Annotated in this window: 55 protein-coding genes and 3 tRNA genes (2 of these 58 cut by a window edge); 24 read left to right on the top strand and 34 right to left on the bottom strand. The window is 61.9% G+C overall.

The window, feature by feature from the left end; translation table 11 throughout:
* From E4Z66_RS04610 to tyrS, 3 genes are all read right to left on the bottom strand, one after another.
* Window positions 1–971, bottom strand: partial view of a peptidyl-prolyl cis-trans isomerase gene (locus E4Z66_RS04610; RefSeq protein ID WP_136461765.1) — the 5' portion only. Its footprint begins 871 nt before the window's first position; only the first 971 of its 1842 coding nucleotides appear in the window; its start codon is at window positions 969–971; the stop codon falls past the left edge of the window.
* A gap of 74 nt (window positions 972–1045) precedes the next feature.
* Complete coding sequence (locus E4Z66_RS04605; protein WP_136461764.1) at window positions 1046–2209, bottom strand: aminotransferase; 1164 nt, start codon at window positions 2207–2209, stop codon at window positions 1046–1048.
* Entirely contained in the window at window positions 2206–3450 is a 1245-nt protein-coding gene (gene tyrS, locus E4Z66_RS04600; protein ID WP_136461763.1) for a tyrosine--tRNA ligase, read from the bottom strand. Before tyrS ends, E4Z66_RS04605 begins: the two co-directional genes overlap by 4 nt.
* A 62-nt stretch (window positions 3451–3512) precedes the next feature.
* On the opposite strand from tyrS, the gene E4Z66_RS04595 reads away from it, so the two are divergent.
* Window positions 3513–4616 (top strand): anhydro-N-acetylmuramic acid kinase, encoded by a 1104-nt coding sequence (locus E4Z66_RS04595; protein WP_136461762.1) that lies wholly within the window; start codon window positions 3513–3515, stop codon window positions 4614–4616.
* Here E4Z66_RS04595 and E4Z66_RS04590 read toward each other — a convergent pair.
* From E4Z66_RS04590 to E4Z66_RS19585, 9 genes are all read right to left on the bottom strand, one after another.
* Window positions 4613–5527 carry a fatty acid desaturase gene (locus E4Z66_RS04590; protein WP_136461761.1) on the bottom strand — a complete coding sequence of 305 codons (915 nt, stop codon included), beginning with the start codon at window positions 5525–5527 and terminating at the stop codon, window positions 4613–4615. The two genes, E4Z66_RS04595 and E4Z66_RS04590, sit on opposite strands and share 4 nt — an antisense overlap.
* Complete coding sequence (locus tag E4Z66_RS04585) at window positions 5524–5952, bottom strand: cupin domain-containing protein (RefSeq protein WP_136461760.1); 429 nt, start codon at window positions 5950–5952, stop codon at window positions 5524–5526. The genes E4Z66_RS04590 and E4Z66_RS04585 overlap by 4 nt, the downstream gene beginning before the upstream one ends.
* Window positions 5946–7349: a sensor histidine kinase gene (locus E4Z66_RS04580; protein WP_136461759.1), complete on the bottom strand. Its 1404-nt coding sequence runs from the start codon at window positions 7347–7349 to the stop codon at window positions 5946–5948. The genes E4Z66_RS04585 and E4Z66_RS04580 overlap by 7 nt, the downstream gene beginning before the upstream one ends.
* Before the next feature lie 118 nt (window positions 7350–7467).
* Window positions 7468–8742, bottom strand: coding sequence for a phosphopyruvate hydratase (gene eno, locus E4Z66_RS04575; RefSeq protein WP_136461758.1), 1275 nt, complete (start codon window positions 8740–8742; stop codon window positions 7468–7470).
* A gap of 69 nt (window positions 8743–8811) precedes the next feature.
* On the bottom strand, window positions 8812–9687 hold the full coding sequence (locus E4Z66_RS04570) for a DMT family transporter (RefSeq protein ID WP_136461757.1): 876 nt from the start codon (window positions 9685–9687) through the stop codon (window positions 8812–8814).
* Window positions 9684–10994: an HlyC/CorC family transporter gene (locus tag E4Z66_RS04565; RefSeq protein WP_136461756.1), complete on the bottom strand. Its 1311-nt coding sequence runs from the start codon at window positions 10992–10994 to the stop codon at window positions 9684–9686. The genes E4Z66_RS04570 and E4Z66_RS04565 overlap by 4 nt, the downstream gene beginning before the upstream one ends.
* Before the next feature lie 139 nt (window positions 10995–11133).
* Complete coding sequence (locus tag E4Z66_RS04560; RefSeq protein ID WP_136461755.1) at window positions 11134–12120, bottom strand: tyrosine recombinase; 987 nt, start codon at window positions 12118–12120, stop codon at window positions 11134–11136.
* A 3-nt stretch (window positions 12121–12123) separates the two neighbouring features.
* Window positions 12124–13470, bottom strand: coding sequence for a hypothetical protein (locus E4Z66_RS04555; RefSeq protein WP_136461754.1), 1347 nt, complete (start codon window positions 13468–13470; stop codon window positions 12124–12126).
* Window positions 13471–13675: 205 nt separating this feature from the next.
* Window positions 13676–13828 carry a hypothetical protein gene (locus E4Z66_RS19585; protein ID WP_168797720.1) on the bottom strand — a complete coding sequence of 51 codons (153 nt, stop codon included), beginning with the start codon at window positions 13826–13828 and terminating at the stop codon, window positions 13676–13678.
* Window positions 13829–13906: 78 nt separating this feature from the next.
* Here E4Z66_RS19585 and E4Z66_RS04550 point away from each other — a divergent pair, with 78 nt between their 5' ends.
* Window positions 13907–14503: a shikimate kinase gene (locus E4Z66_RS04550; RefSeq protein ID WP_136461753.1), complete on the top strand. Its 597-nt coding sequence runs from the start codon at window positions 13907–13909 to the stop codon at window positions 14501–14503.
* Complete coding sequence (gene aroB, locus E4Z66_RS04545) at window positions 14493–15596, top strand: 3-dehydroquinate synthase (RefSeq protein WP_136461752.1); 1104 nt, start codon at window positions 14493–14495, stop codon at window positions 15594–15596. The genes E4Z66_RS04550 and aroB overlap by 11 nt, the downstream gene beginning before the upstream one ends.
* A 96-nt stretch (window positions 15597–15692) precedes the next feature.
* Here aroB and E4Z66_RS04540 read toward each other — a convergent pair whose 3' ends face one another.
* The 6 genes from E4Z66_RS04540 to cysG all read right to left on the bottom strand — a co-directional run bounded on the left by E4Z66_RS04540 (window position 15693) and on the right by cysG (window position 21176).
* On the bottom strand, window positions 15693–16544 hold the full coding sequence (locus E4Z66_RS04540) for a ferredoxin--NADP reductase (protein ID WP_136461751.1): 852 nt from the start codon (window positions 16542–16544) through the stop codon (window positions 15693–15695).
* Window positions 16545–16655: 111 nt separating this feature from the next.
* Window positions 16656–17054 (bottom strand): DUF934 domain-containing protein, encoded by a 399-nt coding sequence (locus E4Z66_RS04535; protein WP_136461750.1) that lies wholly within the window; start codon window positions 17052–17054, stop codon window positions 16656–16658.
* The gene (locus E4Z66_RS04530; protein ID WP_136461749.1) at window positions 17051–17809 is read right to left on the bottom strand and encodes a phosphoadenylyl-sulfate reductase; all 759 of its coding nucleotides are present in this window, start codon (window positions 17807–17809) and stop codon (window positions 17051–17053) included. The genes E4Z66_RS04535 and E4Z66_RS04530 overlap by 4 nt, the downstream gene beginning before the upstream one ends.
* 10 nt (window positions 17810–17819) lie before the next feature.
* Window positions 17820–19484 (bottom strand): nitrite/sulfite reductase, encoded by a 1665-nt coding sequence (locus E4Z66_RS04525; RefSeq protein WP_136461748.1) that lies wholly within the window; start codon window positions 19482–19484, stop codon window positions 17820–17822.
* The gene (locus E4Z66_RS04520) at window positions 19477–19782 is read right to left on the bottom strand and encodes a DUF2849 domain-containing protein (RefSeq protein WP_136461747.1); all 306 of its coding nucleotides are present in this window, start codon (window positions 19780–19782) and stop codon (window positions 19477–19479) included. Before E4Z66_RS04520 ends, E4Z66_RS04525 begins: the two co-directional genes overlap by 8 nt.
* The gene (gene cysG, locus E4Z66_RS04515; protein ID WP_136461746.1) at window positions 19782–21176 is read right to left on the bottom strand and encodes a siroheme synthase CysG; all 1395 of its coding nucleotides are present in this window, start codon (window positions 21174–21176) and stop codon (window positions 19782–19784) included. The genes E4Z66_RS04520 and cysG overlap by 1 nt, the downstream gene beginning before the upstream one ends.
* Window positions 21177–21317: 141 nt before the next feature.
* Between cysG and E4Z66_RS04510 the strand changes: the two genes are divergently transcribed.
* From E4Z66_RS04510 to E4Z66_RS04485, 6 genes are all read left to right on the top strand, one after another.
* Window positions 21318–21782, top strand: coding sequence for an Lrp/AsnC family transcriptional regulator (locus E4Z66_RS04510; protein WP_136461745.1), 465 nt, complete (start codon window positions 21318–21320; stop codon window positions 21780–21782).
* 70 nt (window positions 21783–21852) lie between these two features.
* On the top strand, window positions 21853–23592 hold the full coding sequence (locus E4Z66_RS04505) for a sensor histidine kinase (RefSeq protein WP_136461744.1): 1740 nt from the start codon (window positions 21853–21855) through the stop codon (window positions 23590–23592).
* Window positions 23589–24821, top strand: coding sequence for a sigma-54-dependent transcriptional regulator (locus tag E4Z66_RS04500; RefSeq protein ID WP_136461743.1), 1233 nt, complete (start codon window positions 23589–23591; stop codon window positions 24819–24821). The genes E4Z66_RS04505 and E4Z66_RS04500 overlap by 4 nt, the downstream gene beginning before the upstream one ends.
* 247 nt (window positions 24822–25068) lie before the next feature.
* A complete protein-coding gene (locus E4Z66_RS04495) occupies window positions 25069–26073 on the top strand; it encodes a DctP family TRAP transporter solute-binding subunit (RefSeq protein ID WP_136461742.1) in 1005 nt (334 codons plus the stop codon).
* A 129-nt stretch (window positions 26074–26202) separates the two neighbouring features.
* Window positions 26203–26895 carry a TRAP transporter small permease gene (locus tag E4Z66_RS04490; protein WP_136461741.1) on the top strand — a complete coding sequence of 231 codons (693 nt, stop codon included), beginning with the start codon at window positions 26203–26205 and terminating at the stop codon, window positions 26893–26895.
* Window positions 26896–26899: 4 nt separating this feature from the next.
* A complete protein-coding gene (locus tag E4Z66_RS04485; RefSeq protein ID WP_136461740.1) occupies window positions 26900–28279 on the top strand; it encodes a TRAP transporter large permease in 1380 nt (459 codons plus the stop codon).
* 120 nt (window positions 28280–28399) lie between these two features.
* Here E4Z66_RS04485 and tpiA read toward each other — a convergent pair whose 3' ends face one another.
* The 10 genes from tpiA to E4Z66_RS04435 form a co-directional block, all read right to left on the bottom strand.
* A complete protein-coding gene (gene tpiA, locus E4Z66_RS04480; RefSeq protein WP_136461739.1) occupies window positions 28400–29149 on the bottom strand; it encodes a triose-phosphate isomerase in 750 nt (249 codons plus the stop codon).
* A 76-nt stretch (window positions 29150–29225) separates the two neighbouring features.
* The gene (locus E4Z66_RS04475) at window positions 29226–29549 is read right to left on the bottom strand and encodes a TfoX/Sxy family protein (protein ID WP_136461738.1); all 324 of its coding nucleotides are present in this window, start codon (window positions 29547–29549) and stop codon (window positions 29226–29228) included.
* Window positions 29549–29938 carry a HesB/IscA family protein gene (locus E4Z66_RS04470; RefSeq protein WP_136461737.1) on the bottom strand — a complete coding sequence of 130 codons (390 nt, stop codon included), beginning with the start codon at window positions 29936–29938 and terminating at the stop codon, window positions 29549–29551. The genes E4Z66_RS04475 and E4Z66_RS04470 overlap by 1 nt, the downstream gene beginning before the upstream one ends.
* Before the next feature lie 29 nt (window positions 29939–29967).
* Window positions 29968–30711: a DUF3307 domain-containing protein gene (locus tag E4Z66_RS04465; RefSeq protein ID WP_168797719.1), complete on the bottom strand. Its 744-nt coding sequence runs from the start codon at window positions 30709–30711 to the stop codon at window positions 29968–29970.
* A gap of 40 nt (window positions 30712–30751) precedes the next feature.
* Window positions 30752–31360 carry a MarR family transcriptional regulator gene (locus E4Z66_RS04460; RefSeq protein WP_136461734.1) on the bottom strand — a complete coding sequence of 203 codons (609 nt, stop codon included), beginning with the start codon at window positions 31358–31360 and terminating at the stop codon, window positions 30752–30754.
* Between the two features lie 61 nt (window positions 31361–31421).
* Entirely contained in the window at window positions 31422–31784 is a 363-nt protein-coding gene (locus E4Z66_RS04455) for an SUF system Fe-S cluster assembly protein (RefSeq protein WP_136461732.1), read from the bottom strand.
* A 93-nt stretch (window positions 31785–31877) separates the two neighbouring features.
* A complete protein-coding gene (locus E4Z66_RS04450; RefSeq protein WP_136461730.1) occupies window positions 31878–33659 on the bottom strand; it encodes a DUF1217 domain-containing protein in 1782 nt (593 codons plus the stop codon).
* A 144-nt stretch (window positions 33660–33803) separates the two neighbouring features.
* Window positions 33804–35207, bottom strand: coding sequence for a 30S ribosomal protein S6--L-glutamate ligase (gene rimK / locus E4Z66_RS04445; protein WP_136461728.1), 1404 nt, complete (start codon window positions 35205–35207; stop codon window positions 33804–33806).
* Between the two features lie 180 nt (window positions 35208–35387).
* The gene (locus tag E4Z66_RS04440; protein WP_136461726.1) at window positions 35388–35672 is read right to left on the bottom strand and encodes an NfeD family protein; all 285 of its coding nucleotides are present in this window, start codon (window positions 35670–35672) and stop codon (window positions 35388–35390) included.
* Window positions 35669–36565 carry an SPFH domain-containing protein gene (locus tag E4Z66_RS04435; protein WP_211097107.1) on the bottom strand — a complete coding sequence of 299 codons (897 nt, stop codon included), beginning with the start codon at window positions 36563–36565 and terminating at the stop codon, window positions 35669–35671. The genes E4Z66_RS04440 and E4Z66_RS04435 overlap by 4 nt, the downstream gene beginning before the upstream one ends.
* A gap of 172 nt (window positions 36566–36737) precedes the next feature.
* Here E4Z66_RS04435 and tgt point away from each other — a divergent pair, with 172 nt between their 5' ends.
* The 3 genes from tgt (at window position 36738) to lon (ending at window position 41613) form a co-directional block, all read left to right on the top strand.
* Entirely contained in the window at window positions 36738–37865 is a 1128-nt protein-coding gene (tgt, locus tag E4Z66_RS04430) for a tRNA guanosine(34) transglycosylase Tgt (RefSeq protein WP_136461724.1), read from the top strand.
* Between the two features lie 130 nt (window positions 37866–37995).
* Window positions 37996–38871 carry a DUF695 domain-containing protein gene (locus E4Z66_RS04425; RefSeq protein WP_136461722.1) on the top strand — a complete coding sequence of 292 codons (876 nt, stop codon included), beginning with the start codon at window positions 37996–37998 and terminating at the stop codon, window positions 38869–38871.
* A 330-nt stretch (window positions 38872–39201) separates the two neighbouring features.
* Entirely contained in the window at window positions 39202–41613 is a 2412-nt protein-coding gene (gene lon, locus E4Z66_RS04420; RefSeq protein ID WP_136461720.1) for an endopeptidase La, read from the top strand.
* A gap of 102 nt (window positions 41614–41715) precedes the next feature.
* Here the strand turns inward: lon and E4Z66_RS04415 are convergent, their stop codons facing one another.
* On the bottom strand, window positions 41716–41901 hold the full coding sequence (locus E4Z66_RS04415; RefSeq protein ID WP_136461718.1) for a hypothetical protein: 186 nt from the start codon (window positions 41899–41901) through the stop codon (window positions 41716–41718).
* A gap of 209 nt (window positions 41902–42110) precedes the next feature.
* Here E4Z66_RS04415 and E4Z66_RS19810 point away from each other — a divergent pair, with 209 nt between their 5' ends.
* Window positions 42111–42656 carry an HU family DNA-binding protein gene (locus E4Z66_RS19810; RefSeq protein ID WP_246035877.1) on the top strand — a complete coding sequence of 182 codons (546 nt, stop codon included), beginning with the start codon at window positions 42111–42113 and terminating at the stop codon, window positions 42654–42656.
* Between the two features lie 3 nt (window positions 42657–42659).
* Here E4Z66_RS19810 and E4Z66_RS04405 read toward each other — a convergent pair whose 3' ends face one another.
* The gene (locus tag E4Z66_RS04405) at window positions 42660–43124 is read right to left on the bottom strand and encodes a MaoC family dehydratase (protein ID WP_136461716.1); all 465 of its coding nucleotides are present in this window, start codon (window positions 43122–43124) and stop codon (window positions 42660–42662) included.
* A gap of 105 nt (window positions 43125–43229) precedes the next feature.
* Between E4Z66_RS04405 and E4Z66_RS04400 the strand changes: the two genes are divergently transcribed.
* The 5 genes from E4Z66_RS04400 (at window position 43230) to E4Z66_RS04380 (ending at window position 48564) form a co-directional block, all read left to right on the top strand.
* A tRNA-Val gene (locus E4Z66_RS04400) sits at window positions 43230–43304 on the top strand.
* 119 nt (window positions 43305–43423) lie between these two features.
* Window positions 43424–43499 (top strand) — tRNA-Val (locus E4Z66_RS04395).
* A gap of 211 nt (window positions 43500–43710) precedes the next feature.
* The gene (locus tag E4Z66_RS04390; RefSeq protein ID WP_136461714.1) at window positions 43711–46857 is read left to right on the top strand and encodes a VWA domain-containing protein; all 3147 of its coding nucleotides are present in this window, start codon (window positions 43711–43713) and stop codon (window positions 46855–46857) included.
* A 173-nt stretch (window positions 46858–47030) separates the two neighbouring features.
* Window positions 47031–47849, top strand: coding sequence for a sensor histidine kinase (locus tag E4Z66_RS04385; protein ID WP_136461712.1), 819 nt, complete (start codon window positions 47031–47033; stop codon window positions 47847–47849).
* Complete coding sequence (locus tag E4Z66_RS04380) at window positions 47821–48564, top strand: response regulator transcription factor (RefSeq protein ID WP_168797718.1); 744 nt, start codon at window positions 47821–47823, stop codon at window positions 48562–48564. Before E4Z66_RS04385 ends, E4Z66_RS04380 begins: the two co-directional genes overlap by 29 nt.
* Before the next feature lie 29 nt (window positions 48565–48593).
* Here the strand turns inward: E4Z66_RS04380 and E4Z66_RS04375 are convergent, their stop codons facing one another.
* Entirely contained in the window at window positions 48594–49001 is a 408-nt protein-coding gene (locus tag E4Z66_RS04375; RefSeq protein WP_136461708.1) for a response regulator, read from the bottom strand.
* The gene (locus E4Z66_RS04370) at window positions 48998–50179 is read right to left on the bottom strand and encodes a sensor histidine kinase (RefSeq protein WP_136461706.1); all 1182 of its coding nucleotides are present in this window, start codon (window positions 50177–50179) and stop codon (window positions 48998–49000) included. Before E4Z66_RS04370 ends, E4Z66_RS04375 begins: the two co-directional genes overlap by 4 nt.
* A 208-nt stretch (window positions 50180–50387) precedes the next feature.
* Here E4Z66_RS04370 and E4Z66_RS04365 point away from each other — a divergent pair.
* Window positions 50388–50464 (top strand) — tRNA-Asp (locus tag E4Z66_RS04365).
* Window positions 50465–50504: 40 nt separating this feature from the next.
* Here the strand turns inward: E4Z66_RS04365 and E4Z66_RS04360 are convergent.
* Window positions 50505–51254, bottom strand: coding sequence for a hypothetical protein (locus E4Z66_RS04360; RefSeq protein ID WP_136462130.1), 750 nt, complete (start codon window positions 51252–51254; stop codon window positions 50505–50507).
* A 113-nt stretch (window positions 51255–51367) separates the two neighbouring features.
* Between E4Z66_RS04360 and E4Z66_RS04355 the strand changes: the two genes are divergently transcribed.
* Window positions 51368–52240: a glycosyltransferase family 2 protein gene (locus E4Z66_RS04355; RefSeq protein WP_136461704.1), complete on the top strand. Its 873-nt coding sequence runs from the start codon at window positions 51368–51370 to the stop codon at window positions 52238–52240.
* On the opposite strand, the gene E4Z66_RS04350 is transcribed toward E4Z66_RS04355, so the two are convergent.
* Complete coding sequence (locus E4Z66_RS04350; RefSeq protein WP_136461702.1) at window positions 52237–52920, bottom strand: helix-turn-helix transcriptional regulator; 684 nt, start codon at window positions 52918–52920, stop codon at window positions 52237–52239. The genes E4Z66_RS04355 and E4Z66_RS04350 overlap by 4 nt on opposite strands.
* Window positions 52921–53109: 189 nt before the next feature.
* On the opposite strand from E4Z66_RS04350, the gene E4Z66_RS04345 reads away from it, so the two are divergent.
* The 4 genes in view from E4Z66_RS04345 to E4Z66_RS04330 are tightly spaced (at most 6 nt apart) and all read left to right on the top strand, a layout consistent with a single transcriptional unit that may run on beyond the window.
* Complete coding sequence (locus tag E4Z66_RS04345; protein ID WP_136461701.1) at window positions 53110–53328, top strand: twin-arginine translocase TatA/TatE family subunit; 219 nt, start codon at window positions 53110–53112, stop codon at window positions 53326–53328.
* A 6-nt stretch (window positions 53329–53334) separates the two neighbouring features.
* Window positions 53335–53802, top strand: a complete 468-nt coding sequence (gene tatB / locus E4Z66_RS04340; protein WP_136461699.1) for a Sec-independent protein translocase protein TatB — start codon at window positions 53335–53337, stop codon at window positions 53800–53802.
* The gene (tatC, locus tag E4Z66_RS04335) at window positions 53799–54719 is read left to right on the top strand and encodes a twin-arginine translocase subunit TatC (protein WP_136461698.1); all 921 of its coding nucleotides are present in this window, start codon (window positions 53799–53801) and stop codon (window positions 54717–54719) included. The genes tatB and tatC overlap by 4 nt, the downstream gene beginning before the upstream one ends.
* Window positions 54716–55103, top strand: partial view of an ATP-binding protein gene (locus E4Z66_RS04330; protein WP_136461696.1) — the beginning only. 458 nt of this gene lie beyond the right edge of the window; only the first 388 of its 846 coding nucleotides appear in the window; the start codon lies at window positions 54716–54718; its stop codon lies off the right edge, out of view. Before tatC ends, E4Z66_RS04330 begins: the two co-directional genes overlap by 4 nt.

Raw genomic sequence — 55103 nt, 5'->3', positions numbered from 1 at the left:
ACCGCTTCGCCCGCCGCGTCGAGTTCCAGACGGTCCACATCGCCCAGATCCACATCCTGCAATGTCAGGCCGCGGCCTTCGACCAGCGTCTCGAAGGTGGTTCCATCCACTTCCAGCGCGGCAGCCGCACTATCGGCAGCGTCCTGATCCAGAAAGACCAGACGTTCGACAAGGCGGCGTTCAGGCTGCGCGAATTCGTCGATCCGGTCGTCATAGGCCTGGCGCAGCGCGTCCTCGTCCAGTTCCACCTGATCGACCAGCATCTCGGGCGTCAGCCACGCATAGGTGATGTCCTTGCTGGCTGGCAGCATGAACTGATCGGTGTTCTCATCGTAATAGGCTTGCAGTTCCGCGTCAGTCGGTTCGATGACGTCGCCCGCGACAAGGGTCGGGTCCAGCGCGGACCACGTAAAGCTGCGCTGCTCTCCGGCATAGGCGACCAGCGTGTCGGCAAAGCTGGCTGGCATGGAAATCCCGTTGATCACGGCGCTTTGCAACAAGCGGCGGGCGGTGTCTTCGCGCAGCGAGTCCTCGAACTCTTCTTCGCTCAAGCCCTGACGTTCCAGCGCAAAGGCATAGGCCTCACGGTCGAATGTGCCGTCCAGCGATTTGAACGCATCGAAGCTAAGCACTTGGTCGCGGACATTTTCGTCGCCGATGGACAGGCCCATCTGCGTGGCCTCGTGATCCAGCGCGCGGGTCGTGACCAGCTGTTGCAGAACCGCTTGATCCAGACCGATTGCGCGCGCTTCGGCAAAGGGCAGGGCCTGACCGGTCTGTTCCTGAAAGGCGCGCATTTCACGTTGCATGGCGCTGAAATAGGATTGGGTCGAAATCGGCTTGCTGCCGACTTTCCCGATGGTCCGGATATTGCCATTCAGGTTCGTGGCGCCGAAACCGGCAAGTCCAAGGATCAGCAGTGCCAGCAACACCCAGACAGCTGTTTTCGAAAAGCTCGACGTTTTGGCCATGTCGCCCCCTGTAAACATCCCGCATGACGCAGGTTTGGCGTTGAATATTTCAGCCGCCGCGCGGGGGCAAGCGGTTAGAGCGCGTCAAGACGCCGATACATGTCCCCGATCCCGTCCACATCCAGATTGGCAAAGGCGATCCGCAGCCCCTTGGCGGCCTCGGGCGCGCCGCTCGGATAGAACATGGTGGCAGGCAGGCACAGCAGGCCCGCGCTATGCACAAGGTTCTGCGCCAACACGTCGGAGGGCGTGTCGAACGGATGCTCCACATAGGCGAAATAGGCGCCCAAACCCTTGAGCGTCCAGCCCTTCGCCGCCAGAGGGGCGAAACCGTCTGCAATGGCTTTGCGCCGTGCAAGGATTTCATCGCGTTCGCCCGCCAGCCACTGATCCAGGTTCTGCATACCCCACAGCGCGGCGATCTGGCCGACCTGAGCGGGGCAGATCGTTACCGTATCAAGGAACTTTTCCGCCTCTGCCAGCCGCGCGGGTGAGGCGATCATCGCGCCAACCCGGTGCCCGGTCAGGCGATAGGATTTGGAGAAAGAATAAAGGTGGATCAGCGTGTCGTCCCAATCCGGGTCGCGAAACAGGTCATGGGGCGCACCGGGCGCGGCGTGAAAGTCGCGGTAGGTTTCGTCCACGACCAGCGCGATGCCCTTGGCGCGGGCCAGATCGCGGAACGCCGACAGCAGCGCCGCCGGGTACTCGACACCGCCGGGGTTGTTCGGCGTGATCAACACGATGGCGCGGGTGCGGTCGGTGATGCGGGCGGCGGCATCAACCGGGTCGGGCAGAAGATCGTCGCCGGTGGGCAGCGGAACCGCGCCGATGCCGGTCATGTCCAGCCACATTTTGTGGTTGAAATACCAAGGCGTTGGCAGAAGAACCTCATCCCCCTCTGCGCACAGCGTCGTCATGGCGGCGGCGAAGGCTTCATTGCAGCCAGAGGTGATGCAGACCTGATCCGACGTCACCGCGCCGCCATAGATCCGTCCGGTCCGTTCCGCCAAGGCTTCGCGCAGGGGCGTCAGCCCAAGCACCGGACCGTAAAGATGCGCGTCCGGGTTGGTCAGGATCGCGTCGGCCATCGCTTGGCGCAGCGGTTCTGGCGGCGGGTCCACCGGCGCGGCTTGGCTGACATTGATCAGCGGCCGGTCGGCCGAGAAGGTCACGCCGTCAATCCATTTCCGCGCCTCGACGATCGGTGCGGGGAAGGTCGCGCGCGTGCCGCTCATGCCAGTGTCACCAGCGCATGCCGCTTCTTGCCTGCGGACAGTTTCACGGGTGAGGCCAGCGCTTGCGCATCCAGCATCAAACCGGCATCGGTCAATGGCGCATCGTCGATCCGCGCGCCGTTCTCTGCGATCAGGCGTTTGGCATCCTTGCCCGATTTCGCCAACCCGGCCCGCACGATTGCCTGCACGATGGACAGCGGCAGGTCGGCTTCGGTCACGGACAGAGTCGGAAGATCGTCGCCCACGCCGCCTTTTTCAAAGACTTCGCGCGCGGTGGCTTCTGCGGTCCTTGCGGCCTCGGCCCCGTGGCACAGCGTCGTCACCTCATTGGCGAGGATGATCTTGGCATCGTTGATCTCCGATCCTTGCAGCGCGCCAAGGCGGTTGCATTCCTCCACCGGCAATTCGGTGAAGATTTTCAGGAACTTGCCGGTGTCCGCATCCGTGGTGTTGCGCCAGAACTGCCAGAACTCATAGGGCGACAGCATATCAGCGTTGAGCCAGATCGCGCCGCCTTGGCTTTTGCCCATCTTGCGCCCGTCCGAAGTGGTCAGAAGCGGGGTGGTGAGCCCGTAAATCTCGTGGTCGAGCACGCGGCGGGTCAGGTCGATCCCGTTGACGATATTGCCCCACTGATCCGATCCGCCCATCTGAAGCACGCAGCCATAACGGCGGTTCAGTTCAAGGAAATCATAGGCTTGCAGGATCATGTAGTTGAATTCGAGGAAGGACAGGGATTGTTCCCGGTCCAGCCGCGACTTCACCGATTCAAAGCTGAGCATCCGGTTCACACTGAAATGCCGGCCGATGTCGCGCAGGAACTCAAGGTAGTTCAGCCCGTCCAGCCATTCGGCGTTATTCAGCATCAGCGCATGGGTGTCGCCGTCGCCATAGTCGAGGTATTTGGCAAAGACCTGCTTCATCCCGTCGATATTGGCGTCGATCTGTTCGGGGCCAAGCAGCGGGCGTTCGTCGCTGCGGAAGGACGGGTCACCCACCTTGGTCGTCCCGCCACCCATCAGCGTGATCGGCTTGTGACCGGTCTTTTGCAGCCAGCGCAGCACCATGATGTTCATCAGGTGGCCGACATGCAGCGACTGCGCCGTTGCGTCATAGCCGATATAGGCGGTCACGACCCCATCTGTCAGCGCATCGTCAAGCGCCTGATAATCGGTGCAGTCGGCCAGAAAGCCGCGCTCCATCATCACGCTCATGAAGTCCGATTTGGGATGGTAGGTCATGTCTTGCCTCGGGTTGGAATTGCAGGGCATCTATAGGCAAGGGATGGGCAAAGGAAAAGAGCATGAAAAAGGCCCGTGGGCAGGCGATGCCGATGCGTGTGTTGGGTGCCATGAGCGGCACTTCTCTGGATGGGGTGGATGCTGCGGTTCTGGAAACCGACGGGCAGCAGGTTCTGGCCTTTGGCGAGGCGGGCTATCGCCCCTATAGCGCGGCGGAACGCGAAGTGTTGCGCGCCGCCTTGGGCAAGTGGACCGGGCCAGAGGTCGAGGCCGCCGCGCAGGTTTTGCAAAGTGCCCATATGGAGCTTTTGCAAACCTTTGAACGCATTGATCTTGTTGGATTTCATGGGCAAACCCTTGCGCATGACCCGCGCGGGCGCGGCACTTTGCAAATCGGTGATGGAGCGGCGCTGGCGCAGGTTCTCGGGGTGCCGGTGGTCTGGGATTTCCGCAGCGCCGATGTGGAACTGGGGGGCGAGGGCGCACCGCTTGCACCGTTCTACCATTTCGCCTTGGCCCGGCATATCGGCGCCCAGGGGCCGATCGCGTTTCTCAATCTGGGCGGGGTGGGGAACCTGACCTATGTCGATCCGCGCCGCCCCGAACCAACCGATCCGGGTGCGTTGCTGGCCTTTGACACCGGCCCGGCCAATGCGCCGCTGAATGATCTGATGTCAGCGCGGTTGGGGCAGGATTTCGACAAGGACGGCGCGGTTGCCGCCCGCGGCGAGGTCGAGCAGGGCGCGCTGGAGCTGTTTCTGGCCGAGCCATTCTTCGCGCGTATCCCGCCCAAATCGCTGGATCGCAATGATTTTGCCGAGATGATCGAATTGGTGTCCGAACTGGACGATCCGGATGCGGCCGCCACGCTGACCGGAATGTGCGCCGCTGGCGTGGCGGCGGGGATGGAACATTGCCCGGAGCCGCCCGCGCAGGTCTATGTGACGGGCGGGGGGCGGCATAACCCGGTACTGATGCAGATGCTGGAGGTTTCCCTCGACTGTCCGGTGACCCCGGTGGAGACCGTGGGGCTGGACGGCGACATGCTTGAAGCGCAGGCCTTTGCCTTTCTGGCGGCCCGTGTGCTTCAGGGCTGGGCCACCTCCTGTCCGGGCACGACGGGCGTGTCGGCCAATGTCGGCGGCGGTGTCGTCAGCCGTCCTTAACCTTGGGGAATACGGGGGGGGCGGGACAGGCTGCGCGCGTAATCCGTTGTAAATTCGGCATAACCATCCGATGTGCTGACAAGGTGGCTGCGCATGTGCCGGTGCAGATCAGGAAGGCTGTGAAACGGGACATTCGGCGCGGAATGGTGTTCGATGTGGTAAGGCATGTTCCACGCCAGCCAGCGCACCATCCGGTTGGTAAAGGTCGTGCGGGTGTTTTCCAGCATGTTCGCGACCGGGGGGCAGAGCCCGTGTTCGGCCAGCAGGTAAAGCCGCAGGAATGGTTGCCCGATCAGCACCGGCACGATCCAAAGCCAAAGCGCAAGCGGCGACCATAGCAGCGAGATGAGCCAGCAGAACTGCACCGCAAGTACGATCCGCGCCTCGCGTCGCAGCCTTGGGTGGACGCGCGCGGGCAGATACGCCGCGTCGATGGTTCCGAAGGCGGTGGTAAAAAGCCCGCGAAACGCCGCGCTCCAATAGCTCCAGCCGGAAAGATAGATCAGATAGCTGCGCCAATCGCGCGGGCGCGGATGACCGGCGATCTCCGGGTCGCGATCCGGGTCATTGGTCCATTTATGGTGGGCGAGGTGGAAATACCGGAACCACAGGAAGGGCAGCGCCAGAACCGGGGCGATGGCGTGGCCGACGACCTCGTTGATCCAGCGCGTGGCAAACGGGGTCTGGTGCGTGGCCTCGTGGCTGAGCGTGAACAGGAACACCAGCAGGATGCCATGTGGCAGCATGACCACGCCCCAGAACGGCACCTGCGCCACGATCAGTGTCGTGGTCAGCGCAAGCGCGGCGAGATACCCGGCAAGGTGGCGCAGCCCGGCGCGATCAGATCGCTGTTGCAGGGCGGCTTTCTCGGTCTGCGACAAGCGCGCCAGAACTGCGGTGTGATCCGTCATCCATCGGGGCCTTTGATATCGAATTCCGGCGGTGCGAGCGTGAAACCGTCGAACCGAAAGCCGGGGGACACGGTGCAACTGACCAAGGTCCAGTCGCCGGTGCTGCGTGCCGATTGCCAATGGCCCTGCGGCACGATCAATTGCGGCTCCCCCCGTGACAGATCGGGGCAAAGTAGGTGGTCCTGCGCCGGGCCAGCATCATCGGCGGCCATCGACAGGATCAGCGGCGCGCCCGCGTGATAAAGCCAGATTTCCGTGGCATCGACCTTGTGCCAATGGCTGCGTTCCCCGGCGGCGAGAAGGAAATAGATGCACGTTCCGGTAGCGCGGCCGGGATTGTCCGCGATCCATGTCTGCCGGAAGTGGCCGCCTTCGGGATGCGGTGCAAGGTCCAGCCGTGCGATGATGTCCTGCGCAGTTACCATTGCGCGCCCCGGTTCGACGATTCGCGCAGGGACGAGATCGCATCATGTTGCGGCAGCAGCAGGCTGGCCTCGAAGCCGCCAGCGGGGTGGTTGCGCAGGTGCAGCGCGCCGCCCAGTTGTTCGGCAAAGCCTTTGACCATGGACAGGCCAAGCCCCGATGCCTGACCGGCAGGTTTGGTGGTGAAGAACGGCTCTGGCAGGGCGGGAAGCGCGCCGACGGACACGCCCGGACCTGTATCGCGGACACTGAACTGGATGAACTGCGCGATGTCGCCACTGGGCAGGCTGGGCCATGACAGCGCCGCTGCGCGCCCGATCCGCAGCGTCAACGTGCCGCCAGCCTGATCCATCGCATCGCGCGCATTGGCGACCAGATGGGTCAGCGCGGTGTGCAGCGATGCCTCATCGGCCCGCACGGTCAGGCGTTCATCCTCAAGATGAATGTTGAACTGGATCGCCGGCGACAGCTGGGCCCGCAGCAGCGGTTCGATCCGCGCGACGTAATCATGCAGCGCCACGACGCTGACCTGAAGCGGCGCTTTGCCCACGTAGAACATCATCTGCGAGACCAGATCGCTGCCTCGCGACACGCCGCTGCGCGCCTCCATCAGCAACTCACGCCGTTCCGCAGGGTCAGGGGAGAGTTCGGCCAATTCGATATTGCCTTGAATCACGGTCAGGATGTTGTTGAAGTCCTGCGCTATCCCGGCGGTGATTTGTGTCATGGCTTCGTATTTCTTGGCTTTGACCGCGTCCATTCGGCTGCGCGACAGGATTTCGTTGTCCCGAAACACGTTGATCTGCGCAACGATGCAGTAGATGCCGAGGCCGATCAGACCGATTCCGATCAGCGTGGTGCTTACCAAATCAGCACCGGTGGCGATCTCGAACGCGCCGATGACCCCCAGAGAGGCGATAACCCCGATGGTTTCGATCAGGCCAATCAGGCTTGCGGTGCGATAGCGCGACAGGATGTACAACGCATAGCAACATATCGCGCTAAGCGCGGCGATCTTCACCTCTGTCTGCTGGGCGTTGATCCACAAGAAGGTCGGCATGCTGACGAAAACGCCGGTCGCCGCGATCTTGGCCGCGACGATCCACCGATAGTCGTTGACCGCGCTTGCCGGGGCTGCGCGCAACAGCGCTGTGCAATAGATCCCGTTCATCACGAAATAGCCGCTGACCCAGACAAGGTAATAGACATGCCCCGTTGCAAGGAACAGCGCAGCACCGCCGCAGGCGATCAGTGCAAAGCGGGTCCAAAGCTCCACCTTGGATGCGAAATAGGCCGCGCGCGCCGCCTTGATCCGTGCCCAGACACCATCGGACGCGGGCGAACCTTCTTCCGCCGATGTCTTTGCAAATTCCGCTGAGTTGAGCCGTGCTGCGATCATAAATCTCTCCTGACGACGCCAATAGCGTAGCCCACTCTACGCATGCCGCGCAAAGTAAACGGACCGCCAAGGGCGATCCGTCGTTTCTTTTCAACTTTAGGTCAGCGCAATCAGCCGATCAACGCAGGATTGTGCGGCCTGCGTATTCAGCACTTTCTCCGAGTGCTTCTTCGATGCGAATCAGCTGGTTGTATTTCGCGAGCCGGTCTGACCGCGCCAGAGAGCCGGTTTTGATCTGCCCGCAATTGGTTGCAACGGCGAGATCGGCAATTGTCGCGTCCTCGGTTTCGCCCGAGCGGTGCGACATGACATTGGTGTAATGGGCGCGGTGGGCCATATCGACGGCCTTGAGCGTTTCAGTCAGGGTGCCGATCTGGTTGACCTTGACCAGCATCGAGTTGGCGCAGCCCTTCGCGATGCCGTCTGCCAGACGCGCGGGGTTGGTCACGAACAGATCGTCGCCCACCAGTTGCACCTTGTCGCCCAGCTTGTCGGTCAGCGCTTTCCAGCCGTCCCAGTCATCTTCGGACATGCCGTCTTCGATGGAGATGATCGGGTAATCGGCGACCAGCGCCGCCAGATAATCCGCGTTTTCCGCCGAGCTTAGTGTTTTGCCTTCGCCCGACAGCACGTATTTGCCGTCCTTGAAATACTCGGTCGCGGCGCAATCCAGCGCGAGGTGGATATCGTCGCCCGGCTTGTAGCCAGCTTTTTCGATGGCTTTGAGGATGAAATCCAGCGCATCCCGGGTGGAGGACAGGTTGGGCGCAAAGCCGCCCTCATCGCCGACACCGGTGGCCAGACCGGCGGAAGAGAGTTCCTTTTTCAGCGTGTGGAACACTTCGGAGCCCATACGCACGGCGTCGCGGATGTTTTCCGCGCTGACCGGCATGATCATGAATTCCTGAATGTCGATCGGGTTGTCGGCATGTTCGCCGCCATTGATGATGTTCATCATCGGGACCGGCAGGATACGGGCCGATGTGCCGCCCACATAGCGATAAAGCGGCAGCGAACAGAATTCCGACGCGGCTTTGGCGCAGGCCAGCGATACGCCCAGAATGGCGTTGGCGCCAAGGCGGGATTTGTTGTCGGTACCGTCCAGTTCGATCATGGCAGAGTCGATTTCCACCTGATCGGTGACATCCGCGCCCACCAGCGCTTCGGTGATTTCGCCATTGACCGCAGCGCAGGCTTCCAGAACGCCCTTGCCCATATAGCGGCTTTTGTCGCCGTCGCGCTTTTCCACGGCCTCGTAAGCGCCGGTGGATGCGCCAGAGGGGACAGCGGCGCGGCCCATCGTCCCGTCATCCAGAAGCACGTCGACCTCAACCGTCGGGTTGCCACGGCTGTCCAGAATTTCGCGGGCGTGAATATCGATAATCGTGCTCATGGCGCCTTGTCCCTTATTCGGCGGAAATATCGCGCAACTTCTAACGCCGCGCGTGCAAAAGGGAAAGGGTCAGCCGCGGCGGCGGACCTGTTCACGCCAAAGGGTGTAAAGGCCCGAGGCAACGATCACGCCCGCACCGATCAGGGTCAGGGCATCGGGGCGCTCGTTCAGGATGATCGCGGCAAGACCGATGGCGAAGGGCAGGCGGGAATAGCGGAAGGGCGTGACCGCGCTGATATCGCCCGAGCGCATGGCATTGGTGGTGCCGATAAAGCCGACGGCGAGGGCAAAGATGGACACGACCAGAATGATCTGTTGCGCGCCATCCATTGGGTCGAAGGTCGCGCCGGGCAGCAGTTGCAACGCGCCGCCCGCAAGGGTCAGGCTGATCATCGCCATCGCGCCCAGTTGCACCGTCGGATAGTGGCGCGGCACCCAGCGCACCAGCAAATCACGCGCCGACAGCGCGATGACCCCGGCCACGGCCCAAAGCGAGCTTGGCTCGAACCCGGCGCCCCAGGGCCGGATCACCAGCAACACGCCCAGCAGCCCGACGAAGATCGCGCTCCAACGGTGGATGCCGACCGGCTCGCGCAGGAAGACCGCCGCACCAAGGGTGACAAGCAGCGGGTTGGCCTGGATGATCGCCGCGACCAGTGACAGCGGCGCGTTGGCCAGCGCGGTGATAAAGCAGACTGCGGCCAGTGCCTCGCAGATGTTGCGGGCCACGACGGCAGGATGCATTGCGCGCTTGGCCCAATCCCGCGCCCCGGCGCGCAGCCCCATCAGGAAGAACACCGTGGCACCGCCAATTCCCTGAAGGATCATCACCTGACCTGTGGGGATCGCGCCTGCAAGGATCTTGAGCAGCGTGTCCAGCACGGCGAATCCAGCCATGCCAAACACCATCCAGAGGATGCCACGGAGGTTGTCTGACAGGGTCAAAGCGGGCGGATCTTCAATCCGGTCAGGCGGTTGCCTTCGCGGGCAATGACCTGAAACCGGAAGCCATGAAAGCTGAAGGTCTGCCCCACGGTCGGGATCATCTGCGCCTCGTGGATGACCAGACCGGCGACGGTATTCGCCTCGTCATCGGGCAGCGACCAGTCCTGCGCACGGTTGAGATCGCGGATCGTCATCGCGCCGTCCACAAGGAAGGCCCCGTCATTGGACTGTTCGACCACGGGATCGGCGTCATCGGGATCGAACTCGTCGGTGATTTCACCCACGATTTCCTCAAGGATGTCTTCCAGCGTGATCAGCCCCTGAAGCGAGCCATATTCGTCCACCACCAGCGCGAAATGCGTTCGCATCCGCAGGAATTGGCGCATCTGGTCGTCCAGCGTCGTCGTCTCCGGCACGAAATAGGGCTGCTTGGCGACGTCGGTGATCTCGAAATTGGTCAGCAGACGCACATCGCCTTCAGGCCCGCCCATACGGGCAAAAATCGCGCGCAGCAGGTCTTTGGCGTGGATGACCGCGATGATGTTCTCGGGGTCGCCCTGAAAGACGGGCAGGCGGGTGTGGTTGGATTTCAGGCACTGTTCAAGGATGTCTTGCGGGCTGTCATCGGCGTTCAGCATTTCGATGCCGGAGCGGTGGAGCATGATTTCCTCCACCGTGCGGTCGGCCAGATCGAGCGCGCCCAGGATACGGTCGCGGTCTTCCTTTTCCACCACGCCTTCGGAATGGCCCAGATGCAGCGCGCCCGCGATTTCCTCGCGCACGGCCATGATATGGCTGTCCGGGTCGGTCTGAACGCCAAAGATCCGCAATACGCCGCGCACCAGCAGCCGCACCGCGCCGACAAGGGGCGAAAACACCCGCACGATCAGCGCAATCGGGCGCGACACCAGCGCGGCGGCGCTTTCGGCGTTGGTGATGGCATAGGTCTTGGGCAGGACTTCCGCGAAGACGAGCACCAGCACCGTCATGATCAGCGTGGCCAGAGCCACACCCGACTCGCCGAACACCCGCGTAAAAAGCGCCGTCGCAAGCGAGGTGGCGAGGATATTCACAAGGTTGTTGCCCAGCAGAACAGACCCGATCAGCCGTTCGTTATCCTCGGTGATCGACAGCGCAAGCTGCGCGCCCTTGGACCCCTTGTCCGCCTGACTGCGCAGTTTCCCGCGCGAGGCGGCTGTAAGCGCGGTTTCGGAGCCGGAAAAGAAGCCCGACAGAACGAGCAAAGACAAGATCACGCCAGCGGTGATCCAGAATGCGCCATCAAGCAGAGTTTCGGGTGTTTCCATTGGGAAGGTCGTGTCCTTTGCCGCCTGTTATGGGATGCGCCGCGCGCAGGTTCAAGGGTGGCGGCGCGCGGCCCGGTCCTTGTCTATCGTCTTTGGCGGAGCATGTCGCGACTTGCAAGGGACGCGGAGTGTGGTGGCGTCACGACCGGTCGGCGCCATCCTTCGGGGCCGCAGTGCCGTCTTTGGGCCGGTCCCGTTGGTCGGCGCGGGCCAGCGGGTGGTGATCCAGCACCAATTGGCTGAGCCGCTCTTGCAGGACGTGGGTGTAAATCTCGGTCGTGGCCACATCGGCGTGGCCCAGCAGGGTCTGGATCGACCGCAGATCGGCCCCGCCTTCCAGCAAATGCGTGGCAAAGGCGTGGCGCAGGGTGTGGGGCGTGACTTTCGAGGGCAGAACGCCGCCCGCCACGGCCAGTTCCTTGATCAGCCCGTAAAACCGGTGACGCGTAAGGTGCCCGGCGCTGGCCCGGCTGGGAAACAGAAAGCGCGAGGCGGCCTGTCCTTTGGACACTGCGTCCTCTTCTTCGGCGTCGCGATGGGCCAGCCACGCGGCCAGCGCATCACGCGCCCCCGGTGACAAAGGCACCATACGTTCCTTGCCGCCCTTGCCCAGCACCAGCAACATGCGCGGATCGCCCCGCGCGGCAGAGACGGGCAGGGCGACAAGCTCACTCACCCGCATCCCGGTGGCATAAAGCACTTCCATCAGGCAGGTATTGCGCAGCCGGTCCCCCGCGCTGCGTCCGGTGCTGCGTGCGGCGTCCAGCAGGCGATCCACCTCATCATGGCTCAGCGTCTTGGGCAGGCGCTTGTCCCGTCCCGGGCCACTGATCTGGATCGCCGGATTGTCGCTGCGCCAGCCTTCTTCAAAGGCAAAGCGGAACAGCTGCTTGATGGAGGACAGCCGCCGCGCGCGGGTGGATTTCGCCAGCCCTTGCGTTTCGCTGTCCACAAGAAAATTCTCGACGTCGTCTTGCGTCGCGGTCGCAAAATCGCGGCCCTTGTCCTGAAGCCATTCGGCAAAGATCAGCAAGTCACGACCATAGGCGGCTTGTGTATTACCCGCCGCGCCACGTTCGGCTGTCTGCGCCTCAAGAAAGGTGGAAATCCAGCGCGCCGGGGTCATCGGTTACTCCCGCGCGCGGATGATCAGGCTTTGCAGCGCCACCTGCCGCGCCACGGGCTCCAGCCCCAGGGCGCGCAGCGTGCGCAGCGCGGAGGTCAGCGCGCTCAGATCGCCGCGCCCGGCTTCGGAAAGGCGGGCCAGAACCTTCAGGATTTCTTCGCCGCTTTGTCCGGGGGGCAGGCTACGATCCGCTTGCGGGGCGAAGCCATCCACAACAGCCCTGCCGGTATCGGTCTGGGCAAGGTCGGCGTCCGGCTGGCCCTGGGCGAGCGAGGCAAGGAACATCAGCGGGGCCGGCATGTCGTGCGGCAAATCCGCCTCTGCCGACTCGCGAGACAGCAAAACAACGCGCCAGGCGATGTTGCGGGCCGGGCCATTCAGCGACAGTTTGGCCAGATCGGCGGCGAACAGATCGGCAAAGACAGTCTCCAACCCCGCCGATTGCATACTGCGCCAGACAGGGGGCAGGGTTTCGGCCACTTGGGCGGCATTGCCCGCGCTCAGCGCCCGGTCAAAATCCTGCACCGCCGCGACCCGGTCCCAGATACCGCCAGACGCGGCGGGCGCACGGTTGGTGTAGAGCCCCAGAAGGCGATTCGCCGGCAGGACGCCAGCGCGGGCCAGACGTTCCGCTGCTTCGATCTGCGCTTTCCACCCGGCGGCGTCGCTTAGATCCGTATGGGCGAAGGCGCGCGGCAGCGGCGCGGTGGGCAAGGGCTCTCCCGCGGCGGCGAACAGGCGGAAGGTCAGCGCGTCCGGGCGCAAGGGCGCGCGCGGCAGCGGCTCGTCCGCGAAGAGTTCAGGGTCAAGGAAATGCGCCAGCAGGGTTTCGCGTTCCGCGCCCAACACGTCCAAGGCCCCGGTCGTGCCAAAAAGCAGCGCTGCGGTTTCAAAGTCACCCATGCGCGCCAAGCAAAAGATGCGTGTCGCTTCATCGGGGCTCAGGTCAGGGCGCAGGGCCAAGGCACCGCAGGGCGCGCGTTCCTCACCGGCAAGCAGCGACAGCGTCATCCAGCGCGCGAACAGGTCCTTGTCGCGAGTCGGCTCGGCAGCCGCGATCATGGACAATGCAGGCTCTACCGCGCCAAGCTCGATCAGTGCGTCGATCCGGGCGATCAGCCACGCCATCGCGTCGTCCGGGCGGGGCAGGTCATCGGCCTCGGCCAGCAGAACTGTCAGCAGCAGCTCTTGCGCGGCGGGCAGGCGTTGTCCCATCGCGCCGGGCAGCAACCGCTGCAATTGCGCAGGCTCGCTGTCCGTCCACAGCGAGGGGGGCAGGCCGGTCACGTCGGGGGGCAACAAGCCGATCCGCCGCCGTGTATCGGTGCCCAGCGGGGTCACGGAAACCACGGGCGCCAGTCCTGACTGGGTGACGGGCGGCTCCTCGATTGTTTTGCGTGTCTGGGGTTGTGTCTGGGGTTGCGGCTGCGCCGCGGGGCGCATCGCAGCGGGCGACGGGTTCTGGTTAAGCCAATCTATCGCGGACAGGGGCGCGCTGTCAGACTGCGCTGCGCCTGGCCCTGCCTGTACCATCATCGCGGCAAAAAAGACGGCGCTAATTCGCATCCAACGTGACCGGTTCTCTTATCTCGGTCTGGGGGGCCGAGAAATCCGCGCCGAAAAACGGCCCCAGATAGGCATAGGCCACGAGGGCCGCGAATCCCAACAATCCAAGAAAGATCAGGAATTTGATCAGTCGCCAAAGCATGTTGTACTGCCGTGCCCCTTGCCCTTTTTCCCAACTTATATATGGCCTTTCTGACAAGATCACGCCATTCACACCTTTATGAGCGAAATTCAGCAATCACCGGCACAACAGCAACACGGTACGGCCTTCGACTTGAAGAAGACCGTGGCGCTTGTGGGCATGATGGGGGCGGGTAAGACCGCTGTCGGACGTGCCCTTGCGCAACGCTTGGGCGTGCCGTTTCTCGATAGTGACGCGGAAATCGAAGCGGCCGCGAACATGACGGTGCAGGAAATATTCGCCCGCGACGGAGAGCCGTTCTTTCGCACGAAAGAGGCGCAGGTCATTTCGCGCCTGCTGGATGGCGCGCCCTGCATCCTGTCCACGGGCGGGGGCGCGTTCATGGCGCAAGGCAATCGCGATGCGATCACGCAGCGGGGCGTGTCGGTCTGGCTGGATGCCGATCTCGACCTGCTGTGGTCCCGCGTGCGGCACCGCAGCACGCGGCCGCTGCTGCAAACCGATGATCCCAAGGGCGCGCTGACCGCCATCTATGAGGCGCGGGTGCCGGTCTACCAACGGGCGGATCTGGCCGCGCAGGCCGATCCCGCTTTCACGATTGACGATATGGTAAGCCGGGTGATCGACGTCCTGTTGACCCGCCCGGATGTGTTGGAGAGGTCTCATGCCGCTTGAAACCGTATATGTGGGGCTGCCGGGCCGGGAATATGACGTGCAAATCGGGCCGGACCTGCTGGCTCAGGCCGCGGACCACATCGCGCCGTTGCTGCGCCGTCCGCGCGTGGCCATTGTGGCGGATGGCCACGTCGCCGACCTGCATCTGGACACCTTGCAAGCGGGGCTTGCCGGGATCGACAGCACGGTTCTGAAACTGCCGCAGGGCGAGGGCACCAAAAGCTGGGCGCAACTGCAACATGTCACCGAATGGCTGCTGGAACAAAAGGTCGAACGCGGCGATATCGTCATTGCCTTCGGCGGCGGCGTGATCGGTGACCTGGTCGGCTTCGCGGCGGCGATCCTGCGGCGCGGGGTGCGCTTCGTGCAGGTGCCGACCTCGCTTCTGGCGCAAGTCGACAGTTCGGTCGGCGGCAAGACCGGCATCAACTCCCCCCATGGCAAGAACCTTGTCGGGGCGTTCCACCAGCCCAGCTTGGTGCTTGCCGATACGGCGCTTCTGTGCACGCTTACCGCGCGCGACTTTCTCGCCGGCTATGGCGAGGTGGTGAAATACGGGCTGCTGGGCGATGCCGATTTCTTCGCCTGGCTCGAAGATCACGGCCCGGCACTGGCGGCGGGCGACATGACCGCCCGCGTCGCCGCCGTGCGCCGCTCTGTCGAGATGAAGGCCGAGATCGTCCTGCGCGACGAAAAAGAAGCCGGTGATCGCGCGCTCTTGAATCTCGGCCATACATTCGGCCACGCGCTGGAATCCGCCACCGGATATTCGGACCGGCTGCTGCATGGAGAAGGCGTGGCGATCGGTTGCGCCTTGGCGTTTGAACTCTCCAGCCGCCTGGGCCTGTGCAGCCAAGAGGCGCCCAGCCGCGTGCGCGCCCACCTCAAGGCCATGGGGATGAAAACGGATCTTGCCGATATTCCCGGCGATCTGCCGGACGCGGAAACCCTGCTCGCCCTCATGGGACAGGACAAGAAAGTGGTCGACGGCCAACTGCGCTTCATCCTTGCCCGCGACATCGGGGACAGCTTCGTGACACCCGACGTGCCGCGCGACGCCGTCCTGACCTTGCTGCAAGACGCCCTGTCCTGACCTACCCCAAGGAAAAAGGGGCGGCCTAAAAGACCACCCCTTCATTGTTCCAAAATACTCCGGGGAGTTTGAGGGGCAGCGCCCCTCATCGCGCCTTTAGTCGAGAAAGGCTTTCTCGACCACATATTGCGCCGGCTTGGAATTGGCGCCTTCTTCCAACCCATAGCCTTCCAGCAATGCCTTGATATCAAGGTTGAATGCCAGATTGCCGCACACCATCGCGCGATCCGTTTCGGGCGACAAGGGCGCGACACCCAGATCCGAAAACACCTCGCCCGAGCGCATCAGGTCGGTGATCCGGCCCATCTTCGGGCTCTCTTCGCGGGTGGTGGTCGGGTAATACTTGATCTTGTCCGCAAACCCTTCGCCAATCAGTTCGGCCAGCATGTCGTCATTGCGGATGCTCTCGATCAATTCAGCGCCATAGGTCAGCTCACCGACCTCCCGGCAGGTATGCGTGATGATGACCTCATCATAGTCTTCATAGGTCTGCGGCTCGCGCAGCAGGCTGGCGAATGGCGCGAAGCCGGTCCCGGTGGCGAAGAACCACAGACGTTTGCCCGGAAGCAGCGCGTCATGCACCAATGTGCCCACCGGCTTGGGGCGCAGAATGATCTGATCGCCCGGTTGAATATGTTGCAGCTTGGAGGTCAGCGGACCGTCCTGCACCTTGATCGAATAGAATTCCAGCTCTTCGTCCCAGCTGGGCGAGGCAATGGAATAGGCCCGCAGCAAAGGCTTCTGCTTGCCGGTCTTGGGATCGGGATCGCCCATCAGGCCGATCATTACGAATTCCCCGGACCGAAAGCGCAGCGATGCAGGCCGCGTGCACCGGAAGGAGAACAGCCGGTCGGTGTAGTGCTTTACCTCCGTCACTGTTTGAGCGTCGGGCAGGGTCGGGGTCGCTTTGACGGCGGCGGTCTCGTTCACGGGTGTTTGCTCAGTCATGTTTGTATCGCGTCAGGTCGGAACCTGCGCCCTCTTTACAATAAGTCGGCCTGGATTGACGAGGCGTCAAAGGGCCGCGCGGAAAATCAACCGCGCGGAACGGGGCGGGGCTTAGCCACGCAGCCTTGCTTGGTAGTCATGCGCTTGCCAGTCCGCGCGGAACTGCCACTGCGCCTCGGGCTGGCGCTGGGCGATCTCGTCGGTCACTTCGACCTCATCGAAACCGACGCGCCGGGCCATGGCATATTGATCGGCAATGACATGGCCATGGGCGCGCAAACGCCCGGTATAGCCGCGTAGGCGCAGCATCCGCGCAATGGTAAACCCGCGCCCATCGGCAGAGGAGGGGAAGGCGATGCGCACCATCGGCGCGGTCAGCGGCACGGTGTTCGGATCGGCATCCGAGGCGACGTCGATCGCGCCTGCATTGGCGGGCGCGTCTTCCACCGGGAAAAAGCCTTCGGTCCAGTCGTCGGCCACGAAGCCGCTATCGTTGATCAATTGTGTCATGTCGCCTCTCCGCCGCGTACCATTTTGCCATTCACGAAATGGATGCCGCATTCGTCCTTGTCTGCATCGCGCCACCGTCCGGCGCGGGGATCTTCGCCCGGGGCAACCTTGGTGGTGCAGGGGGCGCATCCGATAGACGGATAGCCCTGCGCCACCAGCGGGTGCCGGGGCAGGTCATGCCGGGTCATGTAGTCCTGCAGGTCACTCGCGGTCCAATGGGCCAGCGGGTTCACCTTGATCCGGCCGGTCCCGGCTTCCGCCTCGAAATGTTCCAGTGTCGCACGGGTGCCCGACTGAAACCGTTTGCGGCCCGACACCCACGCGTCAAAGCCGGACAGCGCGGTTTGCAGCGGCGCGGTCTTGCGCAGGGCGCAGCACGCATCCGTATTGCGCTGGTGCAGGGTGCCATCGGGGTCATGGACCGCCGCATCGCCCGCCCGCAGAACCACCACGCCGGTCATGCCGAATTCACGGGTCAACTCGCGCTGATAGTCCAGCGTTTCGGGGAACAGCATTTCCGTGTCGATGAAGATCACCGGCACGGATTTGTCGATCCGCGAGGCCATGTGCAGCAGGACGGCCGATTCCGCCCCGAAGGACGAAACAATCGCCACCGGTCCTAGCTCTGACAGGCCAACGCGTAACAGGTCCATCGGCTCCCACCCGTCATAGCGGTTGTTCAGCACCGCCACATGGGCGAGCGTCGCGGGGTGGGGCTGTTTCGCTCTTCGCGAGAGTTCGGGAGAGTGGTGCATCAACTAGGCCTCATTCAGCGGCAACGGCCGCATCAGGATACAGTGCTGATTGAAACGGAATCATGCCAACTCGGCGAAACACCTCCAAAAAACTCTCGTTTTCCGAGTGTCTGATGTCGAGATAGGCAAAAACCAGTCGTTCGATGGCGGGAATGATCTCTTCGGCGGAGAATCCCGGCCCGGTGCGTTGCCCCAGCGCCGCGGTTTCGGTCGCGTCTCCGCCCAGTGTGATCTGGTAGGTTTCCACGCCCGCGCGGTCCAGCCCGAGAATACCGATATGGCCCACATGGTGATGCCCGCAGGCATTGATGCAGCCGGAAATCTTGATCTTCAGCGGGCCGACTTCATGCTCCAGCTTCAGTTCTTCAAACCGTTCTGCGATTTCCTGGGCAATCGGGATCGACCGGGCGGTCGCCAATGCGCAGTAATCCATGCCGGGGCAGGCGATGATGTCGGAGATCAGCCCGATATTCGCCGTGGCAAGCCCATGTGCCGACAGGATTTTGTGGATCTGCGGCAGGTCGGCGCGATGCACATGCGGCAAGATGACGTTCTGCTCGTGGCTGATGCGCAACTCGTCATAGCCGAACCGCTCTGCAAGATCGGCCAGAACGCGCATCTGCTCTGCGCTGGCATCGCCCGGCGTTGCGCCGTGTTTCTTCAGTGAAACGGTCACGATGGCATGGCCGTCCGCCTTGTGATCGGCGACATTCGTATCCACCCAGGACCGGAAAACCGGCGAGGCGGCATAAGCGTCATCGTAATCGCCAAGTGTGGCCGTCTTGAAGGCGGGGGCCGCGAATTGCGCGATGATGCCGGAAAGCATCTGCTGATCGACGCCGTCGAATTGCGGGCGCACAAGCGCGAAACGCTCTTCGACAAGCGCGCGGATGGCATCGATGCCATGTTCATGCACGGTGATCTTGATCCGCGCCTTGTACTTGTTGTCGCGCCGCCCGATCTGGTTCCAGACAGAGACCGTCGCTTCGAGATAGGGCAGCAGGTCCGCTTCGGGCAGGAAGTCGCACAACACCTTGCCGATCATCGGCGTCCGGCCCAGACCGCCACCCACGATGACCTCGAAGCCGCGCGCGCCGTCGCGTTCCAGAACGCGCAGACCGATATCATGCGCCTTGATCACGGCGCGGTCATTGGGCGATCCGGTCACGGCAATCTTGAACTTGCGCGGCATGAATTGGAATTCGGGGTGGTCTGTGGACCATTGGCGGATCAATTCCGCATAGGGCCGGGGGTCGGCGACCTCGTCTGCCGCCGCGCCCGAGAAATGGTCCGCCGTGACGTTGCGGATCGTGTTGCCGCTGGTCTGAATCGCGTGCAGGCCGACCTCTGCCAATGCGTCCAGCATATCGGGCACATCGGCCAGCTTGGGCCAGTTATACTGGATGTTCTGGCGGGTGGTGAAGTGGCCGTAGCCCTTGTCCCATTTTTCGGCCAGCAGCGCGAGTTGCCGCATCTGCGCGGAATTGAGCGTGCCATAGGGGATCGCCACGCGCAGCATATAGGCGTGCAGTTGCAGATAAAGACCGTTCATCAGGCGCAACGGCTTGAACTCGTCCTCGGTCAAAGAGCCGTCGATGCGGCGTTCCACCTGGGCACGGAACTGGCGATTGCGCTCTGCGATGAACGCCTTGTCGAAGTCGTTGTAATTATACATGATCCGCGGCCTCCTGTTTGCCGTGGTGATAGTTCGACGGACCGCGCGCCCGGAAGGCTTCGCGGAAATGGGCGGGCTCGGGGCCATCGGGGCCTTGCTTGATCTCGGCCAGATAGGCGCCGACGACGCTGCCGTGCTGGTGCATCGCATCCATCAGGCGGATTTGGGCATGGGCCTCGTCATCCAGCACTTCGGCCTCGCGCAGATCGCGCGTCCAGCCGGTGGCCGTTTGATAGATCACGTCCCCTTCAATCAGGTGATTGGCGGTGACGACCTGGAAATCCGGTGTCTTGGGCATCAGGCAAACTCCTGGGCGATATCGGTGATTTGGGAGGTCTCGACCGCACGCGGGGCGAGGCCGAAGAAGATCAGAACGGGGCCATTCATGCCGGCCTCTGTCAGGTCTTGCGGCAGGCTTTCCAGTCGCGATGCAACGATGCGCTGATCGGGGCGGGACGCGTTTTCCACCAGCGTGATGGGCGTTGCGCCATCCGCGCCATGCATCAGCAAGCGGCCCTGCACAAAGCGCGACGACGCCTTGCCCATATAGATCGCGGCGACCTCGCCGGGGCGGGCAAGGCTGCGCCAATCGTGATCGGCAAAGCCCTTCATGTCATGGCCGGTCAGGAGCCGGACAGAGGCGTTGCGCCCGCGTTTTGTCAGGCTTTGGCCGATTGCGGCCACGGCGGCGGAAGCAGAGGTGATGCCCGGAACGATGGACCACGCGATCCCGGCATCCTCTACCGCATCAATTTCCTCGTCCAGACGGCCGAACACCGTGGCGTCGCCGCCCTTGAGGCGCACGACCTGGGCACCGGTGCTGGCGTGTTCGACGATCAGGCGGTTGATATCCTCTTGGGCGGTCGACGGGCCAAAGCCGATCTTGCCGACGTCGACCAGAATCGCCTCGCGCCGCGCCAGTTCAAGGATCTGGGGGCTGACCAGACGATCGTGGATCACCACATCGGCCTCATCCAATGCGCGGCGGGCTTTCAGCGTCAACAGTTCTGGATCGCCCGGACCTGCGCCGGTAAAGGCGACATGGCCGGGACGGGCCTTGGTATTCAAATGCGTGTCCAGCAATTCATGCAGGGCAGGTTCGACGGCCGCTTCGCCTTCGCGGATCGCGCGCGGGCCCGCATGGTCGTAATAGTCACGCCAGAAATCCCGGCGCGCACGGCCAAAGGGCAATGCCTCTGCCGCATGGCGGAAGCGCTTGCCGATCCGGGCCAAAACGCCCAGCGAAGCAGGCAGTCGCGCTTCAAGCTCTGCCTTGATGGACCGGGCCAGAACCGGGGCCGCGCCTTCGGTGCCAATGGCGACGGTGACAGGATCACGGTCGACGATGGCGGGGGTGATGAACTGGCTATCGTGCAGATTGTCGACAATATTCACCAGCGCGCCACCCGCGCGGCCAATCTGCTTGGTGCGGGCATCCAGCGCGTCGTCCTCATCGGCAGCATAGACCAGAACCGCGTCATCGGCATCGCCCGAAGTGATTTGGCGGGTGCGCAGGGTAATCCGGTCTTCGGCGGCCCAGCCTTCAATCGTGGCAGACGGGGCCACGGCAAAAACGGTGATCCGCGCTTCGGTCTTCATCAGCAGCCGCAGCTTTGCTTCCGCCGCTTCACCACCGCCAGACAGCACGATGTGCTGGCCCTTGGTGTCGAGGAAAATCGGGAAATGTTCCATCGCTATGCGCCTCGTTCGATTTCTTGACCTCAATATAGGAAAATGTCCTGTTTCATTGCTATGGGGCTGGCGAAAGAAGGACGTTCGTTCTAAGGATCGCGGCGAATTGGTCGAAGGACCACGGAACAAGGAGAAATCGGAATGTCTGTCCGCATAGACGCCACCGACCGGAAAATTCTTGCAGAGCTGCAGCGCGATGCGGGGCAGTCGTTGGAGGATATCGCCAAAGCGGTGGGCTCTTCCAAGACGCCGGTCTGGAACCGGATTCGCAAGCTGCGCGATGCCGGTGTGATTGGTCAGCAGACCGTGGTGCTGGATGCCGAAGCGCTTGGATTCGAAGCCTGTTTCTTCGTTTTGATCCGCACTTCCGAACATGAGGCGGATTGGCAGAAAACCTTCCTGCAAGCCCTGCGTGATCGCCCGGAAGTGCAAGAGGCGCATCGGCTGGCTGGCGATATCGACTATATCCTGAAGGTGCGGGTGAAGAACGCGCGGGCCTATGATGCGTTCTATCAGGCGCTGATCTCGGAAGTGCGGGTGCATAACGTGACGGCGCTGCTGTCGATGGAAGAGATCAAAGCCACCACCGCCTTGCCGCTGGAATGACGGTGCCAGCGCGGGTGGCCGCAGGGGGCGGCACTGGTCAAGCGCGCGCGGCGCGGGGTAAACTCTGCGCATGAAACGTGGCTGGACATCCCGCGCCCTGCTGATCGCGCTGTTCCTGTGCGCCGTGGCTGCGGTGGCGGGCGGCGTGTGGCGGCTGGGCTATGTGCAGGGGATCGGCGCGCTGGTGCGCAAGGGGGAGGCGGACCTTGCCCTGTCGTCGGATCGCGTGGTCGGGCAATTGCAACGCTACCGGGAACTGGCCGTGCTGATGTCCGATCATCCGGCGGTGGCGGCCGCAAATACCGGAACGCATCTGGCCGAGGCGAACACGCTGTTCCAAGAGGTCGCCGACAAGACTTCTGCACTAGAGATTCTGTTCGTGGACCGCACCCGGCGCGTTCTGGCCGCCGCGCGTAGCGAGACGGGCGGGCTGGTGCCGGATCAGCCATTTCTTGGCCGGGCAATGAATGGGGCGCTGGGCATGGGGCATGGGGCGAACCTGCTGGTTGCGCCGCGCGCGGTCTATTTCGCCGCGCCCCATTTCGCCGAAGATCGCAGCGTCGGCGGGGCCGTCGTGGTCGCGGCGGATGTGGCGGAAATCGAATGGGATTGGACAGGCACCAACCCGGCGGTGTTCTTCACCGACAGCGCGGGCGAGGTGTTCATCTCCAACCGGTCGGAATTGATCTGGTGGCGGCGCGATGCGTCGGAAGACAGCGCCGCCGCGCGCCGTTTCGAGGCGCGGATCGTGGGCGGCCGGGAAATCTGGCAAATGGAATGGGAGCCCTATTTCCCACGGCGCGCGCTGCATATCACGCGGGAACTGCCAGTGATCGGAATGACGGCAGAGGCGCTGATCGACACCGCCCCGGCACGGCGGATCGCATCCTTGCAGGCGGCAGCGGTCGCGGCGTTGTGTCTTGCCTTTGGGGCGATGCTGTTTCTGGCCACCGAACGCCGCCGGGCGTTGGCGCTTGCCAATACGAAGCTCGAAGCGCGGGTGGCCGAACGCACCAGCGCGCTTTCCGATGCCAATACCGCCCTGCGCCGGGAGGTGGCGGAACGCGAAGCCGCCGAAGCCGCGCTGCGCCGCGCGCAGGAGGATCTGGTCGAGGCGGGCAAGTTGAGTGCGCTGGGGCAGATGTCGGCCGGGATCAGCCATGAGTTGAACCAGCCGCTGATGGCGATCCAATCCTACGCAGAGAACGGCGCGGCCTTTCTGGAGCGGGACAAACCTGACCGCGCGGCGGACAATCTGCGGCGGATTTCGGACCTCACACGCCGGATCGGGCGGATCATCCGCAACTTGCGGGCCTTTGCGCGGCAGGAAAGCGCGCCGGTGTCGCGGGTCGATCTGGTGAAGGTGCTGGCTTCTGCCATGGAACTCACGGCGACGCGGCGGCGCGACGGGGGCGTGACGCTGGACTATAGCCCGCCCAAAGGGCCGGTCTGGGTCCGGGGTGGGGAGGTGCGGCTGTGCCAGGTCTTTGTCAATCTGATCACCAACGCCGTCGACGCGATGCAGGACAGCGATACCCGCGCCCTGCGGATCACCGTGCGCGAAGGCGAGCGGCTGCGTGTGGACGTGGCCGATAGCGGCCCGGGCATCGACATGCCCGCCAAGATGTTCGAACCTTTCTATTCGACGAAATCGGACCGCGAAGAGGGCGGGATGGGGCTGGGGCTGTCGATTTCCTACGGGATCGTGCAAAGCCTTGGGGGCGAGATCCGCGGGATCAATGCCGCTGCGGGCGGCGCGATCTTCACCGTTGAATTGGAACGCTGGAGCGAAGAGGAGCGGGCGGCATGATGCGACAGGTTCTTGTGGTCGATGATGACAGGGAATTGCGCGAAGCCTTGGCGCAGACGCTGGAGCTTCACGATCTGGACCCGATCATGGCGAGCAGTTTCGTCGCGGCCAAGGACCATATCAGCAAGGAATTCGACGGGGTCGTGCTGAGCGATATTCGTATGCCGGGGCGTGATGGGTTCCATCTGCTGTCTTATGCGCGGGCCTGTGACCCCGACCTGCCGATCGTGCTGCTGACCGGCGAGGGGGATATTCCCATGGCGGTAAAAGCGATGGGGCAGGGGGCGTTTGATTTTCTGGAAAAGCCTTGTGCGTCCAAGGATTTGATCGATGTGTTGGAACGGGCGCTGCGGACTCGCGCGCTGGTGCAGGAAAACCGGCGCCTTCGGACCAAGCTGGAACAGGGCGACCCGGCGGCGCGGATGCTGTTCGGGCAGTCAGGCGCGGCTGAGGCGCTGCGTGACCGGGTGCGCCGCATTGCCGAGGCGGGCAGCGATGCGCTGATCCTTGGGCCGTCAGGTTCCGGGATTTCCAAGGTGGCGGAGGTCGTCCACCTGAGCGGCAACCGCTCCAAAGCGCCATTCGTGAAGCGGGCCGCACATGATTTGGGGCCGGAGGCGTGCCAGCAAGCCTTGGACGTGGCGCAGGGCGGAAGCCTGTTTCTGGACGAAGCCGTGCGCCTGCCGATGGAGACACAGCTGTTGCTGGCCGAAGCCCTCGACGATGCGCCGCGCCCGCGGCTTTATCTGGGCGCGACAACAGACCTGGAGGCGGCGGTCGAAGAGGGGCGTCTGCATGGCGATCTTTATTACCGCCTGTCAGGCGTGAGCCTGCGCATCCCGTCCCTGTCGGAACGGCGCGAGGATATTCCGGTGCTGTTCCGTCACTACGTCGAACTGGCGGCGGAGCAGGCCGGGTTGGAGCCGCCCGAAGTCACGCCCGCCCTTGTTTCGGACCTGATGGGGCGTGACTGGCCCGGCAATGCGCGGGCGCTGATGTCCGAGGCGATGCGCTTTGTTCTGGGGCTGCGCGATGAGCGCCCCGCGCCCTCTGGCCTGGGGTTGGCGGAGCAAATGGCGCAGGTGGAGCGGACCATTCTGGAACATACGCTGCAACGTGTCGGCGGCCGCGCGGCGGCGGCGGCGGAGGCGCTGAAACTGCCGCGCAAGACCTTCTATGACAAGCTGGCGCGTCACGGGATTCGGGCAGAGACGTTTCGAAGCGAGTAAGTTGTGCGGATTTTCGCACAATGCTGCAGGGGCGTGTGCGAATTTTCGCACGGCCGCGTTATCGCGCTGAAGCGCGGATGGCGCGCGAATCGTGTAAGTATTTGAAGAACAATGAAATAGGGCGGTTTCCGCCAAGTCAGCGAATCGCGGATTGCCTGAACGCCGCAGATTCGCGCTACTTACGCCCAGTGCGGCCCTGCGCCGCTCCGAGCGTTTCGCTCTACATCATATCGGAGGAGGATACCCGATGAAATTCGTTAAAGCCGCCGTGGCAGCACTGGCGCTGAGCGTCAGCGCGTCCGCAGTTTCCGCAGCTTGCGACGATGGTGAAATCGTCATCAAATTCAGCCACGTGACCAACACGGACAAGCACCCCAAGGGGATTGCCGCGTCGCTGTTGGAACAGCGTGTAAATGACGAGATGAACGGCAAAGCCTGTATGGAGGTTTTCCCGAACTCGACACTGTATAATGACAACCAGGTCCTCGAAGCGATGCTTCAGGGCGATGTGCAACTGGCTGCGCCGTCCCTGTCGAAGTTCGAGCAGTTTACCAAGCAGTTCCGCATTTTCGATCTGCCCTTCATGTTCCGCGATATCGACGCTGTCGACGCGTTCCAGACGTCGGATACCGGGCAAGCGATGCTTGAATCCATGACCAAGCGCGGCTTGCTGGGCCTCGCGTTCTGGCACAATGGCATGAAGCAGATGTCGGCCAACAAGCCGCTGGTGTCCCCGTCGGATGCGCAAGGTCTGAAGTTCCGCGTGCAGTCGTCTGACGTGCTCAAGGCGCAGATGGCGGCAATCGGCGGCTCGCCCCAGCCGATGGCGTTCTCCGAAGTCTACGGCGCGCTGCAGACCGGCGTCGTGGATGGTCAGGAAAACACCTGGTCCAACATCTACGGCAAGAAATTCTTTGAAGTTCAGGACGGTATCACGGAAACCAACCACGGCATCATCGACTATCTGCTGGTGACGAATGTGGACTGGTGGGAGGGTCTGGACGCGGATGTGCGCGACCAGCTGGCGACCATCATCAGCGAAGTGACCGTGGCACGGAACGCGGAATCCACGGCTGTGAACGCGCAGAACAAGCAGGCGATCATCGACGCGGGCGGCACCGTGCGCACGCTGACGGCTGAGCAGCGCGAAGAGTGGGTCACCGTCATGAAGCCGGTCTGGGAACAGTTCAAGGACGACGTTGGCCAAGAGAACATCGACGCGGCGCAAGCCATCAATGCGGCGGTGAACTAAGATCAGCTTGCGCCAGCGACCCGGCTGGCGCTGCGAGCCTCGCCCTGATGGGCGGGGCTTTTTCATACGCGCTGCGGCGGCTTCAGCAGGCTGCGCGTATCCGGGATTTCTGATCGAGGAGGTGGGGCCATGTCGGTCCAGACAAACAAGGAACTGACCGGCCTGTCTCGGTTGGTGAATGAATTTGAGGAAACGGCCATCGCCGTGATCCTTGGAGCGATGACGGTGATCACCTTCATCAATGTGATCCTGCGCTATGGCTTTGACACCGGCATTATCTGGGGACTTGAGATGGTGTCATTCCTGTTCGCCTGGCTGGTGCTGTTCGGGGCGAGCTATGCGGTGAAGACCACATCGCATCTTGGCGTCGACGCCATCGTGAACCTGTTTGGCCCCGGCGGGCGGCGGGCTTTGGGCTTGATCTCCGGGCTGATCTGCGTGGTTTTCGCGTTTCTCTTGCTTAAAGGTGCGTGGGATTACTGGGCGAATTTCGCCAACCTGCCGCAGACCGAAGGGCGGTGGTTCCCGCTGGGCTTCGAGGAAATGCGCCGTACCTCCTATCGCGGGTGGTACGAGGTGATCGACATTCCGATGCCCGAATGGCTGCGCTGGATCGAACCGATCATGAATGACGGCGATGAATACGAGAAAATTCCGCGCTTCATTCCCTATCTGATCCTGCCGGTGGGCATGGCGCTGCTGCTGTTCCGGTTTATCCAGGCGACGGTGCGGATCTGGCAGGGCAAGGCGACAAGCCTGATCGTCAGCCATGAAGCCGAAGACGACGTGGAAAGCGTCCGTCACGTGAACGCGGGGGACTGAGTTAATGGATGTCGTTCTTCTTTTTTCGATGGTGATCGGGCTGATGCTGATCGGGGTGCCGATCGCGGTGTCCCTTGGGTTTTCGTCGATCATGTTCCTGTTGGTCTATTCGGATGCCTCGTTGGCCTCGGTCGCGAACTCGTTGTTTCAGGCGATGGCAGGGCATTACACATTGCTGGCCATCCCGTTCTTTATCCTTGCCTCGACATTCATGAGCACAGGCGGCGTGGCGAAGCGGATCATCCGGTTCTCCATCGCCTGCGTCGGGCACCTGCCGGGCGGTCTGGCGATTGCAGGTGTCTTTGCCTGTATGCTGTTTGCCGCGCTATCGGGGTCATCCCCGGCGACGGTGGTCGCCATCGGGACAATCGTGATCGCGGGTATGCGGCAGGTCGGATATACCAAGGATTTCGCTGCGGGGGTCATCGCCAATGCGGGCACGCTTGGCATCCTGATCCCACCCTCCATCGTGATGGTGGTCTATGCCTCTGCCGTGGATGTTTCCGTGGGACGGATGTTCCTTGCGGGGGTCATTCCGGGCCTGATGGCGGGCACCATGCTGATGGTGACGATCTATATCATTGCCGTGATCCGCGACTTGCCGAAGGGTGAGTGGAAAGGTTGGGGCGAGGTTGCTGCCTCCGGGCTTGATGCGATCTGGGGGCTGTTGCTGATCGTGATCATCTTGGGTGGTATCTATGGCGGTATCTTCACCCCGACCGAAGCGGCGGCGGTGGCGGCGGTCTACGCGTTCCTGATCGCGACCTTTGTCTATCGCGATATGGGGCCGCTGCACACGCCGGGTGAGGAGACGCGCAATACCGAGCTGTGGCGCAAACCCTATGCGTTGCTGACCGTCTGGTTCCACAAGGATACGCGCGACACGTTCTTTGAGGCGGGCAAGCTGACGGTGACGCTGCTGTTCATCATCGCCAACGCGCTGATCCTGAAGCACGTTCTGACCGAAGAACAGATTCCTCAGCAGATTGCGTCCTCTATGCTGGAGGCGGGTCTGGGGCCGATCATGTTCCTTGTCATGGTCAATGTGATCTTGTTGATCGGCGGGCAGTTCATGGAGCCGTCAGGCCTGCTTGTGATCGTGGCACCCTTGGTGTTCCCGATTGCGATCGAGCTGGGGATCGATCCCATTCACCTGGGCATCATCATGGTGGTCAACATGGAGATCGGGATGATTACGCCGCCCGTGGGGTTGAACCTGTTCGTGACGTCTGGCGTGGCGGGGATGCCGATGATGCGGGTCGTGAAAGCCGCGCTGCCCTTCACGGCAGTGCTGTTCATCTTCCTGATCATGGTGACTTATATCCCGGCGATCTCCACTTGGTTGCCCAATATGATGATGGGGCCGGAGATCATCACGAATTGACCGTGAAACCTGGCGGAGCGCCCCCTGACCGGGGGCGCATGTCTTTATCAGGGGGGCTGTCTGCCCCCCATCGCTTTTTCAAAGCGATTCCCCCCGAAAGTATTTCAGAACAGGCGAAGATCAGGAGGCTTGCAGGGCCGTGATGATCGGGGCGAAATCTGTCGCCTTCAGGGACGCGCCGCCGACCAGTGCGCCGTCGACATTGTCAGCCTTGAAAATCGTGGCGGCGTTGTCGGGTTTGACCGAGCCACCGTAAAGTAGGCGCATGGCGTGGCCTTCGTCGCCGAAGCGCGCGATGAGTTTGGCGCGCAGGTGATCGTGGACTTCGACGATCTGTTCCAATGTCGGAACGCGGCCGGTGCCGATGGCCCAGATCGGCTCATAGGCGATGACGGTATTGGCGGCGGTGGCGTTGTCGGGGCAGGACCCGGCCAATTGTCCGGCAAGGATGTCGAGCGTGTTGCCGGCTTCGCGCTCTGCCTCTGTCTCGCCGATGCAGATGATCGCAGTCAGGTCGCAGGCATGGGCAGCGCGGGCTTTGCCGCGCACTTCGGCGTCGTCTTCGTGATGCGCTTCGCGCCGTTCCGAATGGCCGACGATCACATGGGTTGCCCCAGTGTCGGCGATCATTGCGGCGGAAATGTCGCCAGTATAAGCGCCATCCGCATCGCCGTGGCAGTCTTGCGCGCCGATCGAGATGCCGGTGCCTTTGGCGGCTTCGCTTGCGCGGTACAGTAGGGGTGCGGGCGGGCAGATGAGAATACCTGTCTGGTCATCGGCGGTGATCGCCTGTGCCAAGGCGGCAAGCTCTTTCAGGCTGGCGGCAAGGCCGTTCATCTTCCAATTACCGGCGGCGAGTTTGCGGCGCATAAGGAACCTCGTTATGAAAACATCCTTGCGGTGCTAACACTTTGCCCGAAACTCGGCAACGGCGCAGGCTGTTTCGCTACAAGTGGCTGAGCGCGCGGCGCGCCCATTCGCCCAGTTCGTCCGGATCGTCCTGCACCTCGTCCGGGATCGTCCAATAGGGCATGGCCGCGCTGACGCCGCTGTCGCGGGTGTAGGTCCAGCGTTCCCACCCGGCGGCGTCGAGGGTCGCGGCCATTTCGCCCGCGCCTTTCAAGCGCAGCGTGCCGTCGGACATGAGCAGCGCAAAGATCCTGCCGTCGAGATAAATGCCCAGCCCGCCAAACATCTTGCGGGTCGTGATCGGACCGACGGCATCAAAGAGATCGCGCATATGGGCGATTTGCGCGTCAGAGACTGCCATCAGCCTTTGCTGGTGGCGTCCATTGCCGCGGACAGGTCATCCATATTGTCGAACTTGATGGATTCGCCGCAGCCGCAGGCTTCGGACACGTTGGGATTGTTGAACCGGAAACCGCTTTCAAGCAGCGAGGTTTCGTAGTCGATCTGCGTGCCGAAAAGGAACATCTGCGCCATCGGGGCGATGATCACGCGGGCGCCATCCTGTTCCACGATTTCCTCGTGTTCGCCGACCTCATCGACATATTCCATGGTGTATTCCATGCCTGCGCAGCCGCCTTTCTTGACGCCGATCCGCAGCCCCTTATGACCTTCCTTTGCCATCAGCCGCGAGATTTGCGCCGCAGCGCGGTCGGTCATGGTGACGGCTTGTTTGCCGGGAATACTGAACATGGTGTACCTCATTCGCCCTTGGTCCCAATCTAGGGGGACGGGCCGCCAATCTCAAGGAGGGCAAATGTCGCGTAGGACATTGCCAAGGCCCAGCCGTAAGAGGCGAGCGTGCCGATGATGACATATTCGCCAGCTTTGCTGTCCTTTGCGGCGTCGAAACGCAGGATGGATTTGGCGGCGACCAGAAAGCCGACGCCGGCGGGGTGGCCAGCCCAGATCAGCAGGAAGATGAGCGCGCGTTCGAGTTGGCCGATCAGGCGGCCCGCATCCGGCAGGCTTTCTTCGGTCAGATGCTCGGAAAACCGGGCCGTCAGGAGGCCGACTGCGAACCCGCCAGCGCGGATGGTCAGGATTGCGCCAGAAGCGATCAGGGCCGGGGCAAAGGCGAGGGCCGCAATGTTGGACCAGAGGCCTGTCGCAATTGCATCCGGCCACCAGATCACGGCGACGATCAGGCTGAGCAGATGTGCCACTTGGTCGATCAGAAAGGCCGTGAATGTGTTGCGGTGGCGTTGGGGCACCACCCAGACCTTGGTGGCATCAATCGCGAAATGGGCAAGGGTGATTGCGCCTGCGACCTGCCAGACACCGCCCAGCGCGAGGTTGCTGAGGATGAAAACGATCAGGACATGCAACAGCAAGACCGGCGGGTCGGCTTTGCGCGTCGCCATCCAGTTGGTCTGAAAAACGAAATCCGCCAAGACATGGGCGAGCAGAAGCGCGGTGAAGCTGTGCAGCATCGCGGGGGAAATCGCGTCCATCAGGGCAAGCATTTGAGCTTTCCTTTTGGCAGAGCAAGTCGTTCTGCTTGCATTATTCGGCCTCCCACGCGGCGAGTGCGGCATCCAATGCGGTGTAGCCTGCGGACCAGAGTGCCTGATTGACCGCTTGCCGGGTGATGCCCAGCGCCTCTGCCGCTTTGCTGCGGGGGCCTGATCCGGGCGGTAGAATTTCGTACATCGCGCTGGCCTGCGCTTGGGTCCAGCCGCGCGCGATATGATCGGCAAGATGCAGTGTCGCTGCCGGTGCGCCACCCGAAGCGTGGGACATCAGCACATGTTTGGGCAGATGCTCCAGCAACCGGCCGGATTCGGTAAAGGCTGGCCCATGGGCGCTGTTCGTGTCGCCATCTTGGGGCAGCGTGCCATCGCCGATCGCGACCGCGATCCGTGTGTACAGGTTTTTGTCGCGGCGGCGCAGGCCGGCTTGCGCAAAAAGCACCGCGCGAAGGGAGAGTGCTGGGGCGGAGATTGCCATTTGCCACGCATCGCCCCCACGCCGGGCAAACCCAGCAGTCAGATCGGGCTGCCAACGCGAGATTTCCATGCACGCGCTATAAAGCGCATCGAGGCTCGCATCCAGATCCGCGGCAGTCAGCGCGCTGGAATCGACGATATCCCCTGTCAGTACGGCAAAATTCATGAGCAAGTCATATCACTTGCTTCGATGAAAAGAAAGTTATTTTGCCTGACTGGGGTGGGGCTTACATGAAGCCCAGTTCAAGCCGCGCCTCATCGGACATCATTTCCATGCCCCAGGGCGGCTCCCATGTGAGTTCCACGTCGACCTGTTTCACGCCGGGGATCGGTTCGACCGCATCTGCGACCCAGCCGGGCATCTCACCGGCGACGGGGCAACCTGGCGCTGTCAGCGACATGATGATCCGCACTTCGTTCTCTTCGTTGATGTCGATCGTGTAGATCAGGCCCAATTCGAAGATATTGACCGGAATCTCGGGATCATACACCGATCGGCACGCATCTGCGATCTGGTCGTAGAGCGGGTGGTCCGTGGAGGAGGGGGCGATCAGCGGTGCGCCCTCCATCTGTCCGGTTTGATCGTTCATCGGATCCTCGCATCGATTTCCTGACTAGTCATATAGGAAAAGGGATCATCGCCGTCCAGAGGTGGCGCGTCTTCGTGACGGTTCCCATGTCGATTACTGGCCGGTCAGCAGCATCAGGGCCGGGCTGGTCGTCGTGGTCGTGTTTTCGGACAGCGCGCCGAGTGTCAGAAACCGGTTGCGCAAGGCTTCGAGGTTTTCAGGCTCAAGGAATTCCGACACCTCACTGACACCGAACTGCGATTCCATCCGCGCTTTCAGAACCGAATGCTGTTGGTCGATGTCGATGCTGGAAAATGCGGAAGGCAGTTGGAACGCGGTTTCAAACACCGTGCGCAGCGGAGAGGAGGCGAGCACGCTGTAAATCTGGGCGTCCCCGGTGGACGAACCTGTGGCGACGGTGGTCAATTCGCGTTCCAGGGACAGGGCAAGGCGCAGATTGGTGTTGGTATCCCCAACGCTGGATTCGAATTGCCGGTCGAGATAGTTGCGCGTGATCGCGTCGGCGAACCCTTCGGGATAGTTTTGTCCCGTATCCCCAGAGGTGAAGGCAAAGGCTTTGGCCATTTCCTTGAGGGGGGTATTGAAGGAAAAGGTCAGGGCAGACACGCTCGCGCTTAAATCCGCATCAAGCATGGTTTTTACCTGTGTCAGCTCGCCCACATCGGCCTCTTGCCCATAAAGGCGCATGGTGGCGTCATAGACATCAAGGTCGAAGACGACATCGAAGCTGTTATCAAGGTTCTCGAGCCGGTCTTCGGAGAGCATCAGTTCCACAAAGGTTTGCGCCGGGCTGGGAGTGTCGGGCCAGCCATTTTGAAACGCTTCCGCCATTTCGAGCCATGGCGCGTTGGAGGGTTGATTGGCGACGGACGCGGGATCCGACAGGTCGGAGTTGAGGATATCCCGCAGCAGGTCGTCACCGGGATTGCCGACATCGAAGGTGGCCAGCGCATCCTCCAGCAGCATTTCGTTATTGATCAGGTCGTCCGCACTGGACAGATCGTCAATATCCGGCCAGCCAAAGCGAAAGGCTTGCGACAGCATCGACAGGCGTTCGTCGCCCACGATGTTGACCAGCGAGTTTTCATCCGTGGGATCGGATTCGAGGATCTTTTGCAGGTAATCGGGATCGGTCTGGGTGATGCCGAAAATCTCTGTCGCGGCGCTGAGCATCCGGGGATCGTTTACCAGGTCTTCCGCTGTCAGGGTGTCATCGAACTTGCCATCGAAGGTGTTGATGAACCGTTCCATCGGTGTGTTGCCTTCAACGGTATTATCAAAGCCGATCGCCGCAGCGAAATCTGCCCAAGCCGGTTGGGTCAGGCGGTTGACGAAGCTGCTTTCATCCGTGAGGTCGGATTCCAGCACTTGCCGCAGAAAGAAGGTGTTGTTCTCATTCCCCTTCAGGCCGAACTGTTCGAGCGCGCCGCGCAGGACGGACCGGTTCAGCGGAGAGAGCAGATCATCGACGCTTTCGATGCCGTCAAGTTGCAGTGTCGATCCATCATCGGGCAATTGCGGGCCGGTGGAGCTGTTAAAGCCAAAGGTTTCCGCTATGGACAGATAGGTCTTGTCGCCCAGCCGATTTGCGAAAGAGGTGCTGTCCGCCGGGTCCGATTCCAGCACTTTCTGGATGAACGCCTTGTTGTCGATATCGTCTTCCAACCCGAACGCGCCAAGCGCCACCTGCAAAAGCTGGCGGTTGTTCACAAGCTCTTCGGCGGTGCTGATACTGCCGATCTGGTCCTTGAACGCCTGCACATCACGATCAAAAATCGTGTTTTTGTCGAAATTGGCCTGCTGCGTTTCCCGCGTTTCCGTCAGGAAATTGTAACCGGCCAGACCGGACCCGAGAACGATGGGATAGAACGTCATTTTGGACCTGTGACACTGTTACTACGCGTTACCAAACATGGCGCAAGGCACGGGTTCAGGCGTGCTGCGACCTGTCAGATCGTGGCGCAAAAAACCTAAGATCAGGTAAATGCCAAACGGTGTCAGGGTGGTCAGGACCGGCTCTCAGCCGCCGCTGCGGACTTTCCGGCGCGTCGGTTTGGGGGCCGCGTGCGTTTCGATCTCGTCATAGAGGAAGCCCACGACGTTCTTGCCGGTCGCTGTCTCGATCCCTTCGAAGCCGGGAGAGGAATTGACCTCCAGCACTTTGGGGCCGTCTTCGGAGCGCAGCAGATCGACCCCGGCGATGCCCAGCCCGAAGGCTTTGGCAGCTTTCACGGCGGTGGCGCGTTCCTGCCGGGTGATGCGGGCGACCTTGGCGGTGCCGCCGCGATGCAGGTTCGACCGGAAATCGCCATCGGCGCCGGTGCGTTTCATCGCCGCGACGACTTTGCCCGCGATCACAAGGCAGCGAATATCTTCTCCGGCGGCCTCTTTGACGAAATGCTGCACAAGGAAGTTGGCACGCAGTCCGCGGAAGGCGTCGATCACCGATTCAGCCGCTTTCTTCGTTTCTGCCAGAACGACGCCCTTGCCTTGAGTGGATTCCAGCAGCTTCACGATCATCGGCGCGGTGCCGACAAGATCCATCAGGTTGCGCGTATCCTTGGGCGAGGCCGCAAAGGCCGTCGTCGGCATCCCGATCTTTTGCGAGGCGAGGATCTGATGCGCTTGCAGTTTATCACGGCTTGAAGCGATCCCGGTGGAGCCGTTGACGCAATAGGTGCCGATGGTCTCGAACTGCCGGATCACGGCGGTGCCATAGGGGGTGATGGATGCGCCAATGCGCGGCACCACGGCGTCATAGCGGGGCAGGCGCGCACCGTCGTAATGCACCTCGGGGCTCATCGCGTTGATGGCCATATAGCAGCGGGTGGTGTCGATCACCTCTACCGTGTGTCCGCGCGCTTCGCCTTCCTGCACCAGGCGGCGGGTCGAATAATTGTCCTCGCGGCTGAGAACCGCAATCCGCAGCGCGCGTTTCGGCGCGGTCTTGCGCAGCCCGGCAGAGCGGTAAACATCATAGCTGAGTTCCGGCTGAAGATGCTTTTCCGTCGCGGTGATGGTGATGTGTTCGGTCAGCGCCTGCCGCCCCAGCAGCATCCGGCTGGCCATGCCGGCACGGTTGGTCAGGGTGATCTCGATCGGCCAGCTTTGACCATTCACCGTCAGTTTCGATCCAATGACATAGCGCATCTCTTTCTCGCCGTTGGACGACGTGACTTCGCGCCGGTCCAGAATGGTGGCGGAACAGGGGATCGCAAGCCCGTCATCGCCCGCCACCGGGTTCACGATGAACCGCACCTTGGGTTTGGCGTTGGGGCCGAAAACCTCGATCTCGGAGGCGTGCAGCGCCGATGTTCGCGCACCGGTATCTACCTTGGCGCGCAGCGCGGGCAGGCCAAGATCGGGAAGGGCTACCCATTCCTCCCAGCCGAATTCCAGTTGGGTCGGGGTGTCATCAGACATGTCGGTCGTTCCTTGCTGCGGTGCCGCGAATGTATCAGCCTGTGATGGCGCTCACAACTGCGATACGACCGTGACGGGCCTGCGAAGGCCAAGGTTTGCGCCCTAGCGGCACCGGGCCTTTTGAGGCGAGGCGATGCGTGCCGCCGCTGCGCTTTGCCGCTGGCTTAATCTGCTGCCGTGTCAGTCGTTGATGTCATTGGTAAAGGTCTTGGCCCCGCTTGACTGGCGGCGAAAGGCCAATCGCAGCGCGATCCAGGACAGCAGCGACAAACCTGCGAACAGCGCCATCAGCGCGTTGAAGCTCAGCCCGGCGATGAAACCCTGCGCCACCAGCGCAATCAGTCCAACGATCAGCGCCCCCAGCATGAAGCCAAGGAAGATGAAGCCCGGTGCCAGCACCTCGATAATGCCGAATACCAACCCAATGGCGATCCAGACCCACCATGTTGTCAGCCACGCCATCATGGCTTGCGCCCCTTGAGCAGGCTGAAGGCGTCGGTGAAGGCGTCGACCGCATTGGCGGGCAGCACCACGGTTTGATTGCCAGCGCTGGAGCCGAGACCATTCAGCGCCTCCACCTGCTTCAGCGCGATTTGGTACTGGGCCGCTTCCAGCCCGTTTTCATTGATCGCCTGCGCCACGACCTGCGTGGCATAGGCTTCGGCATCCGCCAGCACGCGGCGCGCTTTGGCAGTTTGCTCGGCGGCATAGAGTTCCCCATCGGCGGCCAGTTCCACGGCACGCTTCTGGCCCTCCGCTTCGGTCACCTGCGCCCGGCGTGCGCGTTCCGCGTTCAACTGTTGCAGCATCGCGTCGCGTGTCGCCTGATCCAGATTCACATCCAGAATTTCGGCCCGCGTGACCTCGATCCCCCAATCATCCACCGCGTCCTCGACACTGGTCTTGATGGTAGAGATCAACTGCGCCCGGTTGGACTGGACCTCGTCCAGATCCATCTTGCCGATCTCTGCCCGGACGATACCGGCGACGGTGGTGGAAATCGCCCCATCCACATCGCGGATACGGTAGACCGTCTTTTCAGGCTCCAGAATGCGGTAGAAGACAGAGGTATCGACCTGCACCAGCACGTTGTCGCGCGTGATGGCGTCCTGGCTGGCGGTCGGGAGCTGGCGTTCAAGGATCGACACCTGATGCGCCACGCGGTCGAGGAAGGGCACGATCAGGTTGATACCGGGGCCAAGCACCGCGCGCAGGCGGCCGAACCGTTCGACCACGTGCTTTTCCGACTGGCTGACGATTTTGACCGCCTTCAGAACAAGGATCACGATCAGGACGGCTGCAATCAACCAGACGACATTCGCCTCTGCGAAGCTAAGCAGGATATCTTCAATCGGCACGGGGGGCTCCTCACAACGTATACCGGCAAGAATGTCGTCAGAGCGGGGCAGAAAGGCAAGGGGAAAGCCCGCGCGCTGGGCCTGCCCGTAGGGTGCGCTTCAGCGCAGCTTTCCTGCCGGAAGGGCGATCATCCAACTTGTCGCGGGGGCGCTGCCGGATTATTGCGGGCCCATGACCTCCTTTAGTTTCGATCTTCAGGCCACCGATGGCCGCGCCCGGACCGGGGTGATCTCCACCCCGCGCGGCGATATCCGCACACCTGCCTTCATGCCCGTCGGAACGGCGGCCACAGTCAAGGCGATGATGCCGGAAAGCGTGCGCGCCACGGGGGCCGATATCCTGCTTGGCAATACCTACCACCTGATGCTGCGCCCCACCGCCGAGCGAATCGATCGGCTGGGCGGGCTGCATAAGTTCATGAATTGGGATCGTCCGATCCTCACCGATTCCGGCGGGTTTCAGGTGATGAGCCTTGCCGGGCTGCGCAAGCTGACGGAAGAGGGCGTGACGTTCAAAAGCCATGTAGACGGGTCCAAGCATATGCTCAGCCCCGAACGCTCCATGGAAATTCAGCGGCTTCTGGGCTCTGACATCGTCATGTGTTTCGACGAATGTCCCGCCTTGCCCGCCGACCGGGACCGGATCGCCGCGTCGATGGAACTGTCGATGCGCTGGGCGGCGCGGTCGCGTGAGGCGTTCGGGGACCGTCCGGGCCACGCGCTGTTCGGGATCCAGCAGGGGGGGCTGGAAGAAGACCTGCGCGCGCAATCTGCCGAAGCGCTGCGCGAGATCGGGTTCGAAGGCTATGCCGTCGGTGGTTTGGCTGTGGGCGAAGGGCAGGAGGCGATGTTCGGTTGCCTCGACTATGCGCCCGAGCAGCTTCCGCAAGACAAGCCGCGCTATCTGATGGGGGTCGGCAAGCCCGATGACATCGTGGGGGCGGTCGCGCGCGGGATCGACATGATGGATTGCGTGCTGCCGTCGCGGTCGGGGCGGACGGGGCAGGTCTTTACCCGGCTGGGTGTGCTCAACATCAAGAACGCCCGGCATCAGGACGATCCGCGCCCCTTGGACGAAGAATGCACATGCCCGGCCTGCCGCAACTATTCGCGCGCCTATCTGCATCACGTCTTCCGCACGCAGGAGATCATCTCTTCCATGCTGCTGACGTGGCACAACCTGCATTACTACCAGCAGATCATGGATCAGATGCGCCACGCGATTGCCGAAGGTCGGTTCGAAGCTTGGCAGACGGAGTTCACACAAACGCGGGCGCAGGGCGATATAGACCCGCTGTGACTGGCCTGCGGTAAGCGCCCGGCGATGTATCTGCCCGACAGGGGGGGGTAATCCATTTGATCTGCCGGGGTCTCTCCCATGACGGGAATTGCTGTGCTAGGGTCCGGCCAACTCAAAAGGCGACATTCTCATGACCACGTCCAAGACTGCACAGCCACAGCTTGCCGATACGCCTGCCGACATCCCGGACCAGTGGGAGACCTTCCTGACCATGATCGAGGACACGCTTTGCTCTGTCGTCGTGCATGTGGGGATCGAACCCTTTCTGGATGCAATGATGCCCGCCACGGTGATCCAGGCCGAAATCGCGTTGGCCCATGTCACCGCGAACGGGATGCCGACCGTGGCCGAGGGGAAGACCCTGATGGCCTTTGACGAGGCGCTCCAGACAGCGATCGGCGTGCCGGGGCAGCACTATCTTGGGCGCATCACGGCGAACGGGCTTCGGCGCATCTATGTGCTGATCCGCAACGACGCCGATCTGCCACAGGTGGAACGGACGCTGGTCACGGTGGGGCAAACCCACGGCTATGAGGTCGCGCTGATGCAGATCACCGACGCGCCGCTGCGACCATACCGGGATCTGCTTTATCCGACCGATCAGGATTGGCAGTGGATCGCGGATCAGCGGCAACTCGATGCGCTGCGCGATGCGGGCGATATGACGGCCGAGACGCGCCCGGTCGAACATTGGTGCGCCTTTACGAGCCCCCGTGCCGCCGAACAATTCGCCGATTGGGCGCGCAGCAAGGGCTATAGGGTGGCCCCGGTGGAACCCGGAACCAGCCATGAGGATGGCTTCGTCGTGCGGCTGACGCATCTTGCCACCATGGCACCGCAGGATATCGGTCTGCATACGATGCGCCTGCTGGATGCCTGTGCCGGGCAGGGCGGCAGCTATGAGGGCTGGCAAGCCATGGTGGTGCAGAGCGCTGGGCAAGGTCTGGCGGAGGCGCAGCGCCAAGGCCTCGGCGCGGAAACGTCGCCGATTCTGCGCCTGCACTGAACGGGGCAGCTGCGCTTTGGCGAAAGCGCGCCTTCCGGCCAGCCGTGCCCGCCATCTTGCGGGTTAACGCCACCTTCCGTCCCGCAATACGCGGTTTTGCGCGCGTCCCCGGCAGCGCGCCCGCAGCGTTAACTAAACGTTCAGGAATTGACGGATATTCGGTTTTTGCGCCATTGGCCCGTTGCACACCAAGGGCTGTCGCGGCATGTTGTGAACTGAACACGGCTTGAAAAACGCTGGGTCGGGCCACAGTTTAACACTCCGTAGACAGGAGACGGGCAGTGTTGCCTCTTTTGGGACCGCCCGCCTTGCCAAGAATAAGGAAAGAGCATGCAAGAGCCTCTTAACACGTCCTACCCGGTACTGCCGCTGCGCGACATCGTGGTTTTCCCCCACATGATCGTGCCGCTGTTCGTCGGGCGGGAAAAATCGGTACGGGCGCTCGAGGAAGTGATGGCCGACGACAAGCAGATTCTGCTGTCGAGCCAGATCGACGCGTCGATTGACGACCCGGAGACCGACGGAATCTTCAAGGCGGGTGTTCTCGCCAGTGTTCTGCAAATGCTGAAATTGCCCGACGGCACCGTCAAGGTGCTGGTCGAGGGGCAGTCGCGTGTGCGGATCACCGACTTCATCGACAATGACAATTTCTTTGAAGCCAGCTGCGAATACCTGACCGAAATGCCGGGCGACATGGCCACGACAGAAGCGCTGCTGCGCTCTGTTGCGGATGAGTTCGAACGCTATGCCAAGGTCAAGAAGAACATCCCCGAAGAGGCGTTGACCGCCGTCGCGGAAACCGCAGAACCTGCCAAGCTGGCGGATCTGGTGGCCGGGCATCTGGGTATTGAAGTTCAGCAAAAACAAGACCTTCTGGAAACGCTTTCGGTAAGCGAGCGTCTGGAAAAGGTCTATGGCCTGATGCAGGGCGAGATGTCCGTCATGCAGGTCGAGAAAAAGATCAAGACCCGCGTCAAAAGCCAGATGGAGCGCACCCAGCGCGAATACTATCTGAATGAGCAAATGAAGGCCATTCAGAAGGAGCTTGGTGACGGCGAGGACGGCTCGAACGAGATTGCAGAGCTTGAAGAGAAAATCGCGGCAACCAAGCTGTCGAAAGAGGCGCGCGAGAAGGCAGAGGCGGAGCTGAAAAAGCTGCGCAACATGTCACCGATGAGCGCCGAGGCGACTGTGGTCCGCAATTACCTCGATTGGATGCTGGCGATCCCGTGGGGCGTGAAATCGCGCGTCAAAAAGGATCTGGGCCGGGCGCAGAACATCCTCGATAACGACCACTATGGCCTTGAGAAGGTCAAAGAGCGGATCGTTGAGTATCTTGCGGTGCAGCAGCGCTCCAAGAAGCTGAAGGGGCCGATCCTGTGCCTTGTCGGACCTCCGGGTGTGGGCAAAACCTCTCTCGGCAAGTCCGTGGCGAAGGCGACCGGGCGCGAATTCATCCGGATCAGCCTTGGCGGCGTGCGTGATGAATCGGAAATCCGCGGCCACCGCCGGACCTATATCGGGTCTATGCCGGGCAAGATCATCCAGGCGCTGAAAAAGGCGAAAACCACGAACCCGCTTATCTTGCTCGATGAGATCGACAAGATGGGGCAGGATTTCCGTGGCGATCCGGCGTCGGCGATGCTCGAAGTGCTTGATCCGGAACAGAACGGCACGTTCATGGACCACTATCTTGAGGTGGAATATGACCTGTCGAACGTGATGTTCCTGACCACGTCGAACAGCTACAACATGCCGGGGCCGTTGCTTGACCGGATGGAGATCATTCCGCTGGCCGGGTATACCGAGGACGAGAAATCGGAAATCGCCAAGCAGCATCTCATCAGCAAGCAGATCAAGAACCATGGCTTGAAGACGAAGGAATTCGAACTGACCGACGATGCGTTGCAAGCGATCATTCGCTACTACACGCGCGAAGCCGGTGTTCGGAATCTGGAGCGTGAGATCGCCAAGGTGGCCCGGAAGGCGCTGACGAAGATCGTTCGCAAAGAGGCGGAGACCGTGACAGTCACACCGGAAAACCTCGACGAGTTCCTTGGCGTGCGCAAGTACCGCTATGGGCTGGCCGAAGAGAAGGACCAGGTTGGTGTCGTGACCGGGCTGGCCTATACCTCTGTGGGTGGCGATCTGCTGCATATCGAGGCGTTGAAGCTGCCCGGTAAGGGGCGGATGAAGACGACCGGTAAGCTTGGCGATGTGATGAAGGAATCCATCGACGCGGCATCCTCTTACGTGCGCTCCATCGCGCCGGAAATCGGTGTGAAGCCGCCGAAATTCGACACGATGGATATCCACGTGCACGTGCCGGATGGCGCGACGCCGAAGGATGGCCCGTCCGCTGGTCTGGCGATGGTCACCTCCATCGTGTCGGTGCTGACGGGTATCCCCGTGAAGAAGGACATCGCCATGACGGGCGAAGTGTCGCTGCGCGGGAATGCCATGCCGATCGGCGGCCTGAAGGAGAAACTTCTCGCGGCGCTGCGGGGCGGGATCAAGACGGTTCTTATCCCCGAAGAGAACGAGAAGGATCTGGCCGACATTCCGGATAACGTGAAAGAGGGTATGACCATCATCCCCGTCACCCACGTCTCCGAGGTGCTGGAACATGCGCTGGTCTCGCAGCCGGAGCCGATCGAATGGGACGAAGCTGCGGAAGAAGCCGCAGCAGCAGCCCGTGCGGCCTCTGCCGGGGGCGGGTTCGGTCAAACGACCGCGCACTGACCCTGTCGCATCACAGAAAAAAGGGCGCTCCGATTGGGGCGCCCTTTTTATTTGGACCGGCCGAATTGGGCCAAAAGCGACCGCACAGGTCCGCGCCGGGCGTTAGTCCACGACGGGCAGGATCATCAACAGCGCCAGCATCAGGACGAGCACTTCCCCGGAGGAGGAACTGGTCGCCGCTTCGACAACCACAGGCGCTTCGATCACCGGATCCGCGACAGATCCTGCAACGGCCATGGTGCCCATGAGAGCAAACCCAACAACACCCAGAAATATCGACTTTTTCATCTAACTTTCCCCAAGAAGTAATGTAGCAGCGGGATCAAACCTGCCGTTAACCCTACGTCACGTCAACATTTCTGTGCTTTCAGCGCCGCCGGGCGAGTGAATTCGGGGGGAAACCTGTGGATTCTGGGGGGATTGGCGTCGATTGCTGGAAAATTAACGCGGTCGAGGTTAGACTGTCGCCTGAGCAGAAATAATCGAAAGACGTAACGATGGCCAAGGCCCCGGTATCCCCGCGCAGCAGCAAAAGCACGACAACCAAGACGGCGCGCAGCTCTGCACGCAAGACAACGCCCCCCGCCAAAACGGCGAAACCCGCCGCCAAGACCACGCGCAGCCGCAAGGTGCCGGCGAAAAGCGCGGCGTCCAAGCCTGCGGCGCCCCTTACTTCGTCCAGTACAACGCCCAATACCGCGCCTGCGGCCACCGCCACCAAAGCGCCGCCCGCCCCGAAGGCCGAGATCGCGCGTCCCGCCGTGGTCGAGGAAACCGCGCCGAAGCTCTCTGGCCCGGCGATGCGCAAGAAGGATCTGATCGACGCGGTTGTCGAACGCTCTGGCCACAAACGCAGGGATGTCAAAGCGGTGATCGAAAACACGCTCGCCGTTCTGGGCGAGGCGCTGGCCGAGGATCGCGAAATGAACCTGCCGCCCTTCGCCAAGCTGAAAGTGCAGCGCGTCAAGCAGCAGCAATCGGCCCGCGTGATCGTCGCAAAGCTGCGCCAACAAACCAAGTCGGGCAAAGACGCGGCAGAGTAGGGGTCAAAGCCGCATCAGATAGGTTTGGTGCCCGTCGCAGACCAGCGTGCCGTCCTGATTATGCAGCGTCACTGCCAAGCGCATCGTGCCGGTGGTCGTGCGACGTTGCAGTTCGGTGATCTCAAAAGCGGGATAAAGCGTATCGCCCTCGTAAACCGGGGCAAGAAAGCGGCTGGACTGGTCCAGAAACCCGATCAGCGCTTCGCCCATCTCATGCGCCAGAGGGCACGCACCAATGGCCGCTTGGATCAAGGTCTGATAGCCATGCGCCATCAGGCCGGGGTGACCAAGCCGCGCAAGATAGGCGCGGTCGTAATGGATCGGGTGGTTATCGCCGCTGGCCGCCTGAAACGCCGTGAAAACGCCCGCCGTCATGGTGCGCGAGGGGGCGCGGAACCGCTCTCCCACGGAGAAGTCGTCGAAATGCCGCGTTGGCAACATTTGATGCTGTGTCGGATCAAAGGTCATGGGGCAGTTTCAGCGCGGCGGTCCGGCGATTTCAACCCCTTCCGAAATTTGCGCAAGACCTCTTGCACATCGCGGTCAAATTGGATAATTCCGCCTGCACTGAGTGGGTGATTAGCTCAGTGGTAGAGCGCTTCGTTCACATCGAAGATGTCAGGAGTTCAAATCTCTTATCACCCACCATTTCCCCCTCTGGTCCCAGCTTTTCCGACCGCGATACGCGGCGGGGGCAGATAAGTTGGAATTTCTCTGAAAGAGGGGCTTGCAACCTGGCTGCGGTTTCCGCTAAAGGCTTCCCGCACGGGTGATTAGCTCAGTTGGTAGAGCGCTTCGTTTACACCGAAGATGTCGGGAGTTCGAGCCTCTCATCACCCACCATCCCCCCCCCCCAGCCGAAGTGACATCAATGCTGTGGCGTTGCTGATCTGGCCCCGGACCGGTTGACGTCGCCGGTTTGCCAACTGCGGATGTGTTCGGGGTATCAAGCGACCTTCCCCGATAGATTGTATTTTCGTCAAATTAACCGAGTCTTTGCGATTGCGGGTTCAGGAAAGGCAGTGTCTGCAAACTCGCTAATTCTGGGGAAGCCATGTCCGTTTCACTACCTTTCAACCTTGTCGATGGGGCCGGGTTTCGGTGGGATATTCAGCGCGATGGGCAGATTGGCGATGGTACGCTTGATGCGTTCGATGGCGGCATGGACAATGTCGATCAGCCCACCGTGGGGCAAGCTGATCTGGAACTGTTCGGGCGGCAATTGGTGCTGCGTGCCGGGGCCGCGGTGTCGGACCCGTTCATCTCTCTGGAACGGCGTATCTATGTGCCTGATGACGCGGGATGGGCGCGGTTCATCGATACGGTCACCAACACCGGGACGCAGGCCACAACCTATACGCTGCGTCTGTCGACCAATTTCGGTTCTGACGGGGCCAGCCAGATCATTGCGACCTCCAGCGGCGATCAGGTGTTGGATACGGCGGACAGCTACTTCATCAACGATGATACCGCGCCAGAGGCGGGCGACCCGCAGGTGGCCATTGCCTTTGGCGACGGCACGCGCGCGCCGGATGTGGCGGGCTATCCGATATCGGACCGGGCTGATCTGATCTTCACCTTCGATCTGCAACCGGGCCAGAGCGCAAGCGTGATGACCTTTGCCGCGCAAAGCTATGCGCCGGGGACGTTGCAGGCGCTTGCCGAAGCGTTGGCAGGACCGCTGGACGAAGACATGGCCCTTGGCATTTCCGCCACCCTGGCGGCGTCGATCCTGAATTACCATGTGGCCGGATATAACGAACAGACGACCTATTTCGGGAACGAAGGGGCGGATACGCTGGTTGGCTCGGCGCGGAACGAATGGTTTCTGGCGGATGCGGGCGATGACACGATCCTGGGTCAGGCGGGCGCTGACCGTGTCGATAGCGGTGTAGGCGACGATGTGGTACTTGGCGGCGATGGGCATGACGATCTGCGCGGCGGCGGCGGCAATGATGTGTTGCAGGGGGAGGCCGGCAATGACGTGATGGACGGCGATGCCGGGTGGGGGCAAAGCCGGGTGGCCACGGCGGATTTGCCCGGCGCAGGGCAAAGCCTTGCGCTGACCCTGACAGCCACGCCTGCGACCCGCGCCAGCGAAACGCTGGTGGACGGGGTTATCACCACGGGTGCAGGCGCGGCGGGCACCAATCTTGTCATCGCGGTCGACCTCTCGGGCTCCATGAACACGGTGTTCGACGGCGCGGCGGGGCTGGGGGATTTGAGTGGTGACGGTGCCCCGGATCAAATGATCGACCTGCTGCACGCGGGGCTGGCGGGGTTCATCGATACCATGATCACCACGGGCCATGCGGGGCAGGATGTGGTGATCCTCGGCTATGCAGACACGGCGGAGGTGCTGTTTGATGGCGCTCTGGGCGCGGGCGCAAGCGGGGCCTTGTCCGGGCAGATCCCCAACGGCGCCAGCGATTACGAGGCCGCGCTGCAAGCGGCGGTCACGGCTTTTGGCACGATGGGGGCCGGACAGAACCGGCTGGTCTTTTTGTCCGATGGGGTTGCGACAGCGGGGGGAACCTATCTCGACACGGCAGAAACCCTGCGCAGCGGGCCGATCGGGGCGGACATCCAAACGCTCGCCTTGGGGCCCTTGGCCGGGGTCTATGAGCTGGACCTGCTGGATGACGGGGTTCCGAACAACAGTGTCGGGTCAATCGGTTCGGCGGCGGACCTGACCAGCGCCCTCACGGCGCCAACCCTGTCGGCCGCGCCCATGGACCGGGTCGAAATCCTGGTCAACGGGACATTGCAAACGGTGCTGCCCGCTTCGGATTTGGAGCAAACGCCGCTGGGCCTGCGTTTTCAGGTGGAAGCTGCCGGGCTGGTTGAGGATGAGGCAGATGACGTCACGGCTCGCCTTATCGCGGCGGATGGGGCGGCAACGCAGGTTGAAGTCATGCTCACCCTTGACGACGAAGACGATCAAACCGGCGATGATGTGCTTCTGGGAGGAGAGGGCGATGACGCGCTGGAGGGCAGCGGCGGGCATGATCGGCTGATCGGCGCGGCGGGCAATGACAGCCTTTATGGCGGTGCCGGGCAGGACGCGCTGACGGGCGGCGCGGGCGATGACTGGCTGCTGGGCGGCGCGGGCGACGATATCCTGCATGGCGGCGCGGGCGCAGATTGGCTGATCGGCGGGGATGGCAGCGATACGGTCAGCTATGCGGGATCCATCGCGCCGGTGATCGTCGATCTTGCTGCGCAGACCGTCTTTGGCGGCGATGCCACGGGGGATGTGATCGCGCAGGTGGAGAACGCCGAAGGCACATCGCAGAATGACAATCTGAGCGGATCGGAGGCCGACAATATCCTGCGCGGCGGGCTGGGCGATGACCTGATCGACGGGCAGGCAGGGTTCGACATTGCCGACTATTCGGATGTGCCGGGCGGTATTTACGTGGCGCTCAACCTGCCGGAGGGGGAGCAGGACACCCTGTCCGGCGGGATCGACTACCTGACCGGTATCGAAGGGCTGATCGGTTCGCAATTCGACGACTACCTGATCGGCAACAGCGGCTATAATGTGCTTTCCGGCGGGGCCGGGGCGGATGTGCTGAAATCCAAGGGCGGCAATGATCGGCTCTATGGCGGCGGCGGCGATGATCGCTTGATCGGTGACGCAGGAGAAGAACGCCTGATCGGCGATGCGGGCCGCGATGAGGTCTACGGCAATGCCGGGAACGACCTGATCTATGGCGGTGCGGGGGATGACTATCTTTACGGCGGGCGCGACATGGACGTGATGTATGGTCAAGGCGGCGCCGACGTGATGCGCGGCAACATCGGTGGGGACTTCATGGATGGCGGGCGCGGGGCGGATGACCTGCGCGGCGGCGGCAGCGGCGACACGATCTTCGGCGGCTCTGGCGACGATTTCATCATGGGCGAGAACGGCGCGGATGTGCTGTCGGGCGGCAGCGGGCGAGATGTTCTGATCGGCGGCGCGGGGGAGGACATTTTCATTTTCGATCCGCTTTGCGCATTCGATTCCGTCCGGGATTTCGAGGTGGGGGTCGACACGCTGGATGTGTCCGCGTTCCACCTTGCCGGCTTTGCGGCGCTGCAAGAGATCGCCGTCGACCGGAGCAGCGGATTGCGCATCGATTTCGGCGATGGCGATGTCGCGTTTCTGGAAGACATGGCGCTGGCGGATCTTAGCGCGGCTGACGTGATCCTGTGATGCGCGCCGACCTGCCTGGCCGAGGTTGCAGGCACAACATTCAGTGTCTTTCAGACAATTGATATTATTCAAAAAGAGCGGTTTCACCGTCTGTTAAGCTCGTCTGCGCATAGTCTCCGGGTGAGTGTCTGGCGCCGATTTTATACGCGGCGCATGGTAACGAGGGTGAAGTTATGACCGTGGGTCCATCGGGTGATTTGGTATTTATTGCGCAACGCGATGCCTCGTCGGCGCTGGAACAATTCGCCTATATCGTCAGCCATGATGTGCGCAACAGCGCGCGCGCCCTCGCAGAAATTCCGCATTGGATCATCGAAGACCTCGAAGCCGAAGGGGTGCGCCTGAACTCGGATATGCGCGACAATCTGTCGATGCTGGACAAACACGCGCGGCGTCTGGACCGGATGCTGACGGATTTGCTGTCTTATTCGCGCGCCGGGCGAACGCAGAAAACCGCGCAGCTTTCCGTCACGGCGCTGGTGCGGGCGGCCTTGGACAGTATCGGCGATCCGCCGCATCTGACAGTCACCGTCGATGAGGGGGTTCCCGATCTGCGGATCGGGGTCGAGGACGCGAAAATCCTGTTCGATTGCGTGGTGTCAAATACGGCGCGGCATGGCGCGCCCCGCAATGGTGAGCTGAAGATCAGCGGTGAGCGAAGCGGCGATCTTGTCACCTTGCGGTTCGACGACAATGGACCGGGCGTGCCGCCGCAGGACCTGGAGAAAATCTTCCAGCCGATGACGACGCTGCGCCGCCGGGACGAGGTCGAGGGGAGCGGCATGGGCCTGGCCATCCTGCAAAAGCTGGTCGGGCGCTATGACGGGCGCATCTGGGCCAGTTCGGCGAACAGGCTGGGCGGATTGTCGGTGCAGGTCGAACTTCACGATGCTGCGCAAGTTGATTTCCCCGGTCCCGTAAGGGCCGGAAAAGTTTTCGGTTTTGGAAATGAGGAGCAGGGCCATGCCAAGTCTATCCGTACGCAGGGCTGATAGCGTTTATACGGACCCGTCTTTAAAGGTGCTGGTTCTGGACGATGACCGTTTCGACCGCAAACGGATCATGCGTTGGGCGCGGTCGCAGTCGGAAGTCTCTGTCGAAGTGGACGAAGCCGCCGATTTGCAGCAGTTCGGACTGGCACTGGATCGTGGCAAGTACGACCTTATCCTGGTGGATTATTGCCTTGCGGATGGTGATGGGCTGGACGCGCTGGATCATATCATCTCGTCCTCCGTCAATTTCGGCGCCTATGTGGTCATGGTCAGCGCGTTCGAGGATGCGCAGATCGCGCGCGCGGCGCTGGATCGCGGCTGCGATCGCTATCTCCTCAAATCCACGCTGTCCCCGGAACGCTGGATGGATCTGGTGGCGGAAGTCGGCGACACCGCCGATGGCACCGCTGGACGCGATTCCGTCTCTGCCGTGAATTACTGGGCGGCGCGGGGCGCGCGCCGGTCTTTGGCGCCAGAAGCGGACGCCAAGCCTGAAGTGACGGAAGTTACTTATTCCACGCTCACCGACGCAAAAGATGGTGAGGCAAAGGTCGTTTCGATTTCATCCGCCCTGCCGAATAAAGCACAGGGGCCGAATATCGATGTGCTGATCCCCCCAAGTGAGATTGCGGAGATCGAAGAAAGCGTGCGGTTCATTGAAATCCTTCATTTCATCGACGCATTCCACTTCCACTTCGACAAGTCGGACCACTAAGCGTTTCGGCGCTTAATGGTCCTGCCATGTCACGCCGCCGAAACCGATTTCAGGATTTCAACCGCTTCGGCTAGATGCGCCTCGGTCAGTGGCTTGTGAAAATAGCCGCGTACCGAGGCGAAGGCGCTGGCGCGCGCTTGATCATCGGGGCTGAGCGAGGTTGTCAGCATGATGATGACCGGGCTGGACGGCTCTCCCACCGCGTTCTTCAGCGCAGCCAGAAATTCGAACCCGTTCATGCGCGGGATGTTGATGTCCAGCAGGATCAGGTCCGGTGCCGGGTCGGGCGAAGACAACAACCATTCCAGCGCCTCATCGGCATAGGTGAACTGAATGATGTCCCGGGTCAGTCCCGAGCGCGACAGAATGCGCCGATACTGGCGCTGATCCAATTCCTCGTCATCGATCACCATGACGGTCCCAAGGGGCGGTTTCATGGCAAGCTCCTTTTCAATTTCAAGGTCAATGTGGTCCCTTCATCCGGTGCGGAGTGAAGTTGGAAATCCGCGCCCAACCGCTCCGCCACTTTTTTGCAGATCGGCAGGCCAAGGCCGCGGCCGGGCACTTCGGCATATGTGTGCAGGCGCTGGAACAGTCGCATGACGCGGTCGTGGTATTCAGGGGCGATCCCGATGCCGTTATCACGAATGACGAGACGCGCTTCCCGGGTGCCGGGGGGCGATTGCGTCTGGATCGTGATCTGGAGTGGCCTTTTCGCGTCCCGGAAGGCAAGGCAGTTGGCCAGAGCCTCTGTCACGAAAAAGGACAAGAGCGCCCGGTCGGCCGAAACCGTTCCGAGCGGCCCCTTGATGATTTCCGCGCCCAGATCGGCGATTTGCAGTGCCATCCCGGCGAGCGCATTTTCCACCAGGGCGTCCAGATCAACGGGTTCGAACTGCACCGCTTTATCCAGAATGAAGGCGTAATCCTTGACCGCATCGATCTGTGTGCGCAGACGGTCGAGGCTGCTTTGCATATCCGCAAGGTCTTGCGCAGTTTCCGGCCCAAGGGCGTCCCCCTGACTGGAAACTTCGCTCAACAGCATGTCCATGGAATTGAGCGGCGTGACCAGATCGTGCGAAAGCGCGTGGGTGAGTTCGGAACGTTCTTCGATCGCCTGCTGGAGCGAGCTGTTCAGTTGCGCGGTATAGATGGTCTGGCGTTCCATCTGCTTGTAGGCGTCGCGCGCTTCCTGGCGCATCCGGTCGAGCGTTTCAAAGATGCTTTTCACCACGCCCGGAAATACCAGCCGTTCTTCCCCCGTGGGAACCAGGTCTTCCGGGTCGCTCCAATGGGCGACCGAAACCCGTTTCGCCATCTTGTCCATCGCCCGGAATGCGACCTGCTGCAAAACGAAGAGGGCGGCCATCCCGGCAATGAGCACTTCCAGCATCGTGACGATGGCTGAGGACAGCGTGGCGGCAGAGAAAAACCCATGGTCCTGCACAGCAATCCCGTTTTGCGCCCCGAAGAAATGATCGTGCAATGTGATCAGAAAGGTGAACGCACAAACGAAGGCGAGCATCGTCAACACGATCCGGTACCCCACCCGGGTCGGTTGGAGAGTGAGACGCTTGCCATCCCATGCCGGTTTTGACGGGTCGCGTCGCGGCATCTAGCAATCAGGATCTGACATACGCCGGGACGGAAAGGCGCGTCGCACGGACGGTTTGGGCATGATTTCTTCGGGCCATCTCTTGGGAGTGCGCCCAGTTTTATGGTCGGTAGATTACCTACCTGTTACCGCCGACGAAAAAAAATCAAAAAGGTTTGCATTTGCGTGTTGACGCGACTGGGTGCTTACCGTAAATCGCCCCTCACGCGCGGTTGTAGCTCAGTTGGTTAGAGTACCGGCCTGTCACGCCGGGGGTCGCGGGTTCGAGCCCCGTCAACCGCGCCACTTTCTCCCCCTAGGGAAATTCGGAAGCCTTTTCGGTCACTTAGTAAGTGTACCCGAGAATGGCTTCCTGTGTTTTGTCGGTTTCGGCGCGCAGGAAATCCAGATCGTCTTCAGACAGTGCTTTTGGTGTGTCGGGCCGCGCGGGGATAGCCGGTTTGAACTTGGACCCAAGCCGTTTGATGACGGGCCGGAAGCTTTCCGCACGCTTGGAATTGGGCAATGCGCTCAGCAGCTTGTCCAACGTGGCCTCGGGCTGGGCGGTCATGTCCTCCATCCGCAAAAGCGCAAAATTGCAGCCCCGTTCCGCATAGCTGAGCAGCCCTGCCAACTTGGCGCGCCGCAGGGCGAACAGGTTGTCAAAACGTGCGCCGGTCAACGGGTGGCGGTCATACTGTAGAGGCTGGCCCACGATGCCTGCCGCCGCCGCGCCGTCAAAGTAGCGCGGGCGATCCACGTAACTGTCCCATGGCGCCCGCAGGAAGTCCGATAGTGGCAACGCCTGCAGGTCCGGGCCGGCATGCCAGGGCTTTGCATGCATCGACAGCGCCCAGCTTTTGGCGGACCGGACAACCCCGATCACCAGCAGGTCCGGCGGGATGGCGAGGGCATGGGGAAACCCGTGTTTCCACCCCAGCGCCTCTGTCGGTTTCAGATCGGTATTCCGCCCCAATAGCCGTTTCGCGAAATTGGTCCCCGAGGACCTTTCGCCCAGCACCTGATAGCGTGTGATGGGCTGGTCTGTGGCCAGATGAAGGGCAAACCCGGTGTGGGCGAAATCGGTCAGGATCATGGGCGCGGCTTGTTGGTCACATTGCATGGCGATGAATTATTTGTGATTCTCTTATATCTCCCGGATAGCTATTGTCGCGGGAAAAGCCGCAAACAGGGCTGAGGGCAGGGCAGATGCAAACAGTAGCCGCAGTAACGATGGTGCGGGATGACACGTTCTTTCTGAAGGCGTGGCTGCGCCATTACGGGACATTGTTCGGGCGCGAAAATTGCTATGTGATCAATCACGGGCGCGGGGCCGAGGTCGCTGCGCTGGCCGAAGGATGCAATATCATCGGCATTCCCGGCGATCCGCACAAGAATTTCGATATCAAGCGGTGGTCGTTGCTTAATAACCTGGTGGGCGGGTTGCGGCGCTATTACCGGCATGTGCTGGTGGGCGACGTGGATGAGCTGGTCGTCGTGGATCCCGCCAAGGGCGTCAATCTGCGCGACTGGCTTGAAGATGCGGCCGATGGCCGGGTCTATACGCCTGTTGGGCTTGAGGTGATCCACCGGATCGATATCGAAGACACACCAATCACCGACACCATTCTGGGCCCGCGCCGCCATGTGCGCCTTGCGCCGCATTATTCAAAGCCATGCATCGTCTCGACCCCGGTGAAACTGGCACGCGGTGGGCATTTTGCGCAGTACAACAAGCTGCACACGCCCGATGAGCTGTACCTGCTGCACCTCAAATGGTGCGACTTCACCGCGTATGTCGAGGCGATGGATCGGCGCAACGCCGTCACTTCCGAGATCGGGGCAGGGATCAAGGAAACCGCGATTGGGCAACACTGGTTCGCGGAAGCACGCGGCGAGGATCGCGCCATCTTTGAGAAGTTCGCCGAGATCGAGATGGAAGACGGCTTTGATCTAAGCTGGGTGCGCCGCAAGATGCAGCGCAGCTTCGGCCCGCGTGGCACCACCGGGTATTATGAATTCCGCCGCCCGGATTTCGCCAAACAGTTCGTGCTGCCGGAGCGGTTCAGCGGCTTGTTCTAACCCTGCTGGCCGGTTCCGGGGGGAAGATCGTCCAGGGTTTTGCCCGGCTCGTCGGTGAAAAGTTCGGGCAGCGCTACTGCCGCATCGATCAGGTCCAGCCGGAGGGTATCGAAGGCGGATGTGGTTTCGCACCAGATGGTCAGCAGCCAGACACGCCCCCAGTTTTCGATGCGCAGCGGCCGCGCAATGCGGTCGGCGCTTTGGCCGTCGGGGGTTGTTATCCGCAGTCGCAACTTTTGACGCGCCCGGATGGCGCTGCGCAAGGTCGGCATATGGCCAAGCCCGCGTGCGCTGTCCGCAAAAGGATAGGTCGCGAATTTCCACGCATCGGTGTCAGAGATCACCTGTTCCGGCAACAGCCCATCCAGCTTGTCGCCCAACGATGCTGCGGCGCTTGCCAGATCGGGATCTGCGGCCTCCGCCACGATGGCAATGCCGAGATTGAGCGCCTCCAATTCCTGCGGCGTCAGTGTCAGCGGGGGCAGGGTGATCTCTCCCGTCGCGCGGTAGCCCGTGCCGCGCGCCCCTTCGATGGGCACGCCGGACGCTTGAAGGGTGTCCATATCGCGGTAGATCGTGCGCACCGATACCCCGACCTGCGCGGCCAGATCGGCGGCGGTATGCACAGCGCCATCGCGCAGCAGCGACAGCAGCCGATGTAGACGTTGGGTGCGGGTCATCGCGGCAAATGGGGGTTATATACTGACATTAACCTGTCAGGTGTCATTCCCGGCGGTGATTTTCAACCCTGAAATCCCCGCTTTGCGCCGTTCCGGGGGGATGCAAGCCTTCCGCGCGGCGCGCTGCGCGCAGTAAAACGCTTGGGACGGCGGGCCACTTGGCCCTCAAAGACATATGGGAGACGTCACATGGGACTCGGAAATATCGGCCTTCCAGGCATCATTCTTATCGCGGTTGTCGTGCTGGTTCTGTTCGGACGCGGCAAGATCGCCGGTCTGATGGGCGAAGTCGGCAAGGGGATCACCTCTTTCAAGCGCGGCATCAATGAAGGCTCGCAGGAAATCGAAGCGGAAACAGCGGAAGCGGCCAAAGACGTCACGCCCGCGGACGACAAAGACAAGGTGTAATCCCCGATGTTCGATCTGGGCTTTGCCGAACTGCTGGTCATCGGCATCGTTGCGCTGATCGTGGTGGGACCGAAGGATCTTCCGGTCCTGTTCCGCAATGCGGGCCGCTGGGTCGGGCGTATGCGGGGGATGGCGCGCGAATTCACCACCGCCATGAATGACGCGGCGGACGAGGCCGGGGTGCGCGACATCCAGAAATCGCTGAACGCGGCGGCCAACCCGGTGAAATCGGCGATGGATGGCGTCAAGGATGCGGCCTCATCGCTGAACAAGATGGATTTCGATCCTGACAGTGAAACCGGCAAGCTGGCGGCGGAACGCGCGGAGCAGACCAAGAAAATTCAGGCCAAGACGGCGCGGGCCGCAGCCGAACGCAAAGCGCGTGAGGCCGCCGAGGCGCTGAAGAAGGCAGAAGAGGCAGAGGCGGCAATGCAGGCAGATAGCCCAAGCGGCGGCGCCAAGGACAACGCATGAGCCAAACCGACGATATTGACGACAGCGCAGCGCCGCTGATCGAACACCTTGCGGAATTGCGCACGCGGCTTATCCGCTCTGTGATCGCGTTCCTAATCGCCATTACCGTGTTCTTCATCCCGTGGCAGGGGGAGTTCGTGGCGGCCCATGTGCTTAACTTCCTGCTCGATCCGATCGAGAACACGCTGCGATCGCTGGGCGATCCGTCACCGACATTCCAATATACCAGCCCGCAGGAATACCTGTTCACGCTGTTCCGCGTGTCGATGGTGTTCGGCTTCGGGCTGGCTTTTCCGGTGATCGGCTATCAGATGTGGCGCTTCGTGGCGCCGGGGCTGTACCGGCAGGAAAAGAACGCCTTCATGCCGTTCCTGATCGCCTCGCCGGTCATGTTCCTGCTGGGGGCGAGTTTCGCGCAATTCGTGGTGACGCCGCTGGCGATGACCTTCTTGCTGGGCTTCGCCGATGCGTCGTCGATGTTCACCTCGATGCTGAACGGGGGCGAAGCGGTGGCGGAGACCTCGCGTCCGACGATTGTCTTCAATGGCAAGGTCAATGAGAGCCTCGACATCACGCTAAAGTTCATTCTGGCCTTCGGCCTGTGCTTTCAATTGCCCGTTTTGCTGACGCTGATGGGCAAGGCCGGGCTGGTAAGTTCGACCGGGCTGATCAATGTGCGCAAATACGCGATGGTGGGTATTCTGGTGCTTGCTGCCGTGGTGACGCCGCCCGATGTGGTGACGCAGTTGATCCTCTTTGTCGTGGTTTACGGGCTTTATGAAATCTCCATCCAGCTTGTGAAACGTGTCGAAAAGCAGCGTAAGGCGAAGTTGCAGGCTGAAGGTCTGTGGGATGACGAGATGGACGAAGACTGGGATGCCGATCTGAACAAAGATCAGGATGGCGAAGACCGATGAGCGATGCCGCGATGGAGCGTATTGCCGCGGCGCTGGAGCGGATGGCTCCGGCGCCGATGGCCGCCCCCGACTGGGACACCGCCGCGGGCTTCGTCTGGCATGTGGAGCCGGATCGGCTGGAACCCATTGCCCGCGTGAACCATGTTCCCATGGATTTGTTGGTCGGGGTCGACCGCGCCCGCGATACATTGTTGGCCAATACGCGCCAATTCGCAGCAGGGCTGCCCGCGAATAACGCCCTGCTGTGGGGCGCGCGGGGCATGGGGAAATCCAGCCTTGTCAAAGCGATTCATGCCCATGTCCACGCAGATCATCCAGCGCTGAAAATCGTGGAATTGCAGCGCGAGGATTTGCCGACGGTGGGGCGGTTGTTGAATGTACTGC

This window comes from Aliishimia ponticola (assembly GCF_004803475.1).
Lineage (GTDB): Bacteria > Pseudomonadota > Alphaproteobacteria > Rhodobacterales > Rhodobacteraceae > Aliishimia > Aliishimia ponticola.
This window is presented reverse-complemented; position numbering and strand designations above follow the sequence as displayed.

What these genes read in the sequence shown, in the direction of transcription:
- E4Z66_RS04490 (WP_136461741.1), top strand. Translation starts at nt 26,203, where the DNA reads ATGTCGGTCCAGACAAACAAGGAACTGACCGGCCTGTCTCGGTTGGTG.
- E4Z66_RS04360 (WP_136462130.1), bottom strand. Translation starts at nt 51,254, where the DNA reads ATGATCCTGACCGATTTCGCCCACACCGGGTTTGCCCTTCATCTGGCC.
- E4Z66_RS04605 (WP_136461764.1), bottom strand. Translation starts at nt 2,209, where the DNA reads ATGAGCGGCACGCGCGCGACCTTCCCCGCACCGATCGTCGAGGCGCGG.
- E4Z66_RS04375 (WP_136461708.1), bottom strand. Translation starts at nt 49,001, where the DNA reads ATGAAACCGCCCCTTGGGACCGTCATGGTGATCGATGACGAGGAATTG.
- E4Z66_RS04450 (WP_136461730.1), bottom strand. Translation starts at nt 33,659, where the DNA reads ATGACGTTCTATCCCATCGTTCTCGGGTCCGGTCTGGCCGGTTACAAT.
- E4Z66_RS04565 (WP_136461756.1), bottom strand. Translation starts at nt 10,994, where the DNA reads ATGGAAACACCCGAAACTCTGCTTGATGGCGCATTCTGGATCACCGCT.
- E4Z66_RS04380 (WP_168797718.1), top strand. Translation starts at nt 47,821, where the DNA reads ATGCCAAGTCTATCCGTACGCAGGGCTGATAGCGTTTATACGGACCCG.
- eno (WP_136461758.1), bottom strand. Translation starts at nt 8,742, where the DNA reads ATGAGCACGATTATCGATATTCACGCCCGCGAAATTCTGGACAGCCGT.
- tatC (WP_136461698.1), top strand. Translation starts at nt 53,799, where the DNA reads ATGAGCCAAACCGACGATATTGACGACAGCGCAGCGCCGCTGATCGAA.
- E4Z66_RS04505 (WP_136461744.1), top strand. Translation starts at nt 21,853, where the DNA reads ATGAAACGTGGCTGGACATCCCGCGCCCTGCTGATCGCGCTGTTCCTG.
- lon (WP_136461720.1), top strand. Translation starts at nt 39,202, where the DNA reads ATGCAAGAGCCTCTTAACACGTCCTACCCGGTACTGCCGCTGCGCGAC.
- E4Z66_RS04440 (WP_136461726.1), bottom strand. Translation starts at nt 35,672, where the DNA reads ATGATGGCGTGGCTGACAACATGGTGGGTCTGGATCGCCATTGGGTTG.
- E4Z66_RS04590 (WP_136461761.1), bottom strand. Translation starts at nt 5,527, where the DNA reads ATGACGGATCACACCGCAGTTCTGGCGCGCTTGTCGCAGACCGAGAAA.
- E4Z66_RS04350 (WP_136461702.1), bottom strand. Translation starts at nt 52,920, where the DNA reads ATGACCCGCACCCAACGTCTACATCGGCTGCTGTCGCTGCTGCGCGAT.
- E4Z66_RS04470 (WP_136461737.1), bottom strand. Translation starts at nt 29,938, where the DNA reads ATGTTCAGTATTCCCGGCAAACAAGCCGTCACCATGACCGACCGCGCT.
- E4Z66_RS04585 (WP_136461760.1), bottom strand. Translation starts at nt 5,952, where the DNA reads ATGGTAACTGCGCAGGACATCATCGCACGGCTGGACCTTGCACCGCAT.
- tatB (WP_136461699.1), top strand. Translation starts at nt 53,335, where the DNA reads ATGTTCGATCTGGGCTTTGCCGAACTGCTGGTCATCGGCATCGTTGCG.
- E4Z66_RS19810 (WP_246035877.1), top strand. Translation starts at nt 42,111, where the DNA reads ATGGCCAAGGCCCCGGTATCCCCGCGCAGCAGCAAAAGCACGACAACC.
- E4Z66_RS04510 (WP_136461745.1), top strand. Translation starts at nt 21,318, where the DNA reads ATGTCTGTCCGCATAGACGCCACCGACCGGAAAATTCTTGCAGAGCTG.
- cysG (WP_136461746.1), bottom strand. Translation starts at nt 21,176, where the DNA reads ATGGAACATTTCCCGATTTTCCTCGACACCAAGGGCCAGCACATCGTG.
- E4Z66_RS04530 (WP_136461749.1), bottom strand. Translation starts at nt 17,809, where the DNA reads ATGCACCACTCTCCCGAACTCTCGCGAAGAGCGAAACAGCCCCACCCC.
- E4Z66_RS04560 (WP_136461755.1), bottom strand. Translation starts at nt 12,120, where the DNA reads ATGACCCCGGCGCGCTGGATTTCCACCTTTCTTGAGGCGCAGACAGCC.
- E4Z66_RS04465 (WP_168797719.1), bottom strand. Translation starts at nt 30,711, where the DNA reads ATGCTTGCCCTGATGGACGCGATTTCCCCCGCGATGCTGCACAGCTTC.
- E4Z66_RS04520 (WP_136461747.1), bottom strand. Translation starts at nt 19,782, where the DNA reads ATGCCCAAGACACCGGATTTCCAGGTCGTCACCGCCAATCACCTGATT.
- tgt (WP_136461724.1), top strand. Translation starts at nt 36,738, where the DNA reads ATGACCTCCTTTAGTTTCGATCTTCAGGCCACCGATGGCCGCGCCCGG.
- tyrS (WP_136461763.1), bottom strand. Translation starts at nt 3,450, where the DNA reads ATGACCTACCATCCCAAATCGGACTTCATGAGCGTGATGATGGAGCGC.
- E4Z66_RS04485 (WP_136461740.1), top strand. Translation starts at nt 26,900, where the DNA reads ATGGATGTCGTTCTTCTTTTTTCGATGGTGATCGGGCTGATGCTGATC.
- E4Z66_RS04385 (WP_136461712.1), top strand. Translation starts at nt 47,031, where the DNA reads ATGACCGTGGGTCCATCGGGTGATTTGGTATTTATTGCGCAACGCGAT.
- E4Z66_RS04535 (WP_136461750.1), bottom strand. Translation starts at nt 17,054, where the DNA reads ATGACACAATTGATCAACGATAGCGGCTTCGTGGCCGACGACTGGACC.
- E4Z66_RS04525 (WP_136461748.1), bottom strand. Translation starts at nt 19,484, where the DNA reads ATGTATAATTACAACGACTTCGACAAGGCGTTCATCGCAGAGCGCAAT.
- E4Z66_RS04405 (WP_136461716.1), bottom strand. Translation starts at nt 43,124, where the DNA reads ATGACCTTTGATCCGACACAGCATCAAATGTTGCCAACGCGGCATTTC.
- E4Z66_RS04425 (WP_136461722.1), top strand. Translation starts at nt 37,996, where the DNA reads ATGACCACGTCCAAGACTGCACAGCCACAGCTTGCCGATACGCCTGCC.
- E4Z66_RS04475 (WP_136461738.1), bottom strand. Translation starts at nt 29,549, where the DNA reads ATGGCAGTCTCTGACGCGCAAATCGCCCATATGCGCGATCTCTTTGAT.
- E4Z66_RS04580 (WP_136461759.1), bottom strand. Translation starts at nt 7,349, where the DNA reads ATGATCGCAGCACGGCTCAACTCAGCGGAATTTGCAAAGACATCGGCG.
- E4Z66_RS04550 (WP_136461753.1), top strand. Translation starts at nt 13,907, where the DNA reads ATGAGCGAAATTCAGCAATCACCGGCACAACAGCAACACGGTACGGCC.
- E4Z66_RS04345 (WP_136461701.1), top strand. Translation starts at nt 53,110, where the DNA reads ATGGGACTCGGAAATATCGGCCTTCCAGGCATCATTCTTATCGCGGTT.
- aroB (WP_136461752.1), top strand. Translation starts at nt 14,493, where the DNA reads ATGCCGCTTGAAACCGTATATGTGGGGCTGCCGGGCCGGGAATATGAC.
- E4Z66_RS04455 (WP_136461732.1), bottom strand. Translation starts at nt 31,784, where the DNA reads ATGAACGATCAAACCGGACAGATGGAGGGCGCACCGCTGATCGCCCCC.
- E4Z66_RS04415 (WP_136461718.1), bottom strand. Translation starts at nt 41,901, where the DNA reads ATGAAAAAGTCGATATTTCTGGGTGTTGTTGGGTTTGCTCTCATGGGC.
- E4Z66_RS04390 (WP_136461714.1), top strand. Translation starts at nt 43,711, where the DNA reads ATGTCCGTTTCACTACCTTTCAACCTTGTCGATGGGGCCGGGTTTCGG.
- E4Z66_RS19585 (WP_168797720.1), bottom strand. Translation starts at nt 13,828, where the DNA reads ATGCTTTGGCGACTGATCAAATTCCTGATCTTTCTTGGATTGTTGGGA.
- E4Z66_RS04355 (WP_136461704.1), top strand. Translation starts at nt 51,368, where the DNA reads ATGCAAACAGTAGCCGCAGTAACGATGGTGCGGGATGACACGTTCTTT.
- E4Z66_RS04540 (WP_136461751.1), bottom strand. Translation starts at nt 16,544, where the DNA reads ATGACTGAGCAAACACCCGTGAACGAGACCGCCGCCGTCAAAGCGACC.
- E4Z66_RS04460 (WP_136461734.1), bottom strand. Translation starts at nt 31,360, where the DNA reads ATGAATTTTGCCGTACTGACAGGGGATATCGTCGATTCCAGCGCGCTG.
- E4Z66_RS04500 (WP_136461743.1), top strand. Translation starts at nt 23,589, where the DNA reads ATGATGCGACAGGTTCTTGTGGTCGATGATGACAGGGAATTGCGCGAA.
- E4Z66_RS04595 (WP_136461762.1), top strand. Translation starts at nt 3,513, where the DNA reads ATGAAAAAGGCCCGTGGGCAGGCGATGCCGATGCGTGTGTTGGGTGCC.
- E4Z66_RS04370 (WP_136461706.1), bottom strand. Translation starts at nt 50,179, where the DNA reads ATGCCGCGACGCGACCCGTCAAAACCGGCATGGGATGGCAAGCGTCTC.
- rimK (WP_136461728.1), bottom strand. Translation starts at nt 35,207, where the DNA reads ATGTCTGATGACACCCCGACCCAACTGGAATTCGGCTGGGAGGAATGG.
- tpiA (WP_136461739.1), bottom strand. Translation starts at nt 29,149, where the DNA reads ATGCGCCGCAAACTCGCCGCCGGTAATTGGAAGATGAACGGCCTTGCC.
- E4Z66_RS04495 (WP_136461742.1), top strand. Translation starts at nt 25,069, where the DNA reads ATGAAATTCGTTAAAGCCGCCGTGGCAGCACTGGCGCTGAGCGTCAGC.